This window comes from Frigoribacterium sp. AC759, assembly GCF_979256015.1.
This window is the reverse complement of sequence record NZ_CEEDMT010000008.1, coordinates 1-55,461: the sequence shown is the minus strand read 5'-3', so window position 1 is coordinate 55,461 and position 55,461 is coordinate 1. Positions and strand designations below refer to the sequence as shown.

Here is a 55,461-nt window from a genome sequence, read left to right as displayed (position 1 = left end):
GGCACGGGTCGGGTTCACGAGGAGGGTCCTGTCTGTGCGGGCGCGTCGTCGGAGGAGGTCACCATGGTGAGGCGCATCACGACCGCGTCGACCCCGTCGGGCATGTAGTAGCGCGGGCGCACCGCGATCGACTCGAACCCGAGCGAGGCGTAGAGGCGCTGGGCGCCGGGGTTGTCGGCACGGACCTCGAGGAACACCTCTCGGACCCGGCGGCGCCGCGCCTCGTCGATCATCGCGGTCATCAGGGTGCGGCCCAGCCCGTGCCGCCGGGCCCCGGGCACGACCGCGATCGTCTGGACGTCGGCGTCGGGTGCGCCGGGCAGCGCCAGGAGCCCCGAGTAACCGACGATGCCGGTGTCGGCGCCGGTCCCATCACCGGTGTCGGTCTTGGCACCGGCCTCGGCCTCGGCCTCGGCCTCGGCCACCAGGTACCACCCGTCGGGCGAGGCCAGCTCGTGGGCCATGCCCTCGCGCGACCAGGCGTCGGTGACGAAGACCGACGTCTCGAGCGCCATGATCCCGTCGAGGTCGTCGATCGTGGCGCGACGTGTGCGGAACGTCATCGACCGACCGGCTTCGGGCCCGCCGAGACGGTGACGTCGGGCTCGCGGAGGTAGAGCGGAGCCGGGTCGGCGAACCCGCGGCCGTGCTCGAACATCCGCTCGGCGAGCATCCCGAGGGCCGCCGCCGACACGACGGTGTCATCGGGATCGGTCCGAGGCGACGCCGAGGAGGAGCCCAGCGCGTCGTCGAGGTCGGCCGGCTTCACGAGCGACGGGCCCTCGACCCGCACCGGCAGCCCCTCGTCGTCGAGCCCGCGATACGCGGTCCACGCGACCTCGCGACGACGGGCGTCGGTCACGACCACGAGGGGCGCGTCGACGCGGCCGCTCGGCACGGCGACCGACCCGCTGCCGCCCTCGCCCGCCGTGAGCCGCGCGAAGGCGATGGCGTCGTGGCTCGCGAGCGCCAGGCAGGGGCGCCCGACGCCGAAGGCGAAGACCCGCGCGGCGACGATGCCGACCCGGAGACCCGTGTACGGGCCCGGCCCGACCCCGGCGACGACGGCGCTGAGATCCGCGGGGGCGACACCGGCCCCGGCGAGGGCCGACTCGATCAGGCTGCCGACCACCTCGGCGTGCCGTCGGGTGTCGGACTCGGTGCGCTCCGCGAGCACGCCGCGGTCGCGGTCGACGACGGCGACGGTCGTTCCCGCGGAGGTGTCGATGGCCAGGATCACGGGTCAATCGTAGGCGGTCGACTCGAGACGACCCGCGCCTCCTCGGCCGCCCGCCGCTCGTCTAGAGGTCGGCCCAGCGAGGGCCGTACATCGTGATGGTCACGTGGCGCGGCTCGTCGACGGTGGCGTCGGGGTCGGCGTCTGGGTCGAGATCGAGGGGGACGCTCGCCGCGTCGGGTTCGCGCGCGGCGTCGGCGCCGGCACCCGTCGGTCGCTCGATGACCACCTCGATCCACGACTCGGCGACCCCGTCGAGCAGACCGGCGCCCCACTCGACCACGACGACCGAGCCCTCGAAGTCGAGGTCGAGGTCGTCCAGCTCGGCCGCGCCGCCCAGCCGGTACGCGTCGACGTGCACCAGCGGGACGCCCGTGGCGCTGGGATGCGTGCGCGCCAGCACGAACGTCGGGCTCGCGATCTGCCCGCGCACCTGCAGCCCCTCGCCGACGCCGCGGGTGAAGGTCGTCTTGCCGGCGCCGAGCGGCCCGGTCAGCACGACCAGATCGCCGGCCCCGAGCAGCCGACCGAGACGACGACCCAGCCCCTCCATCGTCTCGGTGTCGGCGACCGGCCCGTCGTAGAGCGGGAGGTCGTTCGCGGTCATCCCCGACGGCCCAGGTAGACGCGTGGCACACGGGCCCCGATGCGGCACGAGACCTCTTCGGGGATCGTGTCGGTCGCGTCGGCCCATTCGCCGATGGTCAGCTCGCCGCCGTCGCCCGGGCCGAAGAGCAGCACCTCGTCGCCGACCTCGATCGGGTCGTCGCCGACGTCGATCAGGAACTGGTCCATCGCGACCCGACCGACGATCGGGTAGCGGCGCCCGCGCACGGTCACCTCGACGCCGTGCTGCGCGCGACGGCTCACCCCGTCGGCGTAGCCGATCGGCACGAGGGCGAGGGTCGTGTCGCGGTCGGTGCGGTACGTGTAGTCGTACGACACCCCGGTGCCGGCGGGCACGCGCTTCACCCGCACGACGCAGGCGCTGAGGGTCAGCACGGGGCGGAGACCGCGATCGCTCGCGCTGACCCCCTCGGTGACGGGGATCCCGTAGCCGTTCGACCCCATGCGGACCATGTCGAAGCGCCGCTCGGGGTGCTCCATGCCGGCCGAGCTCGACGACATGTGGCGCTTCTCGAAGGTCGCCCCGAGGGCCTCGGCGTCGGCGAGCGCCTTGCGGAACACGACCGAGGCCGCGTGATCGTCGGCCTCGCTCGTCTCGGAGACGTGCGAGAAGGCCCCGCGGAGGCGCACCACGCCCTCGTCGCGGAGGGTCACCGCCCGGGTCACCAGCTCGGCCCAGTCGGCGGGCAGGCAGCCCTCGCGATGCAGACCGGTGTCGATGGTCAGGTGCACGAGGGCCATGCGGCCGGCGTCGCGCGCGGCCTCGGCGAAGCGCTCGAGCTGGTCGAGGGTCGAGACGCCGAGGTCGACGCCGTGCTCGACGGCGCCCGCGTAGTCGTCGTCGGGGCCGAGCTGCCAGGCGAAGAACGACGCCTCGAGGGCGATGCCGGCGCGGCGCAGCCGGAGGGCGGGCTCCAGCTCGACCGTGCCGAACCAGCGGATGCCCGCCGCCACGGCCTCGGGCACCATGACGTCGATGCCGTTCGAATAGGCGTCGGCCTTGACGATGGCCAGCACCTCGACGGGCGCGAGACGCTCGACGAGGGACTCGAGGTTGGCCCGGTAGGCGGCGAGATCCACGGTCGCGCGACGCAGGTAGCCCGTGCTCATACGTACCTCCGGGTCAGGGCGCCCGACAGGCAGGCGACGGTCTCGTAGGTGATCCCCCCGGAGGCGGTGGCCCAGTCGGCCGCGCCCTGGTGCCCGGCCGCGGGGTCGCCGAACAGGACGACGTCGTCGCCGACCTCGACGGGGTCGTCGCCGACGTCGATGACGAGGGCGTTCATGGCGATACGACCACGGACCCGGTAGGTGCGGCTGCCGATCGTCACCGACGCCCGATCGCTCGCGGCCCGATCGACGCCGTCGGAGTAGCCGACCGGCACGACCGCGATCGTCGTGTCGCGCTCGGGCCGGAACACGTAGCCGTACGACACGCCCTCGCCGGCGGGCACGCGCTTGACGGTGGTGACCGGGGCGGACAGGGCGAGGGCGGGGCGGAGCCCCCACTCGGCGGCCGAGCGACCGGCGAAGGGGCTGAGGCCGTAGGCGGCGAGGCCGAAGCGCACGAGCCCGTAGCGGGTGCCCGGGTAGCTGAGACCCGCGGCCGAGGCGGCGAGGTGCAGCAGCCTCGGCTCGACGCCCAGCCCGCCCAGCACCCCCGTGGCGCGGACGAACGCCGCCGCCTGTCGGCCGTCCTCTTCGGGCGAGGCGTTCGAGAGATGACTCATCAGACCCTCGATCGGGAGGCGGTCGGCGAGTTCCGCCGCTCGGCGGAAGAACGCGGGCCACTCGGTCTCGACGGCGCCGTTGCGGCTCAGCCCGGTGTCGACGCAGAGGTGCACGGCGCGGACGCCCGCGGCCGCCGCCGCCTCGAGCTGGGCCAGGTCGGACACCGCGGGCGTCACGTCGTGCGCCGCGGCCGACTCGAACGTCTCGCCCGGCGCGTGCAGCCAGGCGAGGATCGGCGCGGTGATCCCCGCACGGCGCAGCTCGAGGGCCTCCTCGAGGTCGGCGACCCCGAGCCAGTCGACCCCGGCGTCGACGAAGGCCCTCGCCGACTCGACGGCGCCGTGCCCGTAGGCGTTGGCCTTGACGACGACCATGACGGCGTGCGGGGCGACGGCCTCGCGCAGCACCGCCACGTTGTGCCGGAGCGCCGACGTGTCGACGGTGATCTTGACGTCCTGCGTCACGCGCTGACCGCCTCCTCGGGTTCGTCTCGGTTCGGGGTGCCCGGTGCGGGCGAGCGGGCCGGCTCGGCCGGGCCGACCGGTGCTGCGGTCGTCGTGTCGGCGCCCTCGGCGATCACGTAGGCGACGGCGACGCCCCCGTCGTGGCTGAGCGAGAGGTGCAGCCGCGCGACGCCACGGGCGTCGGCGAGCGCACGCGCCCCGCCCGTCAGCGTCAGCGACGGCGCGCCCTGCTCGTCGGAGAGCACGACGATGTCGTGCCATGACACGCCGGTCGAGCCGCCGAGCGCCTTGATCAGAGCCTCCTTCGCCGCGAACCGGGCGGCGAGCGACGGCACCTGGCGGGGTGCGCCGTCTCGCAGCACGGTCTCGTGGTCGCCGAAGAGCCGGCCCCGGAGGGCCGGCGTCCGGGCGAGCGAGCGCTCGAAGCGGGTCAGGTCGACGACGTCGACCCCGATCCCGACGATCATGCGGATGCTCGACGTGTCATCGGAGGCGGGCTCGCATCTACTCGACGGTCACGGACTTCGCGAGGTTGCGCGGCTGGTCGACGTCGAGGCCCTTGGCCGCGGCGAGCTCCATCCCGAAGATGTGCAGCGGCACGACGGCGAGCAGCGACTCGAACAGCGGCGCGGCGAGCGGGATGTGCAGCACCTCGTCGGCGAAGGGCAGAACGGCCGCGTCGCCCTCTTCGGCGATGGCGATGACGCGGGCCCCGCGGGCGCGGATCTCCTGGATGTTCGAGACGACCTTGGGGTGCAGGCTGCGGGGGTCGCGCGGGCTCGGCACGATGACGAACACGATCTGCCCGGGCTCGATCAGCGCGATCGGGCCGTGCTTCAGCTCGCCGGCCGCGAAGCCCTCCGCGTGGATGTACGCCAGCTCTTTCAGCTTGAGGGCGCCCTCGAGAGCGATCGGGTACCCGACGTGTCGACCGAGGAACAGCACCGAGCGCGTGTCGGCCATCCAGCCGGCGAGGGTGCGGATGCGCTCCGAGCTCTCGAGCACGCGGGTGATCTTCTCGGGGATGGCCTGCAGGTCGGTGACCTGCTCGGCGATCTGCTCGGCGGTCAGCGTGCCGCGGAGGGTCGCCAGGTGCAGACCGAGGAGGAACAGCGCCGTGCCCTGCGCGACGAAGGCCTTGGTCGACGCGACGGCCACCTCGGGCCCGGCGTGCGTGTAGATCACGGCGTCGGACTCGCGCGGGATGGTCGACCCCTGGGTGTTGCAGATCGACAGCACCTGCGCACCCTGCTCGCGGGCGTACTTGACGGCCATCAGGGTGTCCATCGTCTCGCCCGACTGGCTGATCGACACCACGAGGGTGCGTGCGTCGAGCACCGGGTCGCGGTAGCGGAACTCGTGGGCGAGCTCGACCTCGACGGGGATGCGGGCCCACTGCTCGATGGCGTACTTGCCGAGGATGCCCGCGTAGGCGGCCGTGCCGCACGCGATGACGATGACGCGGTCGACGGTGAGCAGCTGCTCGCGCACGCCGTCGAGGTCGGTGAGGGTGACGGCGCCGTCGACCGCGCGACCCAGCAGCGTGTTGGCGACGGCCTCGGGCTCCTCGCTGATCTCCTTCGCCATGAAGCTCGACCAGCCGCCCTTGTCGGCGGCCGAGGCGTCCCAGTCGACCTCGAACTCGGTGGTCTCGACGGGGCGGCCCTCGAAGTCCACCACCTCGACCGAGTCGGGTCGGATCGAGACGAGCTGGTCCTGGCCGATGGACATGGCACGGCGCGTGTACGCGATGAACGCGGCCACGTCACTGCCCATGAAGTTCTCGCCGTCGCCGAGACCGACCACGAGCGGGGAGTTGCGGCGGGCGCCGACCACGAGACCGGGCTGGTCGGCGTGGACGACCAGCAGCGTGAAGGCGCCGTGCAGGGTGTTGACGACGGTGCGCAGCGCCTCGGCGAGGTCGCCCGTCGAGCGGTAGGCGCGGGCGACGAGGTGGGCCGCGACCTCGGAGTCGGTCTCGCTGAGGAACTCGACGCCCTCGGCGAGCAGCTCGGCCTTCAGCTCGGAGAAGTTCTCGATGATGCCGTTGTGGATGAGGGCGAGCCTGCCGTCGTCGGCGAGGTGCGGGTGGGCGTTCTCGTCGGTCGGCCCGCCGTGGGTCGCCCAACGCGTGTGGCCGATGCCGGTGCGGCCGTCGGTGAGCGGCGAGGACTCGAGGTCGTCGACGAGCATCTGCAGCTTGCCGGCCTTCTTGCGGCTGCCGAGCGTGCCGTCGGCGTCGACGACGGCCACACCGGCGGAGTCGTAGCCCCGGTACTCGAGACGCTTGAGCCCCCCGAGCAGCACCTCGATGCTCCGCTCGCCGAGACCGGTTTCCCCTACATAACCCACGATTCCGCACATGAGGACGATCCTACGGTGTCGGCCACCGGGTAGCCTCGAACCCATGGCCGACGCGACCCCGACGACGCAGGCGACCGGCCACGCCTCGCCGTTCGTCGAGATCGACCGGGACGCCTGGGCCGAGCTCGCCCCGGCCACGCGCCTCCCTCTCACCGAGACCGAGATCGTGCAGCTGCGGGGCCTCGGCGACCGCCTCGACATGCGCGAGGTCCAAGACGTCTACGTGCCCCTCAGCCGCCTCCTGAACCTCTACGCCGCCGGGGCCCGCAACCTGCACCGGGCGACCAGCGACTTCCTCGGCGAGCGGGCGCAGCGCACGCCGTTCGTCATCGGCGTCACCGGCTCGGTCGCGGTGGGCAAGTCCACCGTCGCGCGCCTCCTGCGTGAGCTCCTGTCACGGTGGGACGACACGCCTCGCGTCGAGCTGGTCACCACCGACGGGTTCCTCTACCCGAACGCCGAGCTCGAGCGCCGCGGCATCATGCACCGCAAGGGGTTCCCCGAGTCGTACGACCGCCGCCACCTGCTGCGCTTCGTCTCGCAGGTCAAGAGCGGCGCCGAAGAGGTGCGGGCGCCGTTCTACTCGCACACCAGCTACGACATCATGCCGAGCGCCGAGGTGGTCGTGCGCCGGCCCGACATCCTCATCGTCGAGGGGCTGAACGTGCTGCAGCCCCCGCTCGGCGGCCGGCTCGCCCTCAGCGACCTCTTCGACTTCACCGTCTACGTCGACGCCCGCACCGGCGACATCGAGAACTGGTTCGTCGAGCGGTTCCTGGCGCTGCAGAAGAGCGCCTTCACCCAGGAGCGCTCGTACTTCCACCGCTTCGCCGACATGGACGAAGACGAGGCCCGCAGCTTCGCGTCGGGCATCTGGCGCGGGGTGAACGAGCCGAACCTGCTCGAGAACGTGCTGCCGACCCGGTCGCGGGCGACGCTCGTGCTGCGGAAGGCGTCCGACCACAAGGTCAGCTCGGTGCTGCTCCGCAAGATCTGATCCGGGCTGTCCGCCCGAGCCTCCGCGCCGTCCATCACGACACGCCGTCCGCCCGCGACCCCGGCGGCACGTCGTGACTCGTCGCGGCGCCGAGGAGAGCGCAGGAGGCGCGGGTCGGTTCACACGGGCAGCAACGACCACACGACGCCGAGTGCGACGAGGGCCGCCGCCGCGAGGACGGCGACGGCGTTCAGTCGCCGGTGCTCGACCATGATCGCGATGTACTCGCGGAGGAACGCGCTCGGCACGTAGTAGGCGGCGGTCGGCGACCCGACGACCTGGGCGTCGCTCCCGATGGAGCGAGCCAGCAGCGCCGCACGCAGCACGTGGTAGTCGTTCGTCACGACGAGCGTCGCGCCGTCGCGGCCGTCCGCACGCTGCACCTCGCGCGAGAAGAGAAGGTTCTCGCGGGTGCTCGTCGACGCCGTCTCGGGGCGGACGTCGGCCGCGTCGACCCCGTGCCCGAGCAGGTACTCGGCCATGGCCTCGCCCTCGGCGCGGGGCTCGTCGGCTCCCTGCCCGCCCGAGGGGATCAGCACGGGGCGGGGCCCGTCGGCTGCGACACCGCGGTAGACGGCGAGGGCCTTGTCGAGTCTGCTGCGGAGGAGGGGCGGCACCTCGCCTCGGATCAGGCCCGAGCCGAGCACCACGATCGCCCGGGGCGTCTTCGTGTGCCGGTAGCGGCTGTAGACGAGCGAGTAGAGACCGAAGGCGGCGAAGGTCGCTGCCGCGTAGAAGCAGCCGAACGCGACGAGCAGACCGAGCGCGACGAGCAGCACGTCGACGACCGACGGCAGGTCGAGCTGACTCGGCAGAGTCACGAGCGCCACCGCGACGACGGGCAGCACGAGGATGGCCACGCCGGCGACGAGCGACAGCAGATTGCCGAGGCTGCGACCCTCCGATCGGAGCATCGTCACTCCGTTGCCGATCAGGGCGACGGCGAGCACGCCGACGAGCACGACGGCGAGCAGGGCTCCGAGCGTGACGAGCGACTGCTGCGCCGGCCCCGACCGGTCCAGCTCGACGAGCCCGGCGAGGAGCAGGCAGCCGAGGGCCGCCACGAGGAACACGCCGTTCCGCAGGCGACGGGCGTCGCGTCGGCGGCTGACGACGTAGAGCACCGCGAAGACGAGGGCCGGCACGAGGAGGATCATCTGCTCATGATGCCGGACTCTCCGAGCGGACCCGGCACCGCGCCTCCTGCGCCATGCCCCTCGAGGAGTCATGACACGCCGCACCTCGCGCGGTCGCCGCGGCGCGTCGCGACTCCTCGACGGAGACGCGGCCGGGCCGGGCCGGCTGGGCGGACGGGCCGGGTCAGAGGGCCAGGCGCTCGCGCACGACGTCGGCCAGCGCGTGGGCGACGCGGTCGGCGGTGGACTGGTCCGCCGCCTCGACCATCACCCGGATGACGGGCTCGGTGCCCGACGGACGCAGCAGCACCCGACCGGTGTCGCCGAGCTCGTCCGAGAACGCCGCGACGGCCTCGGCCACACCGGCGTCGGCTGCGAGGCGAGTGCGGTCGACGCCCGAGACGTTGATCAGGATCTGCGGGAAGACGGTCATGACGGTGGCGAGCTCGGCGAGGCTCTTGCCGGTCGCGGCCATGCGCGCCACCAGCGACAGGCCGGTGAGGATGCCGTCGCCCGTCGTCGCGTGGTCGCCGAAGACGATGTGACCGGACTGCTCGCCGCCGAGGTTGAAGCCGTGCTCGGCCATGTCCTCGAGCACGTAGCGGTCGCCCACGCGGGTCTGTCGCACGGTGATGCCGTGCTCGGCCATGGCCCGGGTGAGACCGAGGTTGCTCATGACGGTCGCGACGAGGGTGTCGGACGCGAGCGCACCGCGCTCCTTCTGAGCCACGGCGATGATCGCCATGATCTGGTCGCCGTCGACGACGGCGCCGGTCGCGTCGACCGCGAGGCACCGGTCAGCGTCGCCGTCGTGGGCGATGCCCACGTCGGCCCCGTGCTCGAGCACGGCCCGGGCGAGGTTGTCGAGATGCGTGGACCCCACGCCGTCGTTGATGTTGAGACCGTCGGGGTCGGCGCCGATGAGCGTCACCTTCGCGCCGGCGTCGGTGAACACCTCGGGCGAGACCGCCGACGCGGCACCGTGAGCGCAGTCGAGGACGACGTGGATGCCGTCGAGATGGTTCGGCAGAGCGCCGAGGAGGTGGAGGACGTAGCGGTCTTCAGCATCGGCGAACCGGCGGATGCGACCGACGTCGCCGCCGATGGGCATCAGCTGCGGATCGTCCATCGCGGCCTGGATGCGATCTTCGACCTCGTCGGGCAGCTTCGTGCCGCCGAAGGCGAAGAACTTGATGCCGTTGTCGGGGGCCGGGTTGTGCGAGGCGCTGATCATGACGCCGAAGTCGGCGCCGATGTCGTCCACGAGGAACGCCGCCGCGGGGGTCGGGATGACCCCGGCGTCGAGCACGTCGACACCGGAGCTGGCCAGACCCGCCGAGACGGCGGCGGTCAGGAACTCCCCCGAGATGCGGGGGTCGCGTGCCACGACGGCGACGGGTCGCCGCCCTTCGGCACGACGGGCATCGGCGTGATGCCCCTTCGTGAGGACCACCGCGCTCGCCTGGGCGAGGCCCAGGGCGAGCACGGCGGTCAGCTCACGGTTGGCGAGGCCCCGAACACCGTCGGTACCGAAGAGACGCGACATCGCGAGACCTGCCTTCGGGTGCGCGCTTAGCGCTTCGAGAACTGCGAGGCCTTGCGGGCCTTCTTGAGACCGGCCTTCTTGCGCTCGATGACGCGGGCGTCACGAGTCAGGAAGCCGGCCTTCTTCAGCGTCGCGCGGTTGTTCTCGCGGTCGATCTCGTTGAGCGAACGGGCGATGGCGAGACGCAGCGCGCCGGCCTGACCCGAGGGGCCGCCACCGGTCACCTTGACGGTGACGTCGTAGGCGCCGAGCAGATCGAGGACCTTGAACGGGTCGTTGATCAGCTGCTGGTGCAGCTTGTTCGGGAAGTACTCTTCGAGCGTGCGGCCGTTCACCACGAAGGTGCCCGAGCCCGGGACGAGGCGAGCGCGAGCGATCGCCTCCTTGCGGCGGCCGACGGCCGAACCGGAGACGTTCAGGACGGCGCGGGGCGTCGCCTCGGCCTCGGTGGACGTGCTCTCGGTGGTGAAGCTCTGGGGAGCCTGGTCGATGGAATCTGCGATCTGAGCCACTGTGTGGGAGTCCTTAAGTCTGAAGGCGGACGCTACTGAGCGACCTGGTCGAGGGTGTAAACCGTGGGCTGCTGAGCAGCGTGGGGGTGCTCGGCACCCGCGTACACCTTCAGCTTCTTGATCTGGGCGCGGCCCAGCGAGTTCTTCGGCAGCATGCCGCGGATGGCCTTCTCGACCGCACGCGTGGGGTGCTTCTCCACCATCTCGGAGTACGTGGTGGCCGTGAGGCCGCCCGGGTAGCCCGAGTGACGGTAGTAGAGCTTCTCGGCCAGCTTGGAGCCGGTGAGGGCCACCTTGTCGGCGTTGATGACGATGACGAAGTCGCCCATGTCCATGTGGGGGGCGAAGGTCGGCTTGTGCTTGCCGCGCAGCAGTGCTGCCACGTGGCTGGCCAGACGGCCGAGCACGACGTCGTTGGCGTCGATGATCAGCCAGTTCGGCTGAACGTCAGCCGGCTTGGGGGAGAAAGTGCGCGTCACAGTAGTGCTGCTTTCTTGTCGAGGTGAGAGGTTCGTGAATCCCGCTCCGGCGCCGTTCTCGAGGCAGATGCGACGAGAACGAATCAGGTGGAGGGCTCAACTTCGGGCGAAAGCGCGCAGTTGCGCAGACACCAAGGGGCAACGATACCCGACACCCCCTGGGGCGTCAAACGTCACTCGTCGACCTGAGCGGCCGACCGCTTCACCTGCGTCAGCTCGGTGCGCGCCGCGACCTCGTCGTCGGGCGGGTACCCGACCTCGACCATCGTGAGGCCGTGCGCGGGCACGACTCTGAACTCGCCGTTCCGCTCGGCCTCGCGGCGGATCCCCACGGCCCGGTGCTGGGGCAGCACCCCCTCGCCCACCGCGACGCAGGCGCCGACGAGATTCCGCACGAGGTTGTGGCAGAAGGCGTCCGCCTGCACCGTCGCGACGAGCACGCCGTCGGCCTCGCGCCTCCATCGGAACTCCTGCAGTTCGCGGATGCTCGTCGCGTACTCGCGGTACCGGCAGTACGCGGCCCAGTCGTGCAGACCCAGCAGCCCGGCGGCCGTGGCGTTCATCAGGTCGAGGTCGAGCCGCTGGTCGTACCAGAGCGTGTGACCGCGCCGCGCGGGGTCGCGCTCGGCACCGCGATCGGCGATGCGGTACTCGTACCGTCGCCAGAGCGCCCCGAAGCGGGCATGGAACCCGGGAGGCGCGAGCCGGCCTCCCGAGACGACGATCTCGTCGGACGCGCCGGCCAGCCCGTTGAGCCGCCGGGCGAGCACCGTCGGGGCGTCGAGCGGGGTCCTGTCGACCATGCCCCGGTGAGGGCGCTGCAGCTGCGCGATCTGGGCGTCGGTGAGATCCAGGTGCACCACCTGACCGCGGGCATGGACCCCCGCGTCGGTCCGCCCCGCCACCGTCACGGTGGGGACGTCGCCGAGCCGGCGGAAGAGGGTGACCAGGGCCTGCTCGATCTCGCCCTGCACGGTGCGACGCCCGGGCTGCTCGCTCCACCCCGAGAAGTTCGTGCCGTCGTATGCGACGTTCAGCCGGATGCGCGTCAGGTTCGGCTGGTCGAGGGCCGCGTCGTCCGGGGTCGGCTCGTCGGTCGTCGTCACCCTGGGATTCTACGAGAGACGACGACAGGGCCCCGCGTCCACGACGCGGGGCCCTGCCGTCTCATCGGCGGGCCGGGGTCATCCGACCCGGCGGGTCGGGGTCATCCGACCCGGCGGGTCACCGCCAGCGCCAGCCGAACAGCTGCTTGAACCAGTCGATGACCGCAGTGACGATGGCCGTGACGATCTGGCCCAGGGTGGGTGCGCCTCCCCCGTGACCGGGCTCATCGGGCTGACCCGGGTCGCCCGGCTGCTCGGGCTCGCCCGGGTCGACGTCGCCGACGAGCTCGACTCCGACGACGACCGGGTCGTGGTCGCTCGACCGGTACGGGCCGTCCGCGTAGAGCGGGGCCGCGTTGTAGTCGTACCGGCTGTACTCGAGCCCGACGGACTCGCCCGCGTTGATGTTCCAGATGTCGACGCCCGTGACGGCCTCGGCCGCGGCCGGGCTGGCGAGCACGTGGTCGAGCGATCCGCTCAGGCCGCCGAACACGTAGCTGTACTCGTCGGTCTCGGTCGAGCCCAGGTCGGTGTAGCCGGCGTCGCGCAGCACCTCGATCGGGTCCTCCTGCGAGTAGGCGTTGAAGTCGCCGACCAGGAACGCCTTGTCGGTCCCGGCGTCGGACTGGACCCGCGTCGAGAAGTCGGCCAGCGCCTCCGCCTGGTTGACGCGCGAGGCGTTCGAGGCGCCCTGACCGTCACCGAGGTCGGCGTCGACCCCCGACCCGCTGCCCTTCGACTTGAAGTGGTTCGCGATGACGACGAAGTCGGCGTCTGCGGGGGCGCCGACGGGCGCGAAGGTCTGCGCCAGCGGCTGACGGGCGTTGCTGAACGCCGGGGCGTCCGTCAGGATGCGCGACTCGCCGACGGTCTCCGCGGTGGCCTTCTTGTAGATGAAGGCCAGGCGGATGACGTCCTCGTTGGCGGGGACGGTCGCGGGGGACGGCACGAACGCCCACTCGTCGGCACCCAGGTCGGCGTTCAGCGCGTCGACCAGGGTCGAGAGCGCCGCGTCGCGGTCCTGTCCGAAGCGGGCCGAGTTCTCGATCTCCTCGAGCGACACGACGTCGGCGTCGAGGCCGTTGATGGCGGCGACGATCTTCGCCTGCTGACGCTCGAAGCTCTCCTGGTTCGCGGCGCCTCGCGCATCACAGCCGCCCTGCACGGTCACCGGGTCGCCGAAGCGGTCGGTGTAGTAGGTGCAGCCGCTCAGCTGGTCGCCCGTCGTGGGGAAGTAGTTCAGCACGTTGAAGCCGGCGAGGCGCAGGTCTCCCCCGACGTCGCGGGGCGCCGCCTCACGGATGTCCTCGAACGAGACGGGCAGGTCGGCCGTCGCGGTGTCGCCGGTGATCCGCTCGGTGGGCTGCAGCTTCCAGGTGGAGTTGCGGAAGTCGAGCACGAGGGGCTCGTCGAAGGTCACGGCCGCGCCCACGGTGACGGGGGCCTCGGTCGAGAGGTACGGCACGGGGATCCCCTGGTTCGAGGCCGTGAAGAAGTTCACCGACGAGCCGTCGTCGAGCACGAGCTTCCGGGCGGCGTTGTCGGCGACCGTCGCCGTGTACTCGGCGCTGCCCGGGCGAGCCACCTCGGTCGGCTGGATGAGGGGCTTCGTGCCGGAGGCCAGCGCGACCTCCCCGTACTGGTTCGTCGTGTAGACGTCGCTGACGGTGAAGTCGCCCTGCGGCGCGATGAGCATGCTCTCGAGCGCCTCGCGCTCGGCGTCGGTCTCGGGGAACCCGACCGTCGCGGGCACCGGCGCCGTCACGGACGCCGCATCGAGCACGGCGAGGTCTGCGGCGGTGGTGACGGTCAGCTGGGTCAGACCGAAGTACTCGCTCGCCGTGCCGGTGGTCTCGACGTAGTCGCCGATGGACACCGAGGAGGCGGTGGCCGAGGAGTAGACGAAGACCGCGTCCGACGCGACGTGCGTCGCGGACTCGATCGCGCCTCCGGTGCCCGGAGTCTGGATGACGTAGCCGTTCAGACCGCCGGTCGGGTACGCCGCGGTCACGACGCCGCGGGTGGTCACGCGCTGCCCGGCGAACGGACTCGTGTCGGTCGTCCCCTGCAGCTCGGCGATCGTGACGTCGACCGCGGGGGTCGGCTCGGTCGGCAGCTCGGGCTCGTCGGGGTCGGTCGGCACGTCGCCGCCGCCGGCGGAGTTCTGAGGCGTGACATCGGCGGTGACGCTGAAGTCGGCGGCGTTCACGTCGGTGTCGACGTGGTCGGTGCGCGTCAGCGAGTTGGGCACGGCGTTGCCGCCGGAGGTCGCCGCGACCGTGGTCTCGTAGGTGTTCGAGGTGCCGTAGCCGAGCAGGTCGACGACTCCGTCGACACCCACCGAGGAGGCGCCGGTCGGCAGGGTCACGGCCGTCGCCTGGTCCGACAGCACGATGGTGCCTGTCGAGCCGCTCGGGTTCAGACCCAGCGTGGCGTCGGGCGCCGGCAGGGCCTCACCCGTGGTGCCGTTGCTGCCGAGCTGGACGAGGAAGCTGCCGCCTGCGGGGACGGTGCCGGCGAGGGCGCCGACACCCGAGACCGCGCTGGCCGTGGCCGCACGGTACTGCAGTGACCAGCCCGCCAGCGACACCGCGCTGGTCGTGGGGTTGTAGAGCTCCACGAACTTGTTCGTGAAGGGTGCGTTGGCGCTGCCGCCCTTCAGGTAGGCCTCGTCGATGACCAGGCCGCCGGCCACGGCGGTGGCGGTCGACGTCGCGGGCGCAGCGGTCGCCGCGGTGAAGGGGACGAGGGGTGTGACGAGGAGAGCGAACCCGGTCGCGACGGCGATGTGCTTCCGGGTCAGAGGGCGGGGGCGAACGGACATGTGATCCTTCGTCGGAGAGGCAGGGATGAATCGACCCTACGTTTCTTGGCTCCTTCACAGGTTTCTGTCACATGTCGCCGAGATGAACACCCCCCGAGAGGGGTACACCGCAGCCCCCCATGCGGTGGACCGGAGACGCCGAAGGGCCCCGCAGCACGGATGCTGCGGGGCCCTTCGAAGCGGAACGGGACTACTTCGTGTCGTCCGACTTCGCGGCGTCGTCCGACTTCTCGGCGGCGTCGGTCTCGACCTCGTCGGCGGCAGCCGTCTCGGTCTCGGTCTCGACGGGTGCCGACTCCTCGACGGTCTCGGTCTCCTCGACCGGGGCCTCTTCGGCGGGCGCGGCGGCCGCGGGGGCCGACGTGCTGCTCGACGACTTCACCTTGGGGGTGACGGGCTCGAGCACGAGCTCGATCGACACCATCGAGGCGTTGTCGCCCTTGCGGAAGCCGAGCTTCGTGATGCGGGTGTAGCCGCCCTCACGGTTCTCGACGAGCGGCGCGATCTCGGTGAAGAGCATGTGCGCGGCGTCCTTGTTGTTGCGCAGCGTCTGCATCGCACGACGACGCGACGCGAGGTCGCCCCGCTTCGCGAAGGTGACGAGGCGCTCGGCGACGGGGCGGAGGCGCTTGGCCTTCGTCTCGGTCGTCTTGATGCTCTTGTGCTCGAAGAGCGACGCGGCGAGGTTCGCGAGCATCAGACGCTCGTGAGCCGGGCCGCCTCCGAGGCGGGGACCCTTGGTGGGCTTGGGCATGATCGTTGTTTCCTAGCTGTCGAAGATGATCAGGGCGTCGGGAGACGAGACCTAGTTGGTCTCTTCCTCGTCGTAGCCGCTGTAGAAGTGGGCTCCGTCGAACCCGGGGACCGTGTCCTTGAGCGAGAGGCCGAGCTCCACGAGCTTGTCCTTCACCTCGTCGACCGACTTCTGACCGAAGTTGCGGATGTTCATGAGCTGCGTCTCCGAGAGGGCGACGAGCTCGGACACCGTGTTGATGCCCTCGCGCTTCAGGCAGTTGTAGCTGCGGACCGAGAGATCGAGGTCTTCGATCGGAGTCTGCAGCTCGCTCGAGAGGACGGCGTCGACCGGCGCGGGGCCGATCTCGATGCCCTCGGCAGCGGTGTTGAGCTCGCGGGCCAGGCCGAAGAGCTCGGTCAGCGTGCGACCGGCCGACGCGATGGCGTCGCGCGGCGAGATCGCCGGCTTCGTCTCGACGTCGACGACCAGGCGGTCGAAGTCGGTGCGCTCACCGGCACGAGTCGCCTCGACGCGGTAGGTCACCTTGAGGACGGGCGAGTAGATCGAGTCGATGGGGATCTGACCCGCTTCGCTGAACTCGCTGCGGTTCTGGACGGCGGAGACGTAGCCGCGGCCACGCTCGATGGTCAGCTCGAGTTCGAACTTGGCCTTGTCGTTCAGGGTCGCGATGACCAGCTCGGGGTTGTGGATCTCGACACCGGCGGGAGCCGAGATGTCGGCGGCCGTGACCTGACCGGCACCCTGCTTGCGCAGGTACGCCGTGATGGGCTCGTCGTGCTCGCTCGAGACGACGAGCTGCTTGATGTTGAGGATGACCTCGGTGACGTCTTCTTTCACACCGGGGACGGTGGTGAACTCGTGCAGCACACCGTCGATGCGGATGCTGGTGACAGCGGCTCCGGGGATCGACGACAGAAGAGTGCGGCGCAGCGAGTTGCCGAGGGTGTAGCCGAAACCGGGCTCGAGGGGTTCGATCACGAAGCGTGAACGGAACTCCGAGATGTTCTCCTCGGTGAGGGTGGGGCGCTGTGCAATGAGCACTGTGGATTCCTTTCGGCGAAGAGTCCGCTATATGACTCTTGGCGGTACGACAGGTGGCGGGCCGGTCGGGTCTGTTGAGTTGTGATGCCCCTGCCGGTGGTGCAGGAGGCGGTGCGAACGCGGTGTAGCCCGCCGCGCCTCCTCGACCCTGATACCGGGTGAGGGAGGCGCGACGGGCGGTAACTCAGTTAGACGCGACGACGCTTCGGCGGGCGGCAGCCGTTGTGCGCCTGCGGGGTGACGTCGTTGATCGAACCCACCTCGAGGCCTGCGGCCTGGAGCGAGCGGATCGCCGTCTCGCGACCGGAACCCGGACCCTTGACGAACACGTCGACCTTCTTGACGCCGTGCTCCTGCGCCTGTCGTGCAGCCGACTCGGCCGCGAGCTGCGCGGCGAAGGGCGTCGACTTGCGCGAACCCTTGAAGCCGACGGCGCCGGACGAAGCCCAGCTCAGCACGGCACCCGAGGGGTCGGTGATCGAAACGATGGTGTTGTTGAACGTGCTCTTGATGTGGGCCTGACCCACAGCGACGTTCTTCTTCTCTTTGCGGCGGGGCTTACGCGCGGCCGACTTCGGTGCTGCCAATTTTTTCTCCTACAACCTAAGGGCGAGTACGGCGGGAGCCGGGGCCTATCGAGCCTTCTTCTTGCCGGCGACGGTGCGCTTCGGGCCCTTGCGGGTACGAGCGTTCGTCTTGGTGCGCTGTCCACGGACAGGCAGACCGCGGCGGTGGCGGATGCCTTCGTAGCTGCCGATCTCGACCTTGCGGCGGATGTCGGCGGCGACCTCGCGACGGAGGTCACCCTCTACCTTGAAGTTGCCCTCGATGTGGTCGCGGAGAAGGACGAGCTGGTCGTCCGTCAGGTCCTTGACGCGGATGTTGCCGTCGATCTCGGTGTCAGCGAGAGTCTGGAGCGCACGGGTGCGGCCGACTCCGTAGATGTAGGTCAGTGCGACCTCCACGCGCTTGTCGCGCGGGATGTCAACGCCTGCTAGACGTGCCATGGTGGCTTCTCCTCAGAGAGTGGTGGAGGTCTGTCACAGCACCGGTGCCCGGGCCTCCGCCCCGGGGTGTCCCCGCGACCGCCGGAGCGTTCGTGGTTCTGGTGCTGCTTTGTCGATGTTGCTGTGGGCCGGCTCACCGGCCCGGCATCTTCAGACCGCGCGGACGCGGCCTGAGAGCTAGCCCTGACGCTGCTTGTGGCGCGGGTTGCTCTTGCAGATGACCATGACGTTGCCCTTGCGGCGGATCACCTTGCAGTGCTCGCAGATGGGCTTGACGCTGGGGTTGACCTTCATTGCTGATTCCTTGATCTCGCTGGCTTCGTGCCCCGCGGGTGCGCGGGGCCGTTCCTTTCCAGCACGCCCTACTTGTAGCGGTAGACGATCCGGCCGCGGGTCAAGTCGTAGGGCGAGAGTTCGACGATCACGCGGTCTTCGGGGAGGATGCGGATGTAGTGCTGACGCATCTTGCCGGAGATGTGGGCGAGAACTCGGTGGCCGTTCGTCAACTCAACGCGGAACATCGCGTTGGGAAGAGCCTCGATCACTGCGCCTTCGATTTCGATGACACCGTCTTTTTTGGCCATAGCCTCACTGTCGCTCAGGTTCGGGGGTGTTGGTCGTGCGGGGATGCGGTGCGCTCTGTCAGATGAAGCCGACACAAGACACCAAGGGTCGATCTTATGTGATGCCGCTATAGTTCAGCAACCTGCGTTGTCGATGCGACACGCCGGATCGTCGAGACATGCCGAGACAGGGAGCCCGAATGCCCGGACGAACCACTCCGACGAGCCCCCGCGGCATCGCCCGTCACGGGCGGCTGCGACGTCGAGGTCCGGTCCGCCCTCTGCTCGCCCTCGTGGCGGGTGGGCTCGCCGTCGTGCTGGTCAGCGGCGCATCGGTGGCGGCCATCGCCGTCCGCTCGGCCACCTCCGAGGTCTCGACGGTCGTGCTGGGCAACGAGGACACCGTCCAGGACGTCCGGATCTCCGAGATCACCGGCGGGGCGAACATCCTCCTCGTCGGCACGGACGTCCGAGCGGCCGACAGTCAGATCGACGCCGGCACGACTGACGGCGCTCGCAACGACGTGACGATCCTCGTGCACCTCTCGGAGGACCACTCCCAGATGAGCGCCGTGAGCTTCCCCCGCGACATGATCGTCTCCGTCCCCGACTGCACGGGACCCGACGGCACGTACTACCCGGCCGAGAGCCGCGTCCAGTTCAACACCACCCTCGATCGCGGTGGGCTCTCCTGCACGGTGTCCACGGTCGAGTCCATCACCGGGCTCGCGATCCCCTACGCCTCGGCGATCACCTTCGACGGCGTCATCGAGATGTCCAACGCCCTGGGCGGGGTCGACGTCTGCGTCGCCCAGCAGATCACGGACACGGACAGCGGCCTGGACCTCTCCCCCGGGACGCACTCCCTGCAGGGCGTCGACGCTCTGGCGTTCCTGCGCACCCGTCACGGCGTCGGCGACGGGAGCGACCTCGCGCGGATCAGCTCCCAGCAGGTCTTCCTGTCGGCCATGATGCGGCAGATCCTCTCCGTCGGCACGCTGTCCAACCCGGCGACGCTCTACAAGCTCGCCTCCGCGGCGCTCAGCAACATGGAGCTCTCGTCGACGCTGAACTCCCCCGACACGCTCGTGCAGCTGGCCTACGCCGCACGGGATCTCTCGCCGGCCGAGATCGTCTTCGTCCAGTACCCCGTCGTCGACGACCCCTACGACTCGAACCGGGTCGTGGCGTCCGAAGCCGATGCGGCGACGTTGAACGCGGCGCTGGCGGCCGACACCAAGTTCACGGTCGGCGACGAGAGCAACGGTCGCGCATCCGTCGCTCAGGATCCCAGCGCGGCGCCTTCCGCGCCCGCCAGCCCGTCGACTCCTGCGGCCGACGCGGAGGCCGCGCCCACGGCACCTGCCACCGAGGCGCCCGTCTCGACGCTGCCCTCGACCATCTCCGGGCAGACCGCAGCGGAAGAGACCTGCAGCGTCGGCAACGGCTGATCCCACCGGACGGAGTGCTGGCTCCACCACGTCGGACGCCGCGCTCGAGTCGCCTCAGGCGATCGGGACCGGCCTGATGCCCAGCGGGGCGAGACCGGCTGCGCCGCCGTCGGCGGCGGTCAGCACCCAGATGCCGTCATCGTGGACGGCGATCGAGTGCTCCCAGTGCGCCGCGTCGGACGCATCGACGGTCGAGACCGTCCACTCGTCGGCACCCGTGACGGTGTCGATCGTGCCGGAGGTGATCATGGGCTCGATGGCCACGACGAGGCCGGGCTTGACCGAGGGGCTGCGCCCCGAGACCCGGTAGTTGAAGACGGGCGGGTCTTCGTGCATGGAGCGGCCGATGCCATGACCCGTGTAGTCCTCGATGATGCCGAACCGGCCCTGGCTCTCGACGTGGTCTTCGATGGCGCCACCGACCTCGTCCAGCCTGCGCGCCGTCGCGAGTGCCGCGATGCCGTGCCACAGAGCCTGCTCGGTGACGTCGTTGAGCCGTCGGCGCGAGGCGACGACGTCGGGACGCGAGGGATCGTCGATGACGAAGGTGCGGGCACTGTCGCCGTTCCAGCCGTCGACCTCGGCGCCGCTGTCGATGGAGACCATGTCACCCGCGCGGAGCACACGATCACCCGGCATGCCGTGGACGACCTCGTCGTTGACCGACGCGCAGATGGTGTGGCGGTATCCGGGCACCAGCATGAAGTTGGGCACGCCTCCCCCGTCTCGGATGACGGCCTCGGCTATGGCGTCAAGCTCTCGGGTCGTGACACCCGGTCGGATGGCCGCGGCTACCGCGTCGAGCGATTCGGCCGTCAGGAGACCGGGACGGACCATGGAGCGCATCTCGTCCCGGCTCTTGTAGATGCCGGGTCTCCGCAGACCCACGCGGGTCAGGAGGCCGCGGCGGTGGAGCGGAAGCCGCGCTCGGTCAGCGCCGAGTCGATGCGTGCCGCCACCTCGGCGATGCTGCCCAGACCGTCGACCTCGACGAGCAGACCGCGTTCGCGGTACGTCTCGACCAGCGGCGCCGTCTCACGCAGGTACACGTCTTGACGGTGACGGATCGCCTCTTCGGTGTCGTCTTCACGACCCTGCTCGAGTGCGCGCTTGCGGAGACGCTCGACGATCTCGTCGCGATCGGCGACGAGCTGCACGACGCCGGTGAGCGACTCGCCCCGCTCGGCGAGGTGGGCGTCGAGGAAGTCGACCTGAGCCATCGTGCGCGGGTAGCCGTCGAGCAGGAACCCCTCTGCAGCGTCGCTCTGCTCGAGTCGATCCGAGATGAGCTCGTTCGTCAGGCTGTCGGGGACGTAGTCACCGGCCGCCAGGATGGCCTTGACCTTGAGGCCCAGCTCGGTCTCGTTCTTGACGTTGGCACGGAAGATGTCACCCGTCGACACGGCGGGGATGCCGTACGCCTCGGCGATGGCCGACGCCTGAGTGCCCTTGCCGGCCCCGGGGGGACCCACGATGAGGAGGCGCGGGCTGATGTGTCCGTCGACACCGGTGCTCATCGGAGGAGCCCTTCGTAGTGACGCTGCTGGAGTTGCGAGTCGATCTGCTTCACCGTCTCGAGACCGACACCCACGATGATCAGGATGCTCGCGCCTCCGAAGGGGAAGTTCTGGTTCGCGCCCACGGTCGCCAGCGCGATCAGCGGGATGAGGGCGATGATGCCGAGGTAGAGGGCACCGGGGAGCGTGACCCGCGTCAGCACGTAGTCGAGGTACTCGGCGGTGGGGCGACCGGCGCGGATGCCCGGGATGAACCCGCCGTACTTCTTCATGTTGTCGGCGACCTCTTCGGGGTTGAAGGTGATCGCGACGTAGAAGTACGTGAACCCGACGATGAGCGCGAAGTACACGAGCATGTAGAGGGGATTGTCGCCGGACGTCAGGTTGGCCTGGACCCAGCTGACCCATGCGGGCGGAGCCGTGCCGTCGGCGGGCTGGTTGAACTGCGCGACGAGGGCGGGCAGGTAGAGGAGCGACGAGGCGAAGATGACGGGCACGACACCGGCCATGTTCACCTTGATCGGGATGTAGGTGTTGTTGCCGCCGTACGTCCGTCTGCCGACCATCCGCTTCGCGTACTGGACCGGGATGCGACGCTGGGACTGTTCGACGAAGACGACGGCGGCCATGATGACGAGGCCGACCGCGATGACCATGAGGAAGATCTCGAAGCCGCGGGCCTGGGCGATGCTCCAGAGAGCCGTGGGGAACCGGGCGGCGATCGACGTGAAGATGAGGAGCGACATGCCGTTGCCGATGCCGCGTTCGGTGATGAGCTCGCCCATCCACATGATGAGGCCGGTACCGGCGGTCATGGTGATCACCATGAGCATGACGGCGTACCAGGCGTCGTTCGTGATGAGCTGGCTGCATTCGGCTGCGCCGGATCCGCTGAACAGGGCGCCGGAACGGGCCACGGTGATCAGGGTCGTCGACTGCAGGATGCCGAGGGCGATCGTGAGGTAACGGGTGTACTGGGTCAGCTTCGCCTGGCCCGACTGGCCCTCTTTGTAGAGGGTGTCGAAGTGCGGGATGACGACCCGGAGCAGCTGCACGATGATCGACGACGTGATGTACGGCATGATGCCGAGCGCGAAGACCGAGAGCTGGAGGAGCGCGCCACCGCTGAAGAGGTTGACGAGCTCGTAGAGACCCGAAGTGCCGGTGTTGCCGGCGAGACAGAGCTGCACGTTCTGGTAGTCGACGAACGGTGCGGGGATGAACGAACCCAACCGGAAGAGCGCGATGATGCCGAGCGTGAACCCGATCTTGCGACGCAGGTCGGGGGTGCGCATGATTCGCGCGACAGCTCTGAACACGTGGTGCCTCCCGGTACGAGGATAGACGACTGATGGGGGTGGCCCTCTCGGGCCACCCCCTCAGGTGATTACTTGGTGACGGACCCGCCGGCGGCGACGATCTTGTCTTCGGCGGAGCCGGAGACCTTGTCGACCGCGACGGTCAGCTTGACGCTGAGGTCGCCCTGTCCGAGGACCTTGACCTTCTCGTTCTTGCGGACTGCACCCTTGGCGACGAGGTCGCTCACGGTGACGTCGCCACCCTGGGGGTAGAGCTCGCCGAGCTTCTCGAGGTTCACGACCTGGTACTCGACGCGGAACGGGTTCTTGAACCCGCGCAGCTTCGGAGTACGCATGTGGAGCGGCATCTGCCCACCCTCGAAGCCGACCTTGACCTGGTACCGGGCCTTCTGGCCCTTGGTTCCACGCCCAGCGGTCTTACCCTTCGAACCTTCACCGCGTCCCACGCGGGTCTTCGCCTTCTTGGCACCGGGAGCCGGACGAAGGTGGTGCACCTTGAGCACCTGGGGACGGGCGACGTCGTCGGACGACTTCGCGGCGGGAGCGGCCTTGGTGGTCGAACCCGTCGAAGCGGCGGCCTTGTCGGCAGCCGGCTTCTTGGCGGCTGCCTTGGGGGCAGCCTTCGTGGTCGTCGCCTTGGTGGCGGCGGCCTTCTTCGGAGCGGCCTTCTCAGCCGTCTCCTTCTTCTCGTCAGCCATTAGTCAATCTCCTCGACCTTCACGAGGTGGGCGACCGTGTTGACGTAGCCGCGGTTCTGCTTGTTGTCTTCGCGCACGACCGACTGGCCGATGCGCTTGAGGCCCAAGCTCCGCAGCGTGTCACGCTGGTTCTGCTTCTCGCTGATTACGGACTTGATCTGGGTCACCTTGAGGTTGGCGGCCATCATGCACCTGCCTTCGCGGTTGCTGCGTCACGCGCCGCCTGCTCTGCACGGACCATGAAGGCCGGCATGACGGCGTCGATGTCGAGCCCACGACGGGCGGCGACGGCACGCGGCTCTTCGAGCTGCTTGAGCGCCTCGACGGTCGCGTGAACGATGTTGATCGTGTTGGACGAACCGAGCGACTTGCTCAGCACGTCGTGGACACCGGCGCACTCGAGCACGGCGCGGACGGGACCACCGGCGATGACACCGGTACCGGCAGAAGCCGGACGCAGCATGACGACGCCGGCAGCGGCCTCACCCTGCACGGGGTGCGGGATCGTGTTGCCGATGCGGGGGACGCGGAAGAAGTTCTTCTTCGCCTCTTCGACGCCCTTGCTGATGGCCGTGGGGACCTCGCGGGCCTTGCCGTAGCCGACGCCGACGAGTCCGTTGCCGTCTCCGACCACGACGAGGGCGGTGAAGCTGAATCGACGACCTCCCTTGACGACCTTGGACACGCGGTTGATCGTGACGACGCGCTCCAGGAACTGGCTCTTGTCGTCGCGGTCACCGCGGCCGCGGCCACCGGCGTTGCGATCTCCGCGTCCCTGACCGCCACGGCGGTCGGTACGACCACCCTCGCGGTTGTTGGACTCAGAGCCGGCAGCCGTCTCGACGGGACGCTCGACGACGGCCTCGGCCGGAGCCTTGGTCGCCTCGGTCGTCGCAGTCGCCTCGGGCTCGGCGGGGGGTGTGGTGTTCGTAGCGTCGCTCACAGGTTCAAACCAGCCTCTCGGGCGCCTTCGGCGATGGCCGCGACGCGTCCGGCGTACTTGTTGCCGCCGCGATCGAACACGACGGCCTCGATGCCCGCTGCCTTGGCGCGCTCGGCGACGAGCTCGCCGACCTTGCGGGACTTAGCGGTCTTGTCACCGTCGAACGACCGCAGGTCGGCCTCGAGGGTCGATGCGCTGGCGACGGTGAAGCCCTTGCTGTCGTCGACGACCTGCACGAACACGTGCCGGGCCGAACGGGTGACGACGAGACGGGGGCGCTCTTCGGTGCCCACGACCTTCTTGCGCAGGCGGGTGTGACGGCGCTTGGTGGCGGCCGACTTGCTCTTTCCTCGTGTACCGAGACCCATGATTACTTACCTGACTTTCCGGCCTTGCGGCGGACGACCTCGCCGGCGTAGCGCACACCCTTGCCCTTGTAGGGCTCGGGCTTGCGCAGCTTGCGGATGTTGGCGGCGACTTCGCCGACGGCCTGCTTGTCGATTCCGACGACCGTGAGCTTGTTGTTGCCTTCGACCGTGAAGCTGATGCCCGCAGGCGGCTCGACGGTGATGGGGTGCGAGTAACCGAGGGCGAACTCGACGTTCGAGCCCTTGGCCTGGACGCGGTAGCCGGTTCCGACGACCTCGAGGCCCTTCGTGTAGCCCTGCGTCACACCGATGATCTGGTTGGCGATGAGGGTACGCGTGAGGCCGTGCAGCGAACGCGACTCGCGCTCGTCGTCGGGGCGGGTCACGACGACCGTGCCCTCTTCGAGCTTGGCTTCGATGGGGCTCTTCACGATGAGCGACAGCTCACCCTTGGGGCCCTTGACGGTGACGGCCTGGCCGTCGATCTTCACGTCGACCCCGGCAGGGATCGAGATGGGGAGTCTTCCGATTCGAGACATGACGAGTTACCACACGTAGGCGATGACTTCTCCGCCCACGCCCTTCTTCTGGGCCTCACGGTCGGTCAGCAGACCGGAGGAAGTCGACAGGATGGCTACACCGAGTCCACCGAGCACCTGAGGGATCTCGGTCGACTTCGCGTAGACCCGGAGACCGGGCTTCGACACGCGCTTGATGCCCTTGATGGAGCGCTCACGGGCGGGGCCGTACTTGAGGTCGATGGTGAGGGTCTGTCCGACGCGGGCGTCTTCGACCTTCCACGACTCGATGAAACCCTCGCGCTTGAGGATCTCGGCGATGTGGGACTTGAGCTTGCTGCTCGGAAGCGACACGGTCTCGTGGAAGGCCGAGTTCGCGTTGCGCAGTCTGGTCAGCAGGTCTGCGACCGGATCTGTCATCGTCATGCGATTGATCTCTTTCTCATCCGGTTTCGACATCCGGTACACCGGGTGCCGACCTGGACGATCGGGTGGTCGCAGAGCGAATCTCTGCGACCTCAGGGGAACGGTCGGCAACTCGACGTGCGAGTTGCCGACCGGACGATCTTACTTGGCCGAGTCGGCCGAACGGAACGGGAAGCCGAGCGCCTTCAGCAGCGCGCGCCCCTCGTCGTCGTTCTTGGCGGTGGTGACGACGGTGATGTCGAATCCACGCACGCGGTCGATGCGGTCCTGATCGATCTCGTGGAACATGCTCTGCTCCGTGAGACCGAACGTGTAGTTGCCGTTTCCGTCGAACTGGCGGTCGCTGAGACCACGGAAGTCGCGGATGCGGGGAAGAGCGAGCGACAGCAGCCGGTCGAGGAACTCCCATGCACGGTCGCCGCGAAGCGTCACGTGGGCGCCGATGGGCTGACCCTCGCGGAGCTTGAACTGGGCGATCGACTTGCGAGCCTTCGTGACCTGCGGCTTCTGACCCGTGATGGCGGTGAGGTCCTTGATGGCACCGTCGATGATCTTGCTGTCACGGGCGGCCTCGCCGACACCGGTGTTCACGACGATCTTGACCAGGCCGGGGACCTGGTGGACGTTCGTGAAACCGAAGTCGCTCTTCAGCTGCGGAAGGATCTCCGCGCGGTACTTCGCCTTGAGGCGCGGCAGCGCAGTCGGGGTGGTGGTGTCAGTCATCAGAGGTTCTCTCCCGACGCCTTGGCGTAACGGACACGGACGGTCTTGGTGACGCCGCCCTTGGTGACCGTCTCTTCACGGAAGCCCACTCGCGTCGGCTTCTTGGTCTTGGGGTCGACGATGGCGACGTTCGACACGTGGATGGGTGCCTCGTGCGTCTCGATGCCACCGGTCTTCGTGCCGCGCTGCGTCTGGCCGACGCGAACGTGCTTGGTGACGAGGTTGACGCCCTCGACGACCACGCGGTTGCGCTCGACGAGGACCTCGAGGACCTTGCCCTGCTTGCCACGGTCGCCGCCACGCGTCTGCGTCGCGCCGGTGATGACCTGAACCAGGTCACCCTTCTTGATGTTTGCCATGACTTAGATAACCTCCGGCGCCAGCGAGATGATCTTCATGAACTTCTTGTCGCGAAGTTCGCGACCGACCGGCCCGAAGATACGGGTACCGCGGGGGTCCCCATCGGCCTTCAGGATCACTGCGGCGTTCTCGTCGAACTTGATGTAAGAGCCGTCCGGACGACGGACCTCTTTCTTGGTGCGAACGATGACGGCTTTGACGACGTCACCCTTCTTGACGTTTCCGCCGGGGATGGCGTCCTTCACCGTTGCGACGATGACGTCACCGAGACCCGCGTAACGACGGCCGGAGCCTCCGAGGACGCGGATGGTGAGGATCTCTTTCGCACCGGTGTTGTCGGCGATCTTGAGGCGGGATTCCTGCTGAATCACTTGTGTCTCCTTCTACGCAAGCAGGCCGCGAGGCCTACTTCGCCTTCTCGAGGATCTCGACCAGGCGCCAGCGCTTGGAGGCGCTGAGCGGACGGGTCTCGCTGATCACGACGAGGTCGCCGACACCGGCCGCGTTGGCCTCGTCGTGCGCCTTGACCTTGGACGTGCGGCGGATGACCTTGCCGTACAGGGGGTGCTTGACGCGGTCCTCGACCTCGACGGTGATGGTCTTGTCCATCTTGTCGCTGGTCACGTAGCCGCGACGGGTCTTGCGGTAGCCGCGGGTCTCGACGGCTGCCGAGTCGACCTCGGTCTTGTTCTCGGTAGCCATTACTTCTCCTCGGCGGTCTCGACGGTGTCGGCGGCGGGCGCCTCGTCGGCGGCGGCCTTCTTGGTCGACTTCTTGGTCGCCTTGGGAGCGGCCTCGACGGCGACGGGGGTGGCACGGATGCCGAGCTCGCGCTCACGCAGGACCGTGTAGATGCGAGCGATGTCGCGCTTCACGGCACGCAGGCGGCCGTGGCTCTCGAGCTGGCCCGTGGCCGACTGGAAGCGCAGGTTGAACAGCTCTTCTTTGGCCTTCTTCAGCTCGTCGACCAGACGCTCGTCTTCGAAAGTGTCGAGCTCGGTCGGACGGAGCTCTTTGGATCCGATCGCCATTATGCGTCGCCCTCCTCGCGCTTGATGATGCGTGCCTTGAGGGGCAGCTTGTGGATCGCACGAGTGAGTGCCTCGCGCGCGATTTCGTCAGACACGCCGCTGAGCTCGAAGAGCACGCGACCGGGCTTGACGTTGGCGACCCACCACTCGGGCGAACCCTTACCGGAACCCATGCGGGTCTCGGCGGGCTTCTTCGTGAGGGGACGGTCGGGGTAGATGTTGATCCAGACCTTGCCGCCGCGCTTGATGTGACGCGTCATGGCGATACGAGCGGACTCGATCTGACGGTTGGTCACGTAAGCGGGCGTGAGTGCCTGGATGCCGTACTCACCGAAGCTGACCTTGGTGCCACCAGTGGCCTGGCCACTGCGACCGGGGTGGTGCTGCTTGCGGTGCTTGACACGACGGGGGATAAGCATGGTTACGCCTCAGCTCCTGTGGTGGCGGGTGCCTTCTGCTCGCGGGGAGCGCGGTCGCCCCCGCCGCGACGGGCACCGTCACGGTCGTTACGGCGCTCGGGGCGAGACGACTTCTGGTTCGCCTGCTCGCGTGCGAGCTCCTTGTTGGTGATGTCGCCCTTGTAGATCCAGACCTTGACACCGATGCGACCGAAGGTGGTCTTGGCCTCGTAGAAGCCGTAGTCGATGTTCGCGCGGAGCGTGTGCAGGGGCACGCGGCCCTCGCGGTAGAACTCCGAGCGGCTCATCTCGGCGCCGCCGAGACGACCGGACACCTGGATGCGGACACCCTTGGCACCGGCGCGCTGCGCGCCCTGGAGGCCCTTGCGCATCGCACGACGGAACGCGACACGAGCAGCGAGCTGCTCGGCGATGCCCTGTGCGACGAGCTGAGCCTCGGCCTCGGGGTTCTTGACCTCGAGGATGTTGAGCTGGATCTGCTTGCTCGTGAGCTTCTCGAGGTCGCCGCGGATGCGCTCGGCCTCGGCGCCACGACGACCGATCACGATGCCCGGACGGGCGGTGTGGATGTCGACGCGGACGCGGTCACGGGTGCGCTCGATCTCGATCTTGGCCACGCCGGCGCGGTCGAGCGAGGTCTTGAGCAGGGTGCGGATCTTCACGTCTTCGGCGACGTAGTCGCTGTAACGCTGGCCCGGCTTGGTGCTGTCGGTGAACCACCGCGACACGTGGTCGGTGGTGATGCCCAGACGGAAGCCGTACGGGTTTACTTTCTGGCCCATTACTTGCTCGCCTTCTTCGTAGCGTCGGCAGCCTCGACCTCATCAGGCGTCGCGAGGACGATCGTGATGTGGCTGGTGCGCTTCAGGATCTGGAAGGCGCGCCCCTGGGCTCGCGGCTGGAACCGCTTGAGGGTTGCACCCTGATCGACGAATGCACGGCTCACGTAGAGGTCCTGCTCGTCGAGGTAGCTGTTGTCTTTGTCCGCCTTGACACGGGCGTTGGCCATGGCCGACGCGACGAGCTTGTAGACGGGCTCGCTCGCACCCTGGGGCGCGAACTTCAGGATGGCCAGGGCCTCGAGGGCCTGCTTGCCGCGGATCAGGTTGACGACGCGACGGGCCTTCATGGGGGTGACGCGGATGTGACGCACGCGTGCGATCGACTCCACCATTTCTCTCCTCCTTACGTCGCCGCGTTAGCGGCGACGACCCTTCTTGTCGTCCTTCACGTGACCACGGAAGGTGCGGGTGGGCGCGAACTCACCGAGCTTGTGGCCGATCATGCTCTCGGTCACGAACACGGGGATGTGCTTGCGTCCGTCGTGCACGGCGATGGTGTGTCCCAGCATGTTCGGGATGATCATCGATCGGCGCGACCAGGTCTTGATGACGTTCTTGGTGCTGGCCTCGTTCTGCGTGACGACCTTGCGGAGCAGGTGGTCGTCAACGAAGGGGCCCTTCTTAAGACTGCGTGGCATCTTCTACAACTCCTACTTACGCTTCTTGCCAGCGTTACGACGACGGACGATGAGCTTGTCGCTCTCCTTGTTGGGGTGGCGCGTGCGGCCTTCTTTCTGGCCCCACGGGCTGACCGGGTGGCGACCACCGGAGGTCTTGCCCTCACCACCACCGTGCGGGTGGTCGACCGGGTTCATGGCGACACCACGGACGGTCGGGCGGACGCCCTTCCAGCGCATGCGGCCGGCCTTGCCCCAGTTGATGTTCGACTGCTCGGCGTTGCCGACCTCGCCGATCGTGGCGCGGCAGCGGGCGTCGACGTTGCGGACCTCGCCCGACGGCAGACGGAGCTGCGCGTAGGGGCCGTCCTTGGCGACCAGACGGACCGACGCACCGGCGGAACGGGCCATCTTCGCGCCTCCACCGGGCTTGAGCTCGATGGCGTGGATGACGGTACCGACGGGGATGTTCTTCAGCGGCAGGTTGTTGCCGGGCTTGATGTCGGCCCCGGCACCCGACTCGACGATGTCACCCTGCGACAGCTTGTTCGGAGCGATGATGTAGCGCTTCGAGCCGTCCATGAAGTGCAGGAGCGCGATGCGCGCCGTGCGGTTGGGGTCGTACTCGATGTGAGCGACCTTGGCGTTGACGCCGTCCTTGTCGTGACGACGGAAGTCGATCACGCGGTACTGGCGCTTGTGGCCACCACCGATGTGACGGGTCGTGATGCGACCGGCGTTGTTGCGCCCACCCGACTTGGTCAGCGGACGGAGCAGCGACTTCTCGGGCGTCGAACGCGTGATCTCCGCGAAGTCGGCGACCGACGAACCGCGGCGACCCGGCGTCGTGGGCTTGTAGTTACGAATAGCCATGTTTTATCCCTCTGCTCCCTAGCCGACAGCCGTGAAGATGTCGATGGAACCGGACTTGAGCGTCACGATGGCGCGCTTGGTGTCTTTACGCTTGCCGGTGCCGAAACGGGTGCGACGGGTCTTGCCCGTCCGGTTGAGCGTGTTGATGCTGTCGACCTTGACGTCGAAGATCTTCTCGATGGCGAGCTTGATCTCGGTCTTGTTCGACCGCGGGTCGACGATGAAGGTGTACTTGCCCTGATCGATCAGGGAGTAGCTCTTCTCGGAGACGACGGGCGAGATGATGACGTCGCGAGGGTCCTTGCCGTAGCCGCTCATGCGGAGGCCTCCTTCTTGGTCTTCGAGGCGACGAAGCCGTCGAAGGCGCTCTTCGTGAAGACGATGTCGTCGCTGACGAGCACGTCGTAGGCGTTGAGCTGGTCGTACGTGATCACGTGGACCGTGGTCACGTTGCGAACGCTCTTGCGGGTCAGCTCGTCGTCGCGGTCGACGACGATCAGGACGTGCTTGCTCGACGCGACGGACGCGAGGAGGTCGAGCGCGACCTTGGTGCTGATCGAGTCGGCGACGAAGCTCTCGACGACGTGGACGCGGGCACCGCGTGCACGGTCGGACAGGGCGCCGAGGAGGGCTGCGGCGATCATCTTCTTGGGCGTGCGCTGCGCGTAGTCACGCGGCTGCGGCCCGTGGACGATGCCACCGCCGGTCATCTGGGGGGCGCGGATCGAGCCCTGACGAGCGCGACCGGTTCCCTTCTGCTTGAACGGCTTGCGACCGGCGCCGGAGACCTCGCCACGACGCTTGGTCTTGTGGGTTCCCTGACGGGCGGCGGCCTGCTGGGCGACGACGACCTGGTGGATCAGCGGGACGTTGGTGACGACGTCGAAGAGCTCGACGGGCAGCTCGACGGTGCCGGTCTTCGAGCCGGTGGCGTCGAGGACGTCGACCGAGGCGGCCGATGCGGTAGTGGTGGCCATGAGCTACTTCCCCTTCACGGCGGTACGGACGAAAACGATGCGGCCGCGAGCACCGGGGACGGCGCCCTTGACGAGCAGCAGACCCTTCTCGGCGTCGACGGCGTGCACCGTGAGGTTCAGGATGGTGACCCGGTCGCCACCCATGCGACCGGCCATGCGCATGCCCTTGAAGACACGGCTGGGGGTCGACGAAGCACCGATCGAACCGGGCTTGCGGTGGTTGCGGTGGGCACCGTGCGAGGCGCCGACGCCCTTGAAGTTGTGACGCTTCATGACACCGGCGAAGCCCTTGCCCTTGGAGGTGCCGACGACGTCGACCTTCTGGCCGGCCTCGAAGGTGTCGACCGTGAGCTCCTGGCCGAGTGCGTACTCGGCGGCGTCGGCGGTGCGGACCTCGGTGAGGTGGCGGCGGGGCGTGACACCGGCGGCGTCGAAGTGACCGACGGCCGGCTTGGTGGCCTTGCGGGGGTCGATCTGACCGGCGGCGATCTGGACGGCCGTGTAGCCGTCCTTCTCGAGCGAGCGGACCTGGATCACGACGTTCGGAGCGATCTCGACGACGGTGACGGGGATGAGCTTGTTGTTCTCGTCCCAGACCTGGGTCATGCCGAGCTTCTTGCCGAGCAGGCCCTTGACGTTCTTCGTGGTGCTGATGGTCATGGTCGCCCCCTACAGCTTGATCTCGATGTTGACGTCGGCGGGGAGGTCGAGACGCATGAGCGAGTCGACGGCCTTCGGCGTCGGGTCGACGATGTCGATGAGGCGCTTGTGCGTGCGCTTCTCGAAGTGCTCGCGCGAGTCCTTGTACTTGTGGGGCGAACGGATCACGACGACCACGTTCTTCTCGGTCGGCAGCGGCACGGGGCCGACCACCGTAGCGCCCGCGCGGGTGACCGTGTCGACGATCTTGCGCGCGGAGGAGTCGATGACCTCGTGGTCATACGACTTAAGTCGGATGCGGATCTTCTGTCCCGCCATGTGTGACTCTCTCTCGTTCGGACGTCGCGCACCTCGAAGGCCGCCTGACGCTGTTTGCTGGGCAAACATCTGGCACTACGTGTCTCTCGCGTACCGCTGTTCTTGTGTCAATCCATCTCGGAACCCGGCCGATGGCCGCGGAGAAGACCCGGGGAGGGCAGTCATCGTGGTCATCGCCCCGCCTGCCGCACCCCGGAGGGCGGGCGTCGCAAGGGATTCGATTGTGAGATGCGTCCTGCTACCCGCGGCCCAGACGCGATACGTCTGTGCACTGCCTGGCAGTGATCCGTGGTGGCGCCCGTGGCGCAACCCGAAGTGTGGAACTAGACGATTTTGCCACACGCCTGCATTTGCTGCAACCCGGGCGTGTCGCGGATTTCGAGGAGGGGCCGCGCGCGCCTCCTGGGCGGACGCGGCCCCTCGTGGATCAGACCTGCTCGACGGGCGAGGGTCGGAACCAGGGCGGGTAGACCGAGATGCGCGGGGCGTGCCCGCCGGCGTCGGCCACCAGGTTCTTGACGGCGTCGCGGACCTTGTCGTTCGGCACGCCCACGAGGGTGACGGCGTCGAAGGCGACACGCGACGGGACGAGCACCTCGGGCTCGAGCAGGTCGGGGTCGGCGAGCGAGAACCGGCGCACCATGCCCGCGGCGTCGTCGACGCCCACACCGGCGCGCACGCCCTGGACCGCAGCGTCACCCTCGGTCACGACGAAGTCGTCGCCCAGGGCCGAGATCGGGACGACGAGCATGACGAAGTCCGTGGCCTTCGCCGTGCGGGCGGCGTCGGACCACTCGTAGCCCTCGGCACCGGAGCGCACGGTGTCCCAGGCGGTGGCGTGGGGCGAGAGCGAGAACGGGACGTGGTCGGCGAGCGGGGCGCCGGAGGCGGCGGTCACCGAGGCGCGGAGCGCACGGGTGGCCTCGGAGCTGACGTCGAGCACCGGCGTGGCGCCGGCACGGATCTCGCCGGACTCGAGGATGCCGGGCAGGTTGGAGACGTGGGTCCAGTGGTAGACGCGCTGCTGGGAGAACACGGGGACGGGCGTCTGGGCCGCCTGAGCGGCCACGGCGGACGCCGCCATGTCTCGAGGAAGTGCGGGGGTGCTGCGGAGCGACTCGGGCTTCCGGGAGGCGGCACGCCGCTTGGGCACGAGGGTCTTGACCTGACCGTCGGCGTCGACCTGGGGCTCGCGTCGGCGAGGCGCGCAGATGTCGCACAGCTCTCTCTCGAAACCGTGGATGCACTCGTCCATCACTGCAGTATTTCCTCTCGGGCGCCGGACTCGATCCGACGCAACCCTCAACGGTACGTCATGGAGCCGAGCGCTGGCGAACGCTCGGGGCGGCTTCACCGGTAGAGGAGCGCCCTGACCTCCGACTCGGCGGCGGCGATGCGAGCCGGATCGATGGTCTCCCCGTGCTCGTAGGCGTCGATCAGACGCGGGTCGACGTACGACGCCCGGGCGACGGAGGGGGTGTTGCCGAGCACCTCAGCGGCCGCCGCGATGGCCTGCGAGACGGCCTTGCGCCTCCTCGTGGGGGTCTGCTGCGGGCCCGCCTTCGCGAGACCGACCGCTGCCGCCACCGTGCCGTGCAGCGTGCGGAAGTCCTTCGCCGTGAAGTCTCCCCCGGTCTGCTCTCGGACGTAGTCGTTGATCTCGACCGCGTGCAGCGGGCGCCACGGGTCGCCGGCCGCAGGACGCCAGGCCAGGAGGCGCGCCCGGGGGCCACGGCTCTTGAGCCCGCGGACGACGGAGGCGAGGTCCGCGTCGCGGATCGACGACTCCCACGCCTGACCGCTCTTGGCGGGGAACGCCAGCGACACCGCGTCGCCCGAGACCGACACGTGAGCGCAGAGCAGCGTCGACAGCCCATGACTGCCGTGCTGCTCGGCGTAGCGTTCGGACCCGACCCGGAGGGAGCCGGTGTCGAGCATGCGGAAGCCGGTCGCCAGAGCGCGCTCACGCACGGGCTCGGCGAGTCGCAGATGCCGGGTGACGCGCCCGCGGGCCGCCGGCAGCGATTCTGCGAGAGCCATCGCGCGATCGAACTTGAGGCGGTCCTTCTGCTCACGCCAGGTGGGGTGGTAGACGTACTGCCGACGCCCGGCGGCGTCCACACCCGTCGCCTGCACGTGGCCGTTCGGATAGGGCGCGATCCAGACGTCGGTCCAGGCGGGTGGGATGCCGAGATGGTCGATCCGAGCCCTCAGCCCGGGGTCGGTCACGAGCGCCCCGTTCTCGTCGCGGTAGGAGAACCCGGAGCCGGCCCGCCTGCGCGAGATGCCGGGTCGCGTGGCATCGGTTCGGCGGAGGCGCGGCATCCGTCGAGTAAACACCCGACGGGCGACCCGGGGTGATCCTTGGCCGCCCGTCGTTCATGACACCGTCAGCGGTCGCCGAGCTTCTCGTCGGCCTGCCGCCGTGCCTGCTCGATCTTGTCTGAGTGCTTGCCGCCGGTGGCCTTGTCGGCCGCCTTGGCGACGGCGTCGAGCACGGAGTCGCTGACGCCCTCCGCCTTCTCGCTCTTCAGCGCCTCCTGGACCTTGCCGTCTTTCAGGAAGGCCTGGGCCTTCTTGCTGATGTCGTCGAAGCCTGCCATGGGGATCTCCCGTCCGTGCCGGTCGGTCCGGCTCGAGTCCATCGTGTACCCGGAGACGAGAAAGAGGCCGGACCCCGAAGGGTCCGACCTCTCTCGAGATCAGCAGTGCTGGAGGACCAGTACTTACTTGACGATCTTGGTGACGGTACCGGCACCCACCGTGCGACCACCCTCGCGGATGGCGAAGCGGAGGCCCTCTTCCATGGCGATCGGCTGGATCAGCTGAACGGTGATCTCAGTCGTGTCGCCGGGCATGACCATCTCGGTGCCCTCGGGCAGCGTGATGACACCCGTGACGTCGGTGGTGCGGAAGTAGAACTGCGGGCGGTAGTTCGCGTAGAACGGGTTGTGACGGCCGCCCTCGTCCTTCGAGAGGATGTAGACGTTCGCCTCGAACTCGGTGTGGGGCGTGATCGAGCCGGGCTTGACGACGACCTGGCCGCGCTCGACGTCTTCACGCTTCGTGCCACGGAGCAGGAGTCCGACGTTCTCACCGGCGCGTGCGTCTTCGAGGGTCTTGCGGAACATCTCGATGGCGGTGACGGTGGTCTTGGAGGACTTCTCCTTGATGCCGACGATCTCGACCTCGTCGTTCGGCTTCAGGATGCCTCGCTCGACACGACCGGTGATGACGGTTCCACGACCGGTGATCGTGAAGACGTCCTCGACGGGCATGAGGAAGGGCTGGTCCGTCGCACGGACGGGCTCCGGCACGTTCTCGTCGACCTGGTCCATCAGGTCGGCGACCGTGGCGGCCCACTTCTCGTCGCCCTCGAGGGCCTTGAGAGCGGAGACCTGCACGACGGGAGCGTTGTCGCCGTCGAAGTCCTGGCTGGAGAGGAGCTCGCGCACCTCGATCTCGACGAGCTCGAGGATCTCCTCGTCGTCGACCATGTCGGACTTGTTCAGGGCCACGACGATGTAGGGCACGCCGACCTGACGGGCGAGCAGGACGTGCTCACGCGTCTGGGGCATCGGGCCGTCGGTGGCGGCGACCACGAGGATCGCGCCGTCCATCTGAGCCGCACCGGTGATCATGTTCTTGATGTAGTCGGCGTGGCCGGGTGCATCGACGTGAGCGTAGTGGCGCTTCTCGGTCTGGTACTCGACGTGCGAGATGTTGATCGTGATGCCGCGCTGCTTCTCTTCGGGCGCGTTGTCGATCTGGTCGAACGCCGACGCCTCGTTGAGGTTGGGGTACTTGTCGTGCAGCACCTTGGTGATCGCCGCGGTGAGCGTGGTCTTGCCGTGGTCGACGTGACCGATGGTTCCGATGTTGACGTGCGGCTTGGTCCGCTCGAACTTGGCCTTAGCCACTGTGGGTCCTCCTCAGGACTCGGTTGCAGTGGAGCCGGGGGCCGGGTCGATGACCCGGCCTACCGGACACTGCGGATTGGTGTGTGTACATGTTACGCGGTCGAGGTTCGGCCGCGTGGTTCGGGACTATTCGCCCTTGTTCTTCTGGATGATCTCCTCGGCGACCGCCGAGGGGACCTCCTGATAGGACTCGAACGTCATCGAGTAGACGGCACGACCCGAGGTCTTCGACCGCAGGTCACCGACGTATCCGAACATCTCCGACAGCGGCACGCTGGCCCGAACGACCTTCACACCACTGGCGTCTTCCATCGACGAGATCTGCCCGCGTCGCGAGCTGAGGTCGCCGATGACGTCGCCCATATACTCTTCGGGCGTACGGACCTCGACCGCCATGAGCGGTTCGAGGAGAACGGGCTGGGCCTTGCGAGCCGCCTCTTTGTAGGCGATCGACCCGGCGATCTTGAAGGCCATCTCGGACGAGTCGACGTCGTGCGCCGCACCGTCGAGCAGCAGCGCCCGGACACCCACGGTCGGGTAGCCCGCGAGGACACCCACCTGCATGGCGTCCTGGATGCCGGCGTCGACCGAGGGGATGTACTCGCGCGGCACGCGACCACCGGTGACCTTGTTGACGAACTCGTAGGTCGACTCGGCGGTGACCTCGTAGGGCTCGAGCGCGATCTGGATCTTCGCGAACTGACCCGAACCACCGGTCTGCTTCTTGTGCGTGTAGTCGTACCGCTCGATGCCCTTCTTGAGGGTCTCGCGGTAGGCGACCTGGGGCTTGCCCACGTTCGCCTCGACGTTGAACTCGCGCTTCATGCGGTCGACGAGGATGTCGAGGTGGAGCTCGCCCATGCCCTTGATGACCGTCTGACCGGTCTCGACGTTGAGCTCGACGCGGAACGTCGGGTCCTCTTCGGCGAGCTTCTGGATGGCCAGCGAGAGCTTCTCCTGGTCGGCCTTCGTCTTCGGCTCGATGGCGACCTCGATGACGGGCTCGGGGAACGTCATCGACTCGAGCACGATCTGCTCGGACGGGTCGCACAGGGTGTCGCCGGTCGTGGTGAACTTCAGACCGATGACCGCGTAGATGTGGCCGGCGGTCACGCTCTCGACCGGGTTCTCCTTGTTGGAGTGCATCTGGAAGATCTTGCCGATGCGCTCCTTCTTGTCTTTGGTCGAGTTGATGACCTGGGCGCCGGACTCGATCGAACCCGAGTAGACGCGCACGTAGGTCAGACGACCGAAGAACGGGTGCACCGCGACCTTGAAGGCGAGAGCCGAGAAGGGCTCCGACGACTCGGGCTTGCGGATGATGACCTTCTCGGCGTCGCGGACGTCGTGGCCCTCCATGGGAGGCACATCGAGCGGCGAGGGGAGGTAGTCGATGACCGCGTCGAGCATCGGCTGGACGCCGCGGTTCTTGAAGGCGGAGCCGCAGAAGATCGGGTACAGCTCGGAGTTGACCGTCATCTTGCGGACGGCGGCCTTGATCTCGGCGATCGTGAGCTCTTCGCCACCGAAGTACTTCTCGAGCAGCGCGTCGTCCGACTCGGCGACCGTCTCGAGGAGCTTGGCGCGGTACTCCGCGGCCTTCTCCTTCAGGTCTTCGGGGATCTCTTCGATCTCGTACTTGGCACCCAGCTCGACGTCACCCTTGGCGTCACCGCGCCACGTGAGGGCGCGCATCTCGACCAGGTCGACGACGCCCTCGAAGGAGCTCTCGGCACCGATCGGGAGCTGCATGACCAGCGGCTTGGCGCCGAGGCGGTTGATGATCGTGTCGACCGTGAAGTAGAAGTCGGCGCCGAGCTTGTCCATCTTGTTGACGAAGCAGATGCGGGGCACGTCGTACTTGTCGGCCTGACGCCAGACGGTCTCGGACTGGGGCTCGACGCCCTCCTTGCCGTCGAAGACGGCGACGGCGCCGTCGAGGACGCGGAGCGAGCGCTCGACCTCGACCGTGAAGTCGACGTGACCGGGGGTGTCGATGATGTTGATCTGGTTCTTGTTCCAGAAGCACGTCGTCGCAGCCGAGGTGATGGTGATGCCGCGCTCTTGCTCCTGCGCCATCCAGTCCATCGTGGCCGCACCGTCGTGGACCTCACCGATCTTGTGGGTGATGCCCGTGTAGTACAGGATGCGCTCGGTGGTCGTCGTCTTGCCAGCATCGATGTGAGCCATGATGCCGATGTTGCGGACCTTGTTCAGGTCGGTGAGCACATCTTGTGCCACGGGTTCCTCCGAAGGGATAGGTGGGGAGTGGGGGGACGAGGAGGTGCGGTGCGCGGGATGCGCACACCGCGCCTCCTCGGCCGGTTACCAGCGGTAGTGCGCGAAGGCCTTGTTCGACTCGGCCATCTTGTGCGTGTCTTCGCGACGCTTGACAGCGGCGCCGAGACCGTTCGAGGCGTCGAGGATCTCGTTCATGAGACGCTCGGTCATGGTCTTCTCGCGACGAGCCTTGGCGTAGCTGGTGAGCCAGCGGAGAGCCAGGGTGTTGGCGCGGTGGGGCTTGACCTCGACGGGGACCTGGTAGGTCGAACCGCCGACGCGACGCGAACGGACCTCGAGAGTCGGGCGCACGTTGTCGAGCGCCTTCTTCAGCGTGGCGACCGCGTCTTGGTCGTTCTTGGCGGAGACGCCGGCGAGAGCACCGTAGACGATGCGCTCGGCGAGCCCCTTCTTGCCGTCGAGGAGGATCTTGTTGACGAGCTGGCTGACGATCGGCGCACCGTAGACCGGGTCGGCGACGACAGGGCGCTTGGGCGCGGGTCCTTTACGAGGCATTACTTCTTGTCCTTCTTCGCACCGTAGAGGCTGCGAGCCTGCTTGCGGTTCTTCACGGCCTGGGTGTCGAGGGCGCCACGGACGATCTTGTAGCGCACACCGGGGAGGTCTTTGACACGACCGCCGCGGACGAGCACCATCGAGTGCTCTTGCAGGTTGTGGCCCTCGCCGGGGATGTAGGCGGTGACCTCGGTGCCGTTCGAGAGCTTCACACGAGCGACCTTGCGGAGCGCGGAGTTCGGCTTCTTGGGGGTGGTGGTGTACACACGCGTGCACACGCCACGCTGCTGGGGGTTGGACCGCAGGGCGGGGGCCTTGGTCTTGACGACCTTCGGCGTGCGTCCCTTGCGGACCAGCTGCTGAATAGTTGGCACTGGTTCTCCTCGTTCGATCTCGGCCCGGTCTGACGACCCGGTCGAGTCGCGCTGCTCTCGCATCGCTGTGCTCTGTCCGGCGGAATCGCCGGAATCCTCGTCTCGGAGACCGAGACGGTCGCTACCCGACTCGACGGCGACGCCGAGGGGTAATCGGTGTGGGCGCGGTTAAACGCACACCCGCTAGAGCATAGCTTCGACCCGGGGGGTTAATCAAATGTCGGCCGGCAGCAGGACCGGCCGCGGGGCAGCTCCAGACGACCTACGTCCCGGGTGCGACGCGCGAGACGGCGACGGTGCCCGCCACGACGAGACCCGCCCACAGCGCGGAGCCGAGCACGAGCGGCGACAGCGCGTACCGCCCGGCGAAGAGCGTCGCCCAGAACAGGTCGTCTCTGACCAGCCCGTACCAGACCGACCCGACGAGCAGCATCGCGAGATAGACGAGCGCAGCGGTCGTGATCGCGGCCGGCAGCAGCGGAGCGTGCCGCGGACGGAGCTCGTCGTCGGGATCGAGCGCCGGCCGGGTCGCAACTCGCCGGGCGGGATCGTCGGCCGGCTGGGCGGGGAACGCGCCGCGCATGGTCGGCGCGGCCCCGTCGACGGCGTCGGCCAGGGCGGCGGACCGCAGGAGCGACAGCAGCACGATCAGCACCGCCACCGCGAACATCGCGGGGCCGAGGAGGGTGCCGGCGTCGGGTTCGGCGATGACGTCGCGGTCGAGGAGCACGCTCTCGAACGCGGCGGTGGTGATGATCAGCGCCGCGAAGAGGACGGTGCCCATCACCGCGTAGACGGCGCGATTCATGTCGTCGAGGCTACGCCGAGCCGAGGAGGCGGTGGTACAGCACGTGGTCCTCCCACACGCCCGCGATGCGCAGGTAGCTCGCCGCATAGCCGTACTCGACGAAGCCCGAGCGGGTCAGCACGGCCCGTGACGCGGCGTTGCGGGGCAGCGCTCCCGCCTCGAGGCGGTGCAGACGCAGGGTCACGGTCGCGAAGTCGACGACGGCTCCGACGGCGGCCGTCGCCAGCCCCCGACCGACGTGCTCGTGGTCGAGCCAGTAGCCGACCGTCGCCCGCTGCACGGGGCCGCGGACGATCTGGTTGAGCGAGATGCCGCCGACGACCTCGTCGCCCTCGATCAGGAGGAACGACTGCCCCTCCCCCGCCGCCGAGGACGCGAGCCGACCGGCCAGGACGCTGCACTGACCGTGCTCGGTGAAGAAGGAGGGCGTGCGCTCGGGATCCCAGGGGGCGAGGTGCGCCCTGTTGCGGTCGTAGGCGGCGGCGAGGGACGCGGCGTCGTCGACCCGCGCCTCCCTCAGGTGGACCGTGTCTGACAGCTGCCGTTCGTAGCGCACGCCGCCGACCCTATCGCCCGGTAACGGTCACCCGCCGGAGTGAGGCGGGGACGACGGAGGGCCCCGGTCCACGCACGAGGCGTGGGCCGGGGCCCTGTGTCGATTCGAGGAGGCGCGGTGCGGGACTGACCCTCACCGCACCTCCGCGGATCAGTTGTAGGTGCCGGGCGTGAAGTCGTCCGACGAGAACGAGTCGAAGTCGACGAAGCTGAGGTCAGCCTCGTTGAACGACGCGTCGTCCGTGAACACGCGGTTGGGGTACCGCTCGGCCTTCGCCTCTTCCGTCGCCTCGACCGAGACGTCGCGGTAACGCGACAGACCGGTGCCCGCGGGGATCAGCTTTCCGATGATCACGTTCTCCTTCAGACCGACCAGCGGGTCGCTCTTGCCTTCCATCGCGGCCTGCGTGAGCACGCGGGTCGTCTCCTGGAAGGACGCGGCCGACAGCCACGACTCGGTCGCCAGCGAGGCCTTGGTGATGCCCATGACCTCTTGACGAGCGGACGCGGTCCGCTTGCCCTCGGTCAGCGCAGCACGGTTGATCTCGTTGTACTTCGACCGGTCGACGAGCTCTCCGGGGAGGAGATCGGTGTCGGCGTGGTCGACGACGGTGACCTTGCGGAGCATCTGACGGACGATGACCTCGATGTGCTTGTCGTGGATCGGCACACCCTGCGAGCGGTAGACGTCTTGCACGCCGCCCACGAGGTGCTGCTGAACCGCACGGACGCCCTTGACTCGCAGGACCTCCTTGGGGTCGACGGCGCCCGCGATGATCTGCGCGCCGAGCTCGACGTGCTGACCGTCTTCGACGAGGAGGGTCGAGCGCTTGAGCACCGGGTAGATGACCGGCTCGTCTCCGTTGTCGAGGTTGAGGATGACGCGGCGAGCCTTGTCGGTGTCCTCGATGGTGATGCGACCGGCACCGTCGGCGATCGGGGACGCACCCTTGGGGGTACGCGCCTCGAACAGCTCCGTCACGCGGGGAAGACCCTGCGTGATGTCGTCGGCCGAAGCCGAACCACCGGTGTGGAAGGTGCGCATCGTGAGCTGCGTGCCGGGCTCGCCGATCGACTGGGCCGCGATGATGCCGACGGCCTCTCCGATGTCGACGAGGTTGCCCGTGGCCAGCGAACGGCCGTAGCACTGGGCGCAGACACCGACGGCGGCCTCGCAGGTGAGGACGGAGCGGACCTTGATGGTCTCGACACCGGCCGCCACGAGCTCGTCGATCAGCACGTCTCCGACGTCGGCGCCGGCCTCGGCCAGCACCGTGCCCTTGGCGTCGACCGCGGCCGCGGCGAGAGACCGTGCGAACACGGTGTTCTCGACGGTCGCGTCGCGCACCATGACGCCGTCGGCGTCGGGTGCGGCGATCGGCATCTCGAGGCCTCGCGAGGTGCCGCAGTCGTCTTCACGGATGATGACGTCCTGTGACACGTCGACGAGTCGACGGGTCAGGTACCCCGAGTCGGCCGTACGGAGGGCCGTGTCGGCCAGACCCTTGCGGGCACCGTGCGTCGCGATGAAGTACTCGGCCACCGACAGACCCTCGCGGTACGACGAGATGATCGGGCGGGGGATGATGTCGCCCTTCGGGTTGTTCACCAGGCCTCGCATGCCGGCGATGTTGCGCACCTGCAGCCAGTTACCACGAGCACCCGACGTCACCATGCGGTTGATGGTGTTGTCGATCGGGAAGTTCGCCCGCATCTCGGCGGCGACCTCGTTCGTGGCCTCCGTCCAGATCTTGATCAGGTCGGCACGACGCTCGGCGTCCGAGATCAGACCCTTGTCGAACTCCGACTGGACCGCTGCGGCCTGCTTCTCGTAGCCCGCGACGATCTCGGGCTTGCGCGGCGGCGTCAGCACGTCGGACAGGGCGACGGTCACACCGGAGCGCGAGGCCCAGTAGAAGCCGGCGTCCTTGATGTTGTCGAGCGCCGCGGCGACCGCGACCTTCGGGTACCGCTCGGCCAGGTCGTTGACGATGGTCGAGAGCATGCCCTTGTCGGCGACCTCCTGCACGAAGGGGTAGTCGGCGGGGAGGTTCTCGTTGAAGCGAGCGCGGCCCAGCGTCGTCTCGAGCAGGATGTCCTGACCGACCTCGTAGCCCTCGGGCGCCTCGCCCTCGGCGAAGTGCACGCCGTTCATGCGGATCTTGACCATGGCGTTGAGGTCGAGCGACCCCTGGTCCATGGCCATGATCGCCTCGGACACCGACGAGAACGAGCGGCCCTCACCGGTGGCGCCGGGGGTGACCGTCGTCAGGTAGTGCAGACCGATGATCATGTCCTGTGCGGGCAGGGTCACCGGACGGCCGTCGGACGGCTTCAGGATGTTGTTCGACGCGAGCATCAGGATGCGCGCCTCGGCCTGGGCCTCGACGGACAGCGGCAGGTGGACGGCCATCTGGTCGCCGTCGAAGTCGGCGTTGAACGCCGCGCAGACGAGCGGGTGCAGCTGGATGGCCTTGCCCTCGACGAGCTGGGGCTCGAACGCCTGGATGCCGAGACGGTGCAGCGTGGGCGCACGGTTCAGCAGCACGGGACGCTCGCGGATGATCTCTTCGAGGACGTCCCAGACCTGCGGACGCGAACGCTCGACCATGCGCTTCGCCGACTTGATGTTCTGAGCGTGGCTCAGGTCGATCAGGCGCTTGATGACGAAGGGCTTGAAGAGCTCGAGAGCCATCTGCTTGGGCAGACCGCACTGGTGCAGCTTGAGCGTCGGGCCGACGATGATGACCGAACGACCCGAGTAGTCGACGCGCTTGCCCAGCAGGTTCTGGCGGAAGCGACCCTGCTTTCCCTTGAGCATGTCGCTCAGGGACTTCAGGGCGCGGTTGCCGGTACCCGTGACGGGACGACCACGACGGCCGTTGTCGAACAGTGCGTCGACGGCCTCCTGCAGCATCCGCTTCTCGTTGTTGACGATGATCTCGGGGGCACCGAGATCGAGCAGACGACGGAGGCGGTTGTTGCGGTTGATGACGCGGCGGTACAGGTCGTTCAGGTCGGACGTCGCGAAACGGCCACCGTCGAGCTGGACCATCGGGCGGAGCTCCGGCGGGATGACCGGCACCACGTCGAGCACCATCGCTGCGGGCGAGTTGCCCGTGGCGAGGAAGGAGCTGACGACGCGCAGGCGCTTGATCGCGCGGATCTTCTTCTGACCCTTGCCCTCGGAGATCTGCAGGTGCAGGTTCTCGGCCTCGGTGGTGAGGTCGAAGCCCTCGAGGCGCTTCTTGATCGCCTCGGCGCCCATGTGGGCCTCGAAGTAGATGCCGAAGCGGTCCTGGAGCTCGTGGAAGACGGCGTCCTCCGGCTTGAGGTCGCCGACCTTCAGCGACCGGAAGTCCTCCCAGACGCGCTCGAGGCGGTTGATGTCCTCGTCGAACGACTTGCGCGTCTGCGACATCTCCTTCTCGGCGCCGTCCTTCGCGCGGCGCTTCTGGTCGCTCTTCGCACCCTCTTCTTCAAGAGCGGCGAGGTCGTCCTCGAGCTTCTGCAGACGGTCGGCGATGCGCGTGTCGCGCTGCGACTCGAGCTGCTTGATCTCGAGGCGGAGCTCGTTCTCGAGTCCGGGCATGTCGGCGTGACGGCCCTCCTCGTCGATCGAGATGACCATGTAGGCGGCGAAGTAGATGACCTTCTCGAGGTCCTTCGGCGCCATGTCGAGCAGGTAGCCGAGGCGCGAGGGGACGCCCTTGAAGTACCAGATGTGCGTGACGGGAGCGGCGAGCTCGATGTGGCCCATGCGCTCACGGCGCACCGACGACTTCGTGACCTCGACGCCGCAGCGCTCGCAGACGATGCCCTTGAATCGGACTCGCTTGTACTTGCCGCAGGCGCACTCCCAGTCGCGCGAGGGCCCGAAGATCTGCTCTCCGAAGAGGCCGTCCTTCTCGGGCTTCAGCGTGCGGTAGTTGATGGTCTCCGGCTTCTTGACCTCACCGTGCGACCAAGCGCGGATGTTGTCGGCCGTTGCGAGGCCGATCCGCAGCTCGTCGAAAGTTGTTGCTTCGATCAATGTTTATCCCTTTGTGAAAAAAGTGTCGACGTCGTCTGGGGAGGGCTTAGATCTCGTCGACGTTCGACGACTCGAAGCGGGAAGAGATGTTGATGCCCAGCTCTTCGGCGGCACGGAAGACCTCGTCGTCCGTGTCGCGCAGGCTGACCGTCTGGCCGTCGGCCGAGAGGACCTCGACGTTCAGGCAGAGCGACTGCATCTCTTTGATGAGGACCTTGAAGCTCTCGGGGATGCCGGGCTCCTGGATGTTCTCACCCTTGACGATCGCCTCGTAGACCTTGACGCGGCCGAGGATGTCGTCGGACTTGATGGTCAGGAGCTCCTGCAGCGCGTATGCGGCGCCGTAGGCCTCGAGGGCCCAGACCTCCATCTCACCGAATCGCTGACCACCGAACTGCGCCTTACCACCCAGCGGCTGCTGCGTGATCATCGAGTACGGACCCGTCGAGCGAGCGTGGATCTTGTCATCGACGAGGTGGTGCAGCTTGAGGATGTACATGTAGCCGACCGAGATCGGGTTCGGGAACGGCTCACCCGAGCGACCGTCGAAGAGGCGGGCCTTACCGGACGAACCGATGAGGCGCTCCCCGTCGCGGGTCGGGAGGGTCGAGTCGAGCAGACCCTCGATCTCGCGCTCGGCGGCACCGTCGAACACCGGAGTGGCGACCTTCGTGCCGGGAGCGGCGCTGAGCGCCTCGGGGGGCAGGTTCTTCGCCCACTCCTGGATGCCCTCGACGTTCCAGCCCTGCGCCGCGATCCACCCGAGGTGGATCTCGAGCACCTGGCCGAAGTTCATTCGACCGGGGACGCCCAGCGGGTTCAGGATGATGTCGACGGGGGTTCCGTCGGCGAGGAAGGGCATGTCTTCGACGGGGAGGATCGTCGAGATGACGCCCTTGTTGCCGTGACGACCGGCGAGCTTGTCACCCGCGGTGATCTTGCGCTTCTGAGCGATGAACACCACGACGCGCTGGTTGACACCCGAGCCGAGCTCGTCGTCTCCGTCTTGCGAGTCGAAGACCTTGACGCCGATGACGGTCCCCTGCTCGCCGTGAGGCACCTTCAGGGACGTGTCGCGGACCTCGCGGCTCTTCTCGTTGAAGATCGCGCGCAGCAGACGCTCTTCGGCGCTGAGCTCGGTCTCGCCCTTGGGCGTGACCTTGCCGACGAGGATGTCGCCGGGGCGGACCTCGGCGCCGATGCGGATGATGCCGCGCTCGTCGAGGTCGGCCAGCAGATCCGGGCTGACGTTGGGGAGGTCACGGGTGATCTCCTCCTTGCCGAGCTTCGTGTCGCGGGCGTCGACCTCGTACTCCTCGATGTGGATCGAGGAGAGCGTGTCGTCCTTGATGAGGTTCTGCGACAGGATCATCGCGTCCTCGTAGTTGTAGCCCTCCCAGGGCATGAACGCGACGAGCAGGTTCTTGCCGAGTGCGAGCTCGCCGTTCTCGGTGGCGGGTCCGTCGGCGATGACCTCGCCGACCTCGATGCGCTGACCGGCGTCGACGATCACACGGTGGTTGTAGCTGGCGCCCTGGTTCGAGCGGTCGAACTTGCGGAGGTAGTACTCCTGGGTTCCACCGGCGTCGAGCTGGACGGTGACGACGTCGGCCGAGACCTCGGCGACCACGCCGGCGGCGTCGGCGGTGACCACGTCACCGGCGTCGATGGCCGTGTAGCCCTCCATGCCGGTGCCGACGAGCGGGCTCTCGCTGCGGACCAGCGGGACGGCCTGACGCTGCATGTTGGCACCCATGAGGGCGCGGTTCGCATCGTCGTGCTCGAGGAACGGGATGAGCGACGTGGCGACCGAGACCATCTGGCGCGGCGAGACGTCCATGTAGTCGACCTCGTCCTTGCCGACGAGCTCGACCTCTCCGCCCTTCTTGCGGACCAGGACCTTGTCGTCGACGAAGTCGAACTTGTCGTCGAGGGGCGCGTTGGCCTGCGCGACGACGTACTCGTCTTCTTCGGACGCGGTCAGGTAGTCGATCGTCGTGGACACGTTGCCCTTGACGACGCGACGGTACGGGGTCTCGATGAACCCGAAGGAGTTGATGCGGGCGAACGACGCGAGCGAGCCGATCAGACCGATGTTCGGGCCTTCCGGGGTCTCGATCGGGCACATGCGGCCGTAGTGCGAGGGGTGGACGTCTCGGACCTCGACGCCGGCGCGCTCACGCGACAGACCACCCGGTCCGAGAGCGGACAGGCGGCGCTTGTGGGTCAGACCCGACAGCGGGTTGTTCTGGTCCATGAACTGCGACAGCTGCGACGTCCCGAAGAACTCCTTGATCGCGGCGACGACGGGGCGCACGTTGATCAGGGTCTGCGGCGTGATCGCCTCGATGTCTTGAGTGGTCATGCGCTCGCGGACGACGCGCTCCATGCGCGACAGACCGGTGCGGACCTGGTTCTGGATCAGCTCGCCGACCGCGCGGATGCGACGGTTGCCGAAGTGGTCGATGTCGTCGACGTCGAGACGCAGCTCGACGGACTCGCCCTCGCGGACTCCGTCCATCGTCTTCTGCTCGGCGTGCAGCGACACCAGGTACTTGATCGTCGCGACGATGTCGTCGACGGTCAGGACCGAGTCGACCAGGGGCGCGTCGATGCCGAGCTTGCGGTTGATCTTGTAACGACCGACCTTCGCCAGGTCGTAGCGCTTCGGGTTGAAGTAGAAGTTGTCGAGCAGCGCACGCGCGGCCTCGGCAGCGACCTGCTCGCCGGGACGCAGCTTGCGGTAGATGTCTTTGAGCGCCTCCTCCTTGGTGAGGATGGCGTCCTTCTCGAGGGTCGCCTCGATGGAGGCGAAGCCCTTGAACTTCTCGGTGATCTCTTCGCTCGTCAGACCGAGGGCCTTGAGGAAGACGGTGACGCTCTGCTTGCGCTTGCGGTCGATGCGGACGCCGACCTGGTCGCGCTTGTCGATCTCGAACTCGAGCCAGGCACCACGGCTCGGGATGACGCGAGCCGAGTAGATGTCTTTGTCGGAGGTCTTGTCGGAGGCGCGCTCGAAGTACACGCCCGGGCTGCGGACGAGCTGCGACACGACGACACGTTCGGTGCCGTTGATGATGAAGGTTCCGCGCTCGGTCATCAGCGGGAAGTCGCCCATGAAGACCGTCTGCGTCTTGATCTCACCGGTGAGGTGGTTCATGAACTCGGCGTTGACGTACAGCGGTGCGGCGTAGGTCTTGCCGCGCTCTTTGCACTCGTCGATGGTGTACTTCGGCTCTTCGAGCTCGGGAGCGGTGAACGACAGCTGCATCGTCTCGCCGAGGTCCTCGATCGGGGAGATCTCCTCGAAGATCTCCTCCAGGCCGGAGTGGAGGGCGAGGTCGGTGCGACCCTGCTCGGTCGCCTCGGCGAGGCGCTCCTTCCAGATGTCGTTGCCGACGAGCCAGTCGAAGCTCTCCGTCTGCAGCGCCAGAAGGTCGGGGACCGTCAGCGTGTCGGTGATCTTGGCGAACGAGAGTCGCGATGCGCCTCGGCCGTTCTTGGGTGAGTTGGTGTTTGCGGTGTTCGCAGCAGCCAAGGAAGTTACCTCCGTGGACCCCGTCGGGTCATCACTGTCGGACAGTATGGTGAGTGGTGAACGGCCCTCCCGGGGGACGTCGGCCCCGCGGCGCATGGCCGGAGGTCGAAGCCGAGGACGCCCCCGCCGCGATATTCGGGGGCCTGAACTCGGAGGTGCGTCGCCGACCGGAATATGACGAGTCGACGCACGGGGAGCGCAAAGGTCCATACTAGGTCGCTGCGGACACGCCTGGCAAGCCCTGTCGTTGACCTTCTGTGCCGGATTCGGTATAACCCGTGCCAGGGTTGACCCCATGGCCGCACAGCACGACGAACCCCCCGCCGAGATCTCGATCGGCGCGGGTCTCGCGCGCATCGACGAGGACCGCCACCGCCCCGGCGCCTACACGCTGATCGTCGACGGGACGCCGCAGTCGCACGTCGACCTCGACGACCCGACCCACCTCGCCTTCGAGTACGTGCACCGCATCGGCCACGCCATCGATCTGCTCCCCGAGGGCCCCGTGACGGCTCTGCACCTCGGCGCCGGCGCCCTGACCCTGCCCCGCTACGTCGAGGCCACCCGCCCCGGGTCGCGCCAGCAGGTCATCGAGCTCGAGGCGGATCTCGTGGCGCTGGTACGGGAGCGACTGCCCTTCCCGCGGGGCGCCTCCATCCGGGTCCGCTACGGCGACGCCCGCGAGGTCATGGTGAAGCTGCCGGCCGGGCTGCGGGGCACGGTGGATCTGCTCGTGGTCGACGTGTTCGGCGGGTCGCAGATCCCCGCGCACGTGACCTCGCTCGAGTTCTACACGGCTGCGGCGGAGTTCCTGTCGCCGACCGGCATGCTCATCGTCAACTCCGCCGACGGCGCCGGCCTGGCCTTCGCCCGGGGGCAGGCGTCGACCCTGACGACGGTCTTCGAGCACGTCGCGGCCGTCGCGGACCCCGCCACCCTGAAGGGCAGGAGGTTCGGCAACGTCGTGCTCATCGGCTCGCCGTCGCCGCTGCCCACCGACCGCATGCCCCGGCTCTACTCGTCGGACCCGCTGCCAGCCAAGGTCGTGCACGGTCGTGAGCTGCGCGACTTCATCGCCGGAGCGCCGGTCGTCACCGACGCCACCGCCGTGCCGTCGCCCGAGCCGTCGCGGAGCGTGTTCGGGGCGCGGTAGCCGCGATCACAGGAGGAGCCGCCCCCCGGCCCTCCCTCCCCGCCCCAGGGCGTCGGGGAGTCGCCGGATCGACACCGAGACGTCGACGACGAGGCAGACCAGGACAGCCGCCGCCGCGGGGCGGAGGTCGGGCGCGGAGACGACGACCGTCGACCCGGTCACCTCGGCGAGACCGAGGGCGGCACCGAGAGCCAGCAGGGCCAGCGCCACAGGGGGCACCCCGGCGGCGCAGGTCTGCAGAGACGCCTGAGCCAGAGGCACGAGTCGCGCGGAACGCCGCGACAGACCCATCCCTGCGAGCGCGATCCAGTCGCTCGAGTCCTGTCTGGACGCGACGAGCATCGCCGCGACACCCCCGCTGAGAGCGATCACCACCGCAGGGCCGAGGCTCCAGGCGACTTCGAGCCACTGCTCCGCGACGGTGGTCTGCAGTTCGAAGCCGGTCATGGCGGCGAGGTCGAAGGTGGCCTGGGTCAGAGCCACCAGCCCGACCAGGATGACGGTGGCGGAGGCGGACGCGGACGTGACGGCGACTCGTTCGACTGCGATGCGGCGGGCGAGATACCAGACCACGCCTCGCAGGGGGGCGAGGGCCGCGGCAGCCCGGACCAATGCCACTCCGACGACCGGAGCGAGCATCGCGAGGGTCACGACCACGGCCAGCGTCGAGGCCACCATGAACGCCATCGCCCACGACCCCTCGGACATCTCGACCAGCCTCTCGACGCCCCGCAGCTCCTCTGGCGAGAGGGCCGGGCTCAGCGCTCGGACGAGCCGTGGGAGCGCCGGAGACAGGAGGGCGAGGGCCACCACGGGACCGATCACCGAGACCAGGACGACGAGCGACGCGGCCACGCGGAATGCCGAGGACGGGAACGCGCGACGACTCGTCTCGCGGAGCGCCGCGGCCGGCAGCCTCCGTCGCGAGGGGATGGCCGCGGCGAAGGCGGAGAGGCAGAACATCGACATGACCGCCAGAGACGCCATCGCGACCGTGGTGGCTGATTGACCGACGGGCGGCTGGACGGTCTGGGCGGCCCTGTCGAGCAGTCGCACGGAGGTGTCGAGTCCCGATGAGACGACGATCGGGATCATGAGCACTCCGGCGATGAGGGCCCCGCCGGCGGCGAGCAGAACCGAACGCAGCGCACAGGCGACGGTCACGGCTGCGGGGTCGGCACCGAGACTGATCAGGGCCAGCAGGACCGGACGCCGAGCGTCGTGGACGGCCCGGACGGTGGCGCTGACGACCGCAGCAGCCGTGACGACCGCGAAGGTGAGCGCCGTCGCAGTCGCGTCCGCCGACTCGTCGGCGGCAGACGGCACGCTGGCGACTGCCGCCAGGTGCGCGGAGACGATGAGGGCGAGAGCGAGGACGGACGCGCACGAGACCATGACCTCCGCCCAGAGGGCCGCCCGCGAGGACGAGGCTCGATGGACGAGCCCGACCAGCCTCACCTGCGGTCGCTCCTGATCATCCCGCGCTCGAGCAGCACCCGACGATGGGCCCTGGCCGCCGCGTCGGCGTCGTGCGTCACCATGACGACCGTGCACCCCCGCTCGGCCTGATGCCGGAGCAGATCGACGACGATGCCGGCGCCGTGTCGGTCGAGCGCCTCCGTCGGCTCGTCGGCGAGGATCAGCGGCACCCGGGAGGCGAGACATCGCGCGACGGCGACCCGCTGACGCTCTCCACCGGAGAGCTGAGCCGGACGAGCCTCGGCCCGGTCGGCCAGACCCACCGCCTGGAGCGCTTCGAGCACCTGCGTGTCGGGAAGCGGTCGACCCCGGATGCGCGCGGGGAGGCCGACGTTCTCGGCGGCGGACAGAGCCGAGAGGACGTTGTCGCGCTGCAGGACGAGGCCGACGCCATGGGAACGCAGGGCGGCCAGACGACGAGGTGAGAGCGACCGGAGATCGACTCCGTCGAGGGCGACGAGGCCCCGGGACGGCCGATCGAGACCGGCGAGGCAGGCCAGCAGGGTCGTCTTGCCGGCGCCCGACGCCCCCTCGAGGGCGACGAACTCCCCGGGCAGGACGGTCAGGTCGATCCCGGCGAGGATCGGCGGTCGTCGCCGGTCGGGATGCGTCACGACGACATCTCGCAGATCGATGCGGGTCATGCGAGACCTCGAGCCGAGCTGGCCACGATGCCTGGCACGAGCCCCGGCCCGATCGGCGCGCTCTCGTCTCGAACCGGATCTCGGGGCCTGACGTCGTCTTCGACCATGAGTCACCTCTCGCCATCTGCCGACACCCGGTTCACATTACATGCGTGAGGCATTGCGACGCCAGGCGGCCAGATCGTCGCGGAGCGTGTTCGGGGCGCGGTAGCCGCGGTCGGAGGAGGAGCGGCGCGGGTCAGCGGGGGGCGGGGCCGCCGAGGGCGGCTCGGAGGCGGGCCTCGGCGTCGGCGGGGGCCGCGGCGGCCTCGGCGTTGGCCTCGGCGACGGCCTTGACGACCTCCTCGCGCTGGATCTTCACCCCGCGCGGAGCGTCGATGCCGATGCGCACACCGTCGCCGCGCGAGTCGAGCACGGTGATGACGATGTCGTCACCGATGAGGATCCGCTCCCCGACCTTGCGCGTCAACACCAGCATCCGACCACCTTACCCAGGCTGACGCGAACGATCGGTCTAGAGGGACTCGCGCCACCCGACGGGCACGCCCAGCAGGTGCACCGTGCCCGGCGTGGCGGTGTCGGCCTCGCCCACGACCGCGGCGGCGGCGACCTCGGAGACGACCCGCACCTCCTCGACCCAGCGGGCCGTGTCGTCGTGCTTGCGGCCGACGTCGACCGCGACCCACACCTGGTCGGCGGACATCGAGCGAAGGGCCTCCGCCGCCGACGCGTCCCACGCGAGCGCGGTGACCACGGCCGTGCCGCCGTTGACCCCCTCGGCCCGGGCCAGGATGGCGCTCCGCCGGTCGTCGACGTCGACCGACCGCAAGCCGAACGACGACGCCATCTGCGCCGCCACCCGGAACGCGTCTCCGGGGCGCCCCACGACGACCACGAGGTCGCCGGCACCGGTCAGGACGGCAGGAGGCGCGGGCACGTCGATCTCGGACCTCGCGACGAGCGCGGGGGACGAGGAGGCGGCGGCCGCGGCGAGGAACTCCGCGGCGTTCGTCAGGGGGCCGGGCCGCGCCTCCTCGGCGGGGACGACCGGCTCGCGCGGTGCCGGGGCGATGCCGTTGAAGGTGAGGTCGTCCATGATCTCGGCGAACGCGTCGCTGCGGGTCGCCGGCTGCACCCCTAGGGACGCGTCGCGAGGTGCGGCGGCGGACGCGGCGGCGGTGGCGGACGCGGCGGCGGCACGGGCGGCACGTCGCGGGCTGTCGCCGGGCACCCGCGCGCCCGACATCACCTGGTCGAACGGATCGGCCGCCGGAGCCGAGGAGGGCGCGGACCCGAGCGCGGCGGGCGGGGCGGGCGCGGCGGGCACGCCGGGCGAGAACCCGTCGGCGGCGTCGGCGTCGGCCAGCAGCGCCGCGATGCCGGCCCGGGACGCCGGCGGGGTGATGGTGACGCGGGCCGACGGCTGGTCGGCCGACGGGTCGGGCACGTCGACGGTCGCCTCGTAGTGCTTGCGCGCGAAGAGCCCGCCCACTCCCCCGACGGTCACCCGCTGGGCCGCGACGATCCGCGCGCCCGGGCCGTGCGCCTCACGCACGCGCCGACGCAGCTCGTCGAGGGACTCGCCCGTCATCACCACTCGCGTCGGAGCCATCTCAGGCCACGATCGCATCGCTGGCGCGCACGACGCCCACGGTCTCGATGGTCGATCCGGCCGCCGTCGCCTCCTGGTACGACAGCACGGGCAGGCCGTTCTGCTGCGCGGAGACGAGTCGGTGGATCGCGGGGCGGAGGGCGGGTGCGCAGACCAGCACCGCGCTCAGACCCTGCGACTCGACCGCCGCCACGGAGTCGCGGAGCGAGCCGAGCACCTGCTCGACCCGGTGCCCGTCGAGCAGGATCTGCGTGCCCTGGTCGGACGGCCGCAGCCCCTCGAGCATCGACTGCTCGAGCCCCGGGTCGATCATGATCACCCGCAGCACGGACCCGTCGAGATGACGAGCCGCCAGGGCGGGCCCCAGGGAGGCGCGGGCCGCCTCGACGAGCCCCTCGGGGTCGGTCGACACCTTCGCCCGCAGCGTCAGCCCCTCGCAGATCCGCCCGAGGTCGTTGATCGGCACCCTCTCGGCCAGGAGCCCCTGCAGCACGCGCTGCAGCTCGGCCAGCGAGAGCATGCCGGGTACGAGGTCGTCGATCGCCGAGGGGTTGATCTGCTTGACGCCCTCGGTGAGCACCCGGACGTCCTCGCGGCTGAGCAGCCGCGCCGCCTCGTCCGCGATGATCGACGACAGGTGCGTGACGAGCACCGACACCCGGTCGATGACGGTCGCGCCGGTCATCTCGGCGCTGTGCCGCATCTCGGCGGGCACCCACTTGCCGGCCAGACCGAAGACCGGCTCGACGGTCGCCGTGCCGGGCAGGGCGTCGAGGTGCTCGCCGAGGGCCAGCACCGACCGGGCGGGCGCCTGACCGCGGCCGGCCTCGACCCCGGCGATCCGGATCGAGTAGGTCGACGGCGGCAGATCGACGCTGTCGCGCGTGCGGACCGGGGGCACCACGATGCCCAGGTCGACGGCGATCTTGCGACGCAGCGCCTTGACGCGGCCGAGGAGGTCGTCGGACGAGCCGCCGACCATGTCGACGAGGTCGGGTGCCAGGAGGATCTCGAGCGCGTGCACCCGCATCTGCTCGAGCAGGTCGTCGGTGGTGTCGGTGGGGGCGACGACGGCGGCCTGCCGGCTCTCGAGAGCCGCGCGCGCCTCCTCGGCCTTCGACTTCGCCGCGAGCCGCTGGGCGACGATCAGCAGCGTCGCGCCGACGACCAGGAACGGCACGATCGGCATGCCCGGGATGAACCCCATGCCGATCGCGGCGACGCCGGCCACCGCGATCGCGATGCGCGACTGCCCGAGCTGGGTCGCGGCCTGCGAGCCCATGTCGCTGTCGGCGCCCGAGCGCGTGACGATCATGCCGGTCGAGACGGCCATCAGCAGCGCCGGGATCTGCGTCACGAGACCGTCGCCGATCGTCAGCAGACCGTAGTGGTTCAGGGCCTCGCCGATCTCCATCCCGTTCTGCAGGGCGCCGATCGCGACCCCGCCGACCAGGTTGATGATGATGATGATGATGCCGGCGATCGCGTCGCCCTTGACGAACTTCGACGCGCCGTCCATCGCGCCGTAGAAGTCGGCCTCGGCGCTGACGTCGGCCCGGCGCTGCTTCGCGACCTCGTCGGTGATCAGACCCGCGTTCAGATCGGCGTCGATCGCCATCTGCTTGCCGGGCATCGCATCGAGGGTGAAGCGCGCCCCGACCTCGGCCACGCGCTCGGCGCCCTTCGTCACGACGACGAACTGGATGACCACGAGGATCAGGAAGATCACCGAGCCGATGATGATCGACCCGCTGACCGCCACGTGACCGAAGGCCTCGATCACCTCGCCGGCGAAGCCCTCGCCGAGCACGAGCCGCGTCGACGCCACGTTGAGACCGAGCCGGAACAGCGTCGCCACGAGCAGCAGCGACGGGAACACCGAGAAGTCGAGCGGCTTCTTGACGAACAGGGTCGTCAGCAGGATCACCAGCGCCAGCAGGATGTTGAGGATGATCAGCACGTCGAGCATCGGGGCCGGCACCGGCACCACGAGCAGCAGCACGATGCCGACGATGCCGACCGGGACGGCGAGCTTGGGGAGGGTCTTGATCATCAGGCGGTTCCTCCGGAGGCGGACGGACGGGGAGCGGGGCGGGAG

The 55,461-nt window shown here is 68.7% G+C and carries 61 protein-coding genes; 3 read left to right on the top strand and 58 right to left on the bottom strand.

Translation table 11 applies throughout. The annotated features are described in order from the left end of the window. Window positions 1–14: 14 nt before the first annotated feature. The 7 genes from ACZ6JE_RS08450 to glmS all read right to left on the bottom strand — a co-directional run bounded on the left by ACZ6JE_RS08450 (window position 15) and on the right by glmS (window position 6,423). Window positions 15–563 (bottom strand): GNAT family N-acetyltransferase, encoded by a 549-nt coding sequence (locus ACZ6JE_RS08450; RefSeq protein WP_464318679.1) that lies wholly within the window; start codon window positions 561–563, stop codon window positions 15–17. Then, window positions 560–1,240, bottom strand: a complete 681-nt coding sequence (tsaB, locus tag ACZ6JE_RS08445) for a tRNA (adenosine(37)-N6)-threonylcarbamoyltransferase complex dimerization subunit type 1 TsaB (protein WP_464318678.1) — start codon at window positions 1,238–1,240, stop codon at window positions 560–562. The genes ACZ6JE_RS08450 and tsaB overlap by 4 nt, the downstream gene beginning before the upstream one ends. Window positions 1,241–1,301: 61 nt before the next feature. Further along, a complete protein-coding gene (gene tsaE / locus ACZ6JE_RS08440; protein ID WP_464318677.1) occupies window positions 1,302–1,844 on the bottom strand; it encodes a tRNA (adenosine(37)-N6)-threonylcarbamoyltransferase complex ATPase subunit type 1 TsaE in 543 nt (180 codons plus the stop codon). Continuing rightward, window positions 1,841–2,974, bottom strand: coding sequence for an alanine racemase (gene alr / locus ACZ6JE_RS08435; RefSeq protein WP_464318676.1), 1,134 nt, complete (start codon window positions 2,972–2,974; stop codon window positions 1,841–1,843). Before alr (ACZ6JE_RS08435) ends, tsaE begins: the two co-directional genes overlap by 4 nt. Further along, window positions 2,971–4,059, bottom strand: a complete 1,089-nt coding sequence (alr, locus tag ACZ6JE_RS08430; protein WP_192061053.1) for an alanine racemase — start codon at window positions 4,057–4,059, stop codon at window positions 2,971–2,973. The genes alr (ACZ6JE_RS08435) and alr (ACZ6JE_RS08430) overlap by 4 nt, the downstream gene beginning before the upstream one ends. Continuing rightward, complete coding sequence (locus ACZ6JE_RS08425) at window positions 4,056–4,526, bottom strand: holo-ACP synthase (RefSeq protein ID WP_464318675.1); 471 nt, start codon at window positions 4,524–4,526, stop codon at window positions 4,056–4,058. The genes alr (ACZ6JE_RS08430) and ACZ6JE_RS08425 overlap by 4 nt, the downstream gene beginning before the upstream one ends. Before the next feature lie 37 nt (window positions 4,527–4,563). Further along, window positions 4,564–6,423: a glutamine--fructose-6-phosphate transaminase (isomerizing) gene (glmS, locus tag ACZ6JE_RS08420; RefSeq protein ID WP_320477449.1), complete on the bottom strand. Its 1,860-nt coding sequence runs from the start codon at window positions 6,421–6,423 to the stop codon at window positions 4,564–4,566. A 43-nt stretch (window positions 6,424–6,466) separates the two neighbouring features. Between glmS and coaA the strand changes: the two genes are divergently transcribed. Further along, a complete protein-coding gene (gene coaA, locus ACZ6JE_RS08415; protein ID WP_464318674.1) occupies window positions 6,467–7,420 on the top strand; it encodes a type I pantothenate kinase in 954 nt (317 codons plus the stop codon). 119 nt (window positions 7,421–7,539) lie between these two features. Here the strand turns inward: coaA and ACZ6JE_RS08410 are convergent, their stop codons facing one another. From ACZ6JE_RS08410 to infA, 12 genes are all read right to left on the bottom strand, one after another. Beyond that, window positions 7,540–8,577, bottom strand: a complete 1,038-nt coding sequence (locus ACZ6JE_RS08410; RefSeq protein ID WP_464318673.1) for a YdcF family protein — start codon at window positions 8,575–8,577, stop codon at window positions 7,540–7,542. Window positions 8,578–8,740: 163 nt separating this feature from the next. Further along, a complete protein-coding gene (glmM, locus tag ACZ6JE_RS08405) occupies window positions 8,741–10,102 on the bottom strand; it encodes a phosphoglucosamine mutase (protein ID WP_464318672.1) in 1,362 nt (453 codons plus the stop codon). A gap of 26 nt (window positions 10,103–10,128) precedes the next feature. Continuing rightward, window positions 10,129–10,614, bottom strand: a complete 486-nt coding sequence (gene rpsI / locus ACZ6JE_RS08400) for a 30S ribosomal protein S9 (RefSeq protein WP_192061047.1) — start codon at window positions 10,612–10,614, stop codon at window positions 10,129–10,131. Between the two features lie 32 nt (window positions 10,615–10,646). Continuing rightward, the gene (rplM, locus tag ACZ6JE_RS08395; RefSeq protein ID WP_055799954.1) at window positions 10,647–11,093 is read right to left on the bottom strand and encodes a 50S ribosomal protein L13; all 447 of its coding nucleotides are present in this window, start codon (window positions 11,091–11,093) and stop codon (window positions 10,647–10,649) included. Between the two features lie 173 nt (window positions 11,094–11,266). Beyond that, a complete protein-coding gene (locus ACZ6JE_RS08390) occupies window positions 11,267–12,199 on the bottom strand; it encodes a tRNA pseudouridine synthase A (protein ID WP_464318671.1) in 933 nt (310 codons plus the stop codon). Window positions 12,200–12,317: 118 nt separating this feature from the next. Then, complete coding sequence (locus tag ACZ6JE_RS08385; RefSeq protein WP_464318670.1) at window positions 12,318–15,023, bottom strand: ExeM/NucH family extracellular endonuclease; 2,706 nt, start codon at window positions 15,021–15,023, stop codon at window positions 12,318–12,320. A 190-nt stretch (window positions 15,024–15,213) separates the two neighbouring features. Further along, on the bottom strand, window positions 15,214–15,777 hold the full coding sequence (gene rplQ / locus ACZ6JE_RS08380; protein ID WP_192061045.1) for a 50S ribosomal protein L17: 564 nt from the start codon (window positions 15,775–15,777) through the stop codon (window positions 15,214–15,216). Between the two features lie 51 nt (window positions 15,778–15,828). Next, window positions 15,829–16,821, bottom strand: coding sequence for a DNA-directed RNA polymerase subunit alpha (locus ACZ6JE_RS08375; RefSeq protein ID WP_055799947.1), 993 nt, complete (start codon window positions 16,819–16,821; stop codon window positions 15,829–15,831). A 188-nt stretch (window positions 16,822–17,009) separates the two neighbouring features. Then, window positions 17,010–17,408: a 30S ribosomal protein S11 gene (gene rpsK, locus ACZ6JE_RS08370; RefSeq protein ID WP_055799944.1), complete on the bottom strand. Its 399-nt coding sequence runs from the start codon at window positions 17,406–17,408 to the stop codon at window positions 17,010–17,012. Window positions 17,409–17,453: 45 nt separating this feature from the next. After that, window positions 17,454–17,828 carry a 30S ribosomal protein S13 gene (gene rpsM / locus ACZ6JE_RS08365; RefSeq protein WP_055799939.1) on the bottom strand — a complete coding sequence of 125 codons (375 nt, stop codon included), beginning with the start codon at window positions 17,826–17,828 and terminating at the stop codon, window positions 17,454–17,456. A 177-nt stretch (window positions 17,829–18,005) separates the two neighbouring features. Next, complete coding sequence (gene rpmJ, locus ACZ6JE_RS08360; RefSeq protein WP_043593327.1) at window positions 18,006–18,122, bottom strand: 50S ribosomal protein L36; 117 nt, start codon at window positions 18,120–18,122, stop codon at window positions 18,006–18,008. Between the two features lie 68 nt (window positions 18,123–18,190). Further along, complete coding sequence (gene infA, locus ACZ6JE_RS08355; protein ID WP_043593329.1) at window positions 18,191–18,412, bottom strand: translation initiation factor IF-1; 222 nt, start codon at window positions 18,410–18,412, stop codon at window positions 18,191–18,193. Window positions 18,413–18,591: 179 nt separating this feature from the next. On the opposite strand from infA, the gene ACZ6JE_RS08350 reads away from it, so the two are divergent. Beyond that, a complete protein-coding gene (locus ACZ6JE_RS08350) occupies window positions 18,592–19,842 on the top strand; it encodes an LCP family protein (protein ID WP_192061044.1) in 1,251 nt (416 codons plus the stop codon). A 54-nt stretch (window positions 19,843–19,896) separates the two neighbouring features. Here the strand turns inward: ACZ6JE_RS08350 and map are convergent, their stop codons facing one another. The 34 genes from map to rpoB all read right to left on the bottom strand — a co-directional run bounded on the left by map (window position 19,897) and on the right by rpoB (window position 48,475). Further along, window positions 19,897–20,730, bottom strand: coding sequence for a type I methionyl aminopeptidase (map, locus tag ACZ6JE_RS08345; RefSeq protein WP_464318669.1), 834 nt, complete (start codon window positions 20,728–20,730; stop codon window positions 19,897–19,899). A 5-nt stretch (window positions 20,731–20,735) separates the two neighbouring features. Beyond that, entirely contained in the window at window positions 20,736–21,359 is a 624-nt protein-coding gene (locus tag ACZ6JE_RS08340) for an adenylate kinase (RefSeq protein ID WP_320477442.1), read from the bottom strand. Continuing rightward, window positions 21,356–22,678, bottom strand: a complete 1,323-nt coding sequence (gene secY / locus ACZ6JE_RS08335) for a preprotein translocase subunit SecY (RefSeq protein WP_192061042.1) — start codon at window positions 22,676–22,678, stop codon at window positions 21,356–21,358. The genes ACZ6JE_RS08340 and secY overlap by 4 nt, the downstream gene beginning before the upstream one ends. A gap of 68 nt (window positions 22,679–22,746) precedes the next feature. Continuing rightward, window positions 22,747–23,376: a 50S ribosomal protein L15 gene (rplO, locus tag ACZ6JE_RS08330; protein WP_082475306.1), complete on the bottom strand. Its 630-nt coding sequence runs from the start codon at window positions 23,374–23,376 to the stop codon at window positions 22,747–22,749. Further along, window positions 23,376–23,561, bottom strand: a complete 186-nt coding sequence (rpmD, locus tag ACZ6JE_RS08325) for a 50S ribosomal protein L30 (protein WP_055799925.1) — start codon at window positions 23,559–23,561, stop codon at window positions 23,376–23,378. Before rpmD ends, rplO begins: the two co-directional genes overlap by 1 nt. Further along, window positions 23,561–24,319, bottom strand: coding sequence for a 30S ribosomal protein S5 (rpsE, locus tag ACZ6JE_RS08320; protein WP_243214132.1), 759 nt, complete (start codon window positions 24,317–24,319; stop codon window positions 23,561–23,563). The genes rpmD and rpsE overlap by 1 nt, the downstream gene beginning before the upstream one ends. Beyond that, a complete protein-coding gene (gene rplR, locus ACZ6JE_RS08315) occupies window positions 24,316–24,687 on the bottom strand; it encodes a 50S ribosomal protein L18 (RefSeq protein WP_192061041.1) in 372 nt (123 codons plus the stop codon). Before rplR ends, rpsE begins: the two co-directional genes overlap by 4 nt. A 2-nt stretch (window positions 24,688–24,689) precedes the next feature. Beyond that, window positions 24,690–25,226: a 50S ribosomal protein L6 gene (gene rplF / locus ACZ6JE_RS08310; RefSeq protein ID WP_320477441.1), complete on the bottom strand. Its 537-nt coding sequence runs from the start codon at window positions 25,224–25,226 to the stop codon at window positions 24,690–24,692. Window positions 25,227–25,232: 6 nt separating this feature from the next. Next, entirely contained in the window at window positions 25,233–25,631 is a 399-nt protein-coding gene (gene rpsH / locus ACZ6JE_RS08305) for a 30S ribosomal protein S8 (RefSeq protein ID WP_192061039.1), read from the bottom strand. Between the two features lie 141 nt (window positions 25,632–25,772). Beyond that, window positions 25,773–26,354, bottom strand: a complete 582-nt coding sequence (rplE, locus tag ACZ6JE_RS08300; protein WP_464318668.1) for a 50S ribosomal protein L5 — start codon at window positions 26,352–26,354, stop codon at window positions 25,773–25,775. Beyond that, a complete protein-coding gene (rplX, locus tag ACZ6JE_RS08295) occupies window positions 26,354–26,713 on the bottom strand; it encodes a 50S ribosomal protein L24 (RefSeq protein WP_192061037.1) in 360 nt (119 codons plus the stop codon). Before rplX ends, rplE begins: the two co-directional genes overlap by 1 nt. 3 nt (window positions 26,714–26,716) lie before the next feature. Then, window positions 26,717–27,085: a 50S ribosomal protein L14 gene (rplN, locus tag ACZ6JE_RS08290; protein ID WP_043593350.1), complete on the bottom strand. Its 369-nt coding sequence runs from the start codon at window positions 27,083–27,085 to the stop codon at window positions 26,717–26,719. Between the two features lie 34 nt (window positions 27,086–27,119). Beyond that, the gene (rpsQ, locus tag ACZ6JE_RS08285; RefSeq protein WP_055799902.1) at window positions 27,120–27,416 is read right to left on the bottom strand and encodes a 30S ribosomal protein S17; all 297 of its coding nucleotides are present in this window, start codon (window positions 27,414–27,416) and stop codon (window positions 27,120–27,122) included. Further along, window positions 27,416–27,745 (bottom strand): 50S ribosomal protein L29, encoded by a 330-nt coding sequence (rpmC, locus tag ACZ6JE_RS08280; RefSeq protein WP_192061036.1) that lies wholly within the window; start codon window positions 27,743–27,745, stop codon window positions 27,416–27,418. Before rpmC ends, rpsQ begins: the two co-directional genes overlap by 1 nt. Beyond that, on the bottom strand, window positions 27,745–28,164 hold the full coding sequence (gene rplP / locus ACZ6JE_RS08275; RefSeq protein WP_055799897.1) for a 50S ribosomal protein L16: 420 nt from the start codon (window positions 28,162–28,164) through the stop codon (window positions 27,745–27,747). The genes rpmC and rplP overlap by 1 nt, the downstream gene beginning before the upstream one ends. Window positions 28,165–28,166: 2 nt before the next feature. Next, window positions 28,167–28,946 carry a 30S ribosomal protein S3 gene (gene rpsC / locus ACZ6JE_RS08270; protein ID WP_043593357.1) on the bottom strand — a complete coding sequence of 260 codons (780 nt, stop codon included), beginning with the start codon at window positions 28,944–28,946 and terminating at the stop codon, window positions 28,167–28,169. Further along, window positions 28,946–29,338, bottom strand: a complete 393-nt coding sequence (rplV, locus tag ACZ6JE_RS08265; RefSeq protein ID WP_055799894.1) for a 50S ribosomal protein L22 — start codon at window positions 29,336–29,338, stop codon at window positions 28,946–28,948. Before rplV ends, rpsC begins: the two co-directional genes overlap by 1 nt. Before the next feature lie 24 nt (window positions 29,339–29,362). Beyond that, window positions 29,363–29,644: a 30S ribosomal protein S19 gene (gene rpsS / locus ACZ6JE_RS08260; RefSeq protein WP_123355173.1), complete on the bottom strand. Its 282-nt coding sequence runs from the start codon at window positions 29,642–29,644 to the stop codon at window positions 29,363–29,365. Between the two features lie 12 nt (window positions 29,645–29,656). Further along, the gene (rplB, locus tag ACZ6JE_RS08255; protein ID WP_192061035.1) at window positions 29,657–30,496 is read right to left on the bottom strand and encodes a 50S ribosomal protein L2; all 840 of its coding nucleotides are present in this window, start codon (window positions 30,494–30,496) and stop codon (window positions 29,657–29,659) included. 18 nt (window positions 30,497–30,514) lie between these two features. Beyond that, window positions 30,515–30,814, bottom strand: a complete 300-nt coding sequence (gene rplW / locus ACZ6JE_RS08250; RefSeq protein WP_055799883.1) for a 50S ribosomal protein L23 — start codon at window positions 30,812–30,814, stop codon at window positions 30,515–30,517. Beyond that, window positions 30,811–31,473: a 50S ribosomal protein L4 gene (gene rplD, locus ACZ6JE_RS08245; protein WP_192061034.1), complete on the bottom strand. Its 663-nt coding sequence runs from the start codon at window positions 31,471–31,473 to the stop codon at window positions 30,811–30,813. Before rplD ends, rplW begins: the two co-directional genes overlap by 4 nt. A 3-nt stretch (window positions 31,474–31,476) precedes the next feature. Continuing rightward, window positions 31,477–32,127 (bottom strand): 50S ribosomal protein L3, encoded by a 651-nt coding sequence (gene rplC, locus ACZ6JE_RS08240; RefSeq protein ID WP_464318708.1) that lies wholly within the window; start codon window positions 32,125–32,127, stop codon window positions 31,477–31,479. 15 nt (window positions 32,128–32,142) lie between these two features. After that, on the bottom strand, window positions 32,143–32,451 hold the full coding sequence (gene rpsJ / locus ACZ6JE_RS08235) for a 30S ribosomal protein S10 (protein ID WP_056259724.1): 309 nt from the start codon (window positions 32,449–32,451) through the stop codon (window positions 32,143–32,145). Window positions 32,452–32,878: 427 nt separating this feature from the next. Next, on the bottom strand, window positions 32,879–33,706 hold the full coding sequence (locus tag ACZ6JE_RS08230; RefSeq protein WP_206758087.1) for a DarT ssDNA thymidine ADP-ribosyltransferase family protein: 828 nt from the start codon (window positions 33,704–33,706) through the stop codon (window positions 32,879–32,881). A gap of 95 nt (window positions 33,707–33,801) precedes the next feature. Further along, on the bottom strand, window positions 33,802–34,776 hold the full coding sequence (locus ACZ6JE_RS08225; protein WP_192061032.1) for a DNA topoisomerase IB: 975 nt from the start codon (window positions 34,774–34,776) through the stop codon (window positions 33,802–33,804). A 65-nt stretch (window positions 34,777–34,841) separates the two neighbouring features. Beyond that, window positions 34,842–35,054 (bottom strand): Rv0909 family putative TA system antitoxin, encoded by a 213-nt coding sequence (locus ACZ6JE_RS08220; protein WP_192061031.1) that lies wholly within the window; start codon window positions 35,052–35,054, stop codon window positions 34,842–34,844. 123 nt (window positions 35,055–35,177) lie between these two features. Beyond that, window positions 35,178–36,371 (bottom strand): elongation factor Tu, encoded by a 1,194-nt coding sequence (tuf, locus tag ACZ6JE_RS08215; protein ID WP_192061030.1) that lies wholly within the window; start codon window positions 36,369–36,371, stop codon window positions 35,178–35,180. Between the two features lie 126 nt (window positions 36,372–36,497). Next, complete coding sequence (gene fusA, locus ACZ6JE_RS08210) at window positions 36,498–38,612, bottom strand: elongation factor G (RefSeq protein WP_192061029.1); 2,115 nt, start codon at window positions 38,610–38,612, stop codon at window positions 36,498–36,500. A gap of 84 nt (window positions 38,613–38,696) precedes the next feature. Then, a complete protein-coding gene (gene rpsG, locus ACZ6JE_RS08205) occupies window positions 38,697–39,167 on the bottom strand; it encodes a 30S ribosomal protein S7 (protein ID WP_055799861.1) in 471 nt (156 codons plus the stop codon). Next, window positions 39,167–39,541 (bottom strand): 30S ribosomal protein S12, encoded by a 375-nt coding sequence (rpsL, locus tag ACZ6JE_RS08200; RefSeq protein WP_043593380.1) that lies wholly within the window; start codon window positions 39,539–39,541, stop codon window positions 39,167–39,169. Before rpsL ends, rpsG begins: the two co-directional genes overlap by 1 nt. Window positions 39,542–39,803: 262 nt before the next feature. Then, window positions 39,804–40,349, bottom strand: coding sequence for a DUF6121 family protein (locus tag ACZ6JE_RS08195; protein WP_464318667.1), 546 nt, complete (start codon window positions 40,347–40,349; stop codon window positions 39,804–39,806). Window positions 40,350–40,359: 10 nt separating this feature from the next. Then, window positions 40,360–40,905: a GNAT family N-acetyltransferase gene (locus tag ACZ6JE_RS08190; protein WP_464318666.1), complete on the bottom strand. Its 546-nt coding sequence runs from the start codon at window positions 40,903–40,905 to the stop codon at window positions 40,360–40,362. A gap of 150 nt (window positions 40,906–41,055) precedes the next feature. After that, window positions 41,056–44,937 (bottom strand): DNA-directed RNA polymerase subunit beta', encoded by a 3,882-nt coding sequence (locus ACZ6JE_RS08185; protein ID WP_192061026.1) that lies wholly within the window; start codon window positions 44,935–44,937, stop codon window positions 41,056–41,058. A 46-nt stretch (window positions 44,938–44,983) separates the two neighbouring features. Continuing rightward, complete coding sequence (gene rpoB, locus ACZ6JE_RS08180) at window positions 44,984–48,475, bottom strand: DNA-directed RNA polymerase subunit beta (RefSeq protein ID WP_192061025.1); 3,492 nt, start codon at window positions 48,473–48,475, stop codon at window positions 44,984–44,986. 295 nt (window positions 48,476–48,770) lie between these two features. On the opposite strand from rpoB, the gene ACZ6JE_RS08175 reads away from it, so the two are divergent. Further along, entirely contained in the window at window positions 48,771–49,628 is an 858-nt protein-coding gene (locus ACZ6JE_RS08175) for a spermidine synthase (RefSeq protein ID WP_464318665.1), read from the top strand. 6 nt (window positions 49,629–49,634) lie between these two features. Here the strand turns inward: ACZ6JE_RS08175 and ACZ6JE_RS08170 are convergent, their stop codons facing one another. From ACZ6JE_RS08170 to ACZ6JE_RS08150, 5 genes are all read right to left on the bottom strand, one after another. Continuing rightward, on the bottom strand, window positions 49,635–51,086 hold the full coding sequence (locus ACZ6JE_RS08170) for a hypothetical protein (protein WP_192061023.1): 1,452 nt from the start codon (window positions 51,084–51,086) through the stop codon (window positions 49,635–49,637). After that, entirely contained in the window at window positions 51,083–51,751 is a 669-nt protein-coding gene (locus ACZ6JE_RS08165) for an ABC transporter ATP-binding protein (protein WP_464318664.1), read from the bottom strand. Before ACZ6JE_RS08165 ends, ACZ6JE_RS08170 begins: the two co-directional genes overlap by 4 nt. A gap of 238 nt (window positions 51,752–51,989) precedes the next feature. Further along, entirely contained in the window at window positions 51,990–52,229 is a 240-nt protein-coding gene (gene csrA, locus ACZ6JE_RS08160) for a carbon storage regulator CsrA (protein ID WP_192061021.1), read from the bottom strand. 36 nt (window positions 52,230–52,265) lie between these two features. Then, window positions 52,266–53,363, bottom strand: a complete 1,098-nt coding sequence (locus ACZ6JE_RS08155; protein WP_464318663.1) for a hypothetical protein — start codon at window positions 53,361–53,363, stop codon at window positions 52,266–52,268. Window position 53,364: 1 nt separating this feature from the next. Continuing rightward, window positions 53,365–55,416, bottom strand: coding sequence for a flagellar biosynthesis protein FlhA (locus tag ACZ6JE_RS08150; protein ID WP_192061019.1), 2,052 nt, complete (start codon window positions 55,414–55,416; stop codon window positions 53,365–53,367). Window positions 55,417–55,461 lie beyond the last annotated feature (45 nt).

What these genes read in the sequence shown, in the direction of transcription:
- ACZ6JE_RS08410 (WP_464318673.1), bottom strand. Translation starts at nt 8,577, where the DNA reads ATGATCCTCCTCGTGCCGGCCCTCGTCTTCGCGGTGCTCTACGTCGTC.
- rpsJ (WP_056259724.1), bottom strand. Translation starts at nt 32,451, where the DNA reads ATGGCGGGACAGAAGATCCGCATCCGACTTAAGTCGTATGACCACGAG.
- rplV (WP_055799894.1), bottom strand. Translation starts at nt 29,338, where the DNA reads ATGGTGGAGTCGATCGCACGCGTGCGTCACATCCGCGTCACCCCCATG.
- glmS (WP_320477449.1), bottom strand. Translation starts at nt 6,423, where the DNA reads ATGTGCGGAATCGTGGGTTATGTAGGGGAAACCGGTCTCGGCGAGCGG.
- rplB (WP_192061035.1), bottom strand. Translation starts at nt 30,496, where the DNA reads ATGGCTATTCGTAACTACAAGCCCACGACGCCGGGTCGCCGCGGTTCG.
- rpsH (WP_192061039.1), bottom strand. Translation starts at nt 25,631, where the DNA reads ATGACGATGACAGATCCGGTCGCAGACCTGCTGACCAGACTGCGCAAC.
- rpsG (WP_055799861.1), bottom strand. Translation starts at nt 39,167, where the DNA reads ATGCCTCGTAAAGGACCCGCGCCCAAGCGCCCTGTCGTCGCCGACCCG.
- rplE (WP_464318668.1), bottom strand. Translation starts at nt 26,354, where the DNA reads ATGACTGACACCACCACCCCGACTGCGCTGCCGCGCCTCAAGGCGAAG.
- ACZ6JE_RS08230 (WP_206758087.1), bottom strand. Translation starts at nt 33,706, where the DNA reads ATGGACGAGTGCATCCACGGTTTCGAGAGAGAGCTGTGCGACATCTGC.
- rplX (WP_192061037.1), bottom strand. Translation starts at nt 26,713, where the DNA reads ATGGCAAACATCAAGAAGGGTGACCTGGTTCAGGTCATCACCGGCGCG.
- ACZ6JE_RS08220 (WP_192061031.1), bottom strand. Translation starts at nt 35,054, where the DNA reads ATGGCAGGCTTCGACGACATCAGCAAGAAGGCCCAGGCCTTCCTGAAA.
- rpmC (WP_192061036.1), bottom strand. Translation starts at nt 27,745, where the DNA reads ATGGCGATCGGATCCAAAGAGCTCCGTCCGACCGAGCTCGACACTTTC.
- ACZ6JE_RS08225 (WP_192061032.1), bottom strand. Translation starts at nt 34,776, where the DNA reads ATGCCGCGCCTCCGCCGAACCGATGCCACGCGACCCGGCATCTCGCGC.
- rplQ (WP_192061045.1), bottom strand. Translation starts at nt 15,777, where the DNA reads ATGCCCAAGCCCACCAAGGGTCCCCGCCTCGGAGGCGGCCCGGCTCAC.
- ACZ6JE_RS08385 (WP_464318670.1), bottom strand. Translation starts at nt 15,023, where the DNA reads ATGTCCGTTCGCCCCCGCCCTCTGACCCGGAAGCACATCGCCGTCGCG.
- ACZ6JE_RS08150 (WP_192061019.1), bottom strand. Translation starts at nt 55,416, where the DNA reads ATGATCAAGACCCTCCCCAAGCTCGCCGTCCCGGTCGGCATCGTCGGC.
- rpsM (WP_055799939.1), bottom strand. Translation starts at nt 17,828, where the DNA reads ATGGCACGTCTAGCAGGCGTTGACATCCCGCGCGACAAGCGCGTGGAG.
- ACZ6JE_RS08425 (WP_464318675.1), bottom strand. Translation starts at nt 4,526, where the DNA reads ATGATCGTCGGGATCGGGGTCGACGTCGTCGACCTGACCCGCTTCGAG.
- ACZ6JE_RS08175 (WP_464318665.1), top strand. Translation starts at nt 48,771, where the DNA reads ATGGCCGCACAGCACGACGAACCCCCCGCCGAGATCTCGATCGGCGCG.
- rpmJ (WP_043593327.1), bottom strand. Translation starts at nt 18,122, where the DNA reads ATGAAGGTCAACCCCAGCGTCAAGCCCATCTGCGAGCACTGCAAGGTG.
- rpmD (WP_055799925.1), bottom strand. Translation starts at nt 23,561, where the DNA reads ATGGCCGCCAACCTCAAGGTGACCCAGATCAAGTCCGTAATCAGCGAG.
- rplP (WP_055799897.1), bottom strand. Translation starts at nt 28,164, where the DNA reads ATGCTTATCCCCCGTCGTGTCAAGCACCGCAAGCAGCACCACCCCGGT.
- infA (WP_043593329.1), bottom strand. Translation starts at nt 18,412, where the DNA reads ATGGCCAAAAAAGACGGTGTCATCGAAATCGAAGGCGCAGTGATCGAG.
- ACZ6JE_RS08165 (WP_464318664.1), bottom strand. Translation starts at nt 51,751, where the DNA reads ATGACCCGCATCGATCTGCGAGATGTCGTCGTGACGCATCCCGACCGG.
- rpsS (WP_123355173.1), bottom strand. Translation starts at nt 29,644, where the DNA reads ATGCCACGCAGTCTTAAGAAGGGCCCCTTCGTTGACGACCACCTGCTC.
- rplF (WP_320477441.1), bottom strand. Translation starts at nt 25,226, where the DNA reads ATGTCTCGAATCGGAAGACTCCCCATCTCGATCCCTGCCGGGGTCGAC.
- alr (WP_464318676.1), bottom strand. Translation starts at nt 2,974, where the DNA reads ATGAGCACGGGCTACCTGCGTCGCGCGACCGTGGATCTCGCCGCCTAC.
- csrA (WP_192061021.1), bottom strand. Translation starts at nt 52,229, where the DNA reads ATGCTGGTGTTGACGCGCAAGGTCGGGGAGCGGATCCTCATCGGTGAC.
- ACZ6JE_RS08155 (WP_464318663.1), bottom strand. Translation starts at nt 53,363, where the DNA reads ATGGCTCCGACGCGAGTGGTGATGACGGGCGAGTCCCTCGACGAGCTG.
- rplD (WP_192061034.1), bottom strand. Translation starts at nt 31,473, where the DNA reads ATGGCCACCACTACCGCATCGGCCGCCTCGGTCGACGTCCTCGACGCC.
- rplR (WP_192061041.1), bottom strand. Translation starts at nt 24,687, where the DNA reads ATGGGTCTCGGTACACGAGGAAAGAGCAAGTCGGCCGCCACCAAGCGC.
- ACZ6JE_RS08350 (WP_192061044.1), top strand. Translation starts at nt 18,592, where the DNA reads ATGCCCGGACGAACCACTCCGACGAGCCCCCGCGGCATCGCCCGTCAC.
- tsaE (WP_464318677.1), bottom strand. Translation starts at nt 1,844, where the DNA reads ATGACCGCGAACGACCTCCCGCTCTACGACGGGCCGGTCGCCGACACC.
- glmM (WP_464318672.1), bottom strand. Translation starts at nt 10,102, where the DNA reads ATGTCGCGTCTCTTCGGTACCGACGGTGTTCGGGGCCTCGCCAACCGT.
- ACZ6JE_RS08195 (WP_464318667.1), bottom strand. Translation starts at nt 40,349, where the DNA reads ATGAATCGCGCCGTCTACGCGGTGATGGGCACCGTCCTCTTCGCGGCG.
- ACZ6JE_RS08340 (WP_320477442.1), bottom strand. Translation starts at nt 21,359, where the DNA reads ATGAGCACCGGTGTCGACGGACACATCAGCCCGCGCCTCCTCATCGTG.
- rpsC (WP_043593357.1), bottom strand. Translation starts at nt 28,946, where the DNA reads ATGGGCCAGAAAGTAAACCCGTACGGCTTCCGTCTGGGCATCACCACC.
- rplO (WP_082475306.1), bottom strand. Translation starts at nt 23,376, where the DNA reads ATGGCTGACGAGAAGAAGGAGACGGCTGAGAAGGCCGCTCCGAAGAAG.
- coaA (WP_464318674.1), top strand. Translation starts at nt 6,467, where the DNA reads ATGGCCGACGCGACCCCGACGACGCAGGCGACCGGCCACGCCTCGCCG.
- rplW (WP_055799883.1), bottom strand. Translation starts at nt 30,814, where the DNA reads ATGAGCGGCTACGGCAAGGACCCTCGCGACGTCATCATCTCGCCCGTC.
- ACZ6JE_RS08450 (WP_464318679.1), bottom strand. Translation starts at nt 563, where the DNA reads ATGACGTTCCGCACACGTCGCGCCACGATCGACGACCTCGACGGGATC.
- rpsQ (WP_055799902.1), bottom strand. Translation starts at nt 27,416, where the DNA reads ATGGCTACCGAGAACAAGACCGAGGTCGACTCGGCAGCCGTCGAGACC.